Here is a 57671-nt window from a genome sequence, read left to right on the forward strand (position 1 = left end):
ATCGCCGGCGACTATCCCGCCCGCGACGGCTGGATCCGCCTGCACACCAATGCCCCGCACCATCGCGAGGCGGCGCTTGCCGTGCTCGGCACCCCGCCCGAGAAGGAGAAGGTCGCCGCCGCCGTCGCGACCTGGTCGGCGGAAGAGCTCGAGGCCGCCGTCGTCGCGGGCGGCGGCTGCGCGGCGGTGATGCGCGCGGCTGCCGATTGGGCGGCGCATCCGCAAGGGCGGGCGGTCGCGGCCGAGCCGCTGTTTCATAGGGCTGCAACCGGGGAGGGGGCCCCGGCCCGCTGGCCGGTGCCGCGCGAGCGCCCGCTCGCCGGCCTCAAGGTGCTGGATCTCACGCGCGTGCTCGCCGGCCCCGTCGCCACACGCTTTCTTGCCGGGCTCGGCGCCGATGTGCTGCGCATCGACCCGCCGTGGTGGGACGAGCCCTCGGTGGTGCCGGAGGTGACGCTCGGCAAGCGCTGCGCGCGGCTCGACCTGCGCGCGCCCGCCGGCCGCGCCACCGTCGAGCGGCTGCTGGCCGAGGCCGATATTTTGGTGCACGGCTATCGCTCCGATGCGCTGGCACGCCTCGGGCTCGATGCCGAGGCGCGCCACCGCATCCGCCCCGGGCTCGTCGATGTGGCGCTCGACGCCTATGGCTGGACGGGCCCCTGGGCGCAGCGCCGCGGCTTCGACAGCCTCGTGCAGATGAGCACCGGCATCGCGGAGGCCGGCATGCGACGCCTCGGGCGCGATCGTCCGACGCCGCTGCCGGTGCAGGCGCTCGACCATGCGCTGGGCTATATGATGGCGGCGGCGGTGCTACGCGGCGTCACCGCCCGGCTCGCGACCGGCCGCGGCTCGCTGACGCGCTCCTCGCTGGCGCGCGTCGCGGCGCTTCTCGTGAACCATCCGGCCGACTTTGCTGGAGACTTGGCCGGCGCCACCGTCGCGCCGCCGACGCCGGAGGATTATGTGGAAGCCGTCGAGCACACCGCCTGGGGCCCGGCCCGGCGCATGAAGCCGCCGGTCGCCATCGCCGGCGCATCGCTTGCCTGGGACCGGCCGGCGGGGCCGCTCGGGGCGGCAGAGGCGGGGTGGTGAGGGGCAGAGATTAGCCGATCCATAGAGCTCGGCAGAGCACGCAAGACCGGGTTGGACCGACAGGACCACTGGCGCGTCATCCCCGGCCTTTGTGCCGGGGATCCCGATCGGTGAGGCGCTGGGCGCCCCGTTCGTGGGTCACGCGCGGCGACGACGGAAGAGGCGGAGCAGCGCGGACCTGATGCCCGCGAGCCGAGTGAATAACCCCGGCTTGTCCTGGAAATACCAGCTTGCGTCCTCGAGCGGAAATCTCGCGGCTATGTGCTGGTCCGGATTGACGACGATCACCATGCCGTCGTCATTGTACCGGAACAGGAACATATCGGTGTCATTCGTCTTCAGATAAGCCTCAAAGTCGACCGGTTCGGAAGGGGTACCTTTGGTCAGCAGCAGTTGCGGACCGCAACCCCACAGATCGAGGTCAAGAAGTTCCGCAAGATGCTCGTCCTCCAGCTGAGAGGCGACACGTGTCGCTTTCGCGCGATAGAGAACGGCCCTCCACCGAGACCGCTCAGCAGACAGCATCTTTCGCAGCTCCGCGAAATGCTCACTGGAGATCGACTTCAACACACGCATCGACGCTCCATGGCTGATCGGTTGCCGGTACTGCCGACAGCCCCAATCGGCTTTTGAGTATCGCGGATATGAGAGCGAAGCGCGTGGCGAATCGTGTACTAATGGAGGAGGGGTCCGTAGCTGGCGGCGCCTTGTCGATCCCGCGCATGAAGCCGCCCGTCACCCTCGCCGGCGCACCGCTCTCCTGGGCCCGGCCCGCCGGGCCGCTCGGGGCGGCGGCAGCGGGGTGGTCTTCTAGTCTGTCTGACGAGATTCATCAGCCGACATGAAAAAGAAAGTCCAGCTAACAAAGAATCAGCACATAATCCCGACTAAAAGCATTGGCCGATTTTGCAACAATAAAGGATTTGTCTTTGTAAGTAGAAATGGAAAGGATCCTTTTATGGCTAGGCCCGATAACGCGATTTTTTGCGCAAAGCGGGCGTGGGAGGAGCGAAGCGAGAGAAAGCATAAGGAAATAGAGGATCGGTACCAAGCTATCGCGGACGCGATCTGTGCAGGCGATCTCAAAATTCTCGGAACGGCTGAGAGCGAACAAGTCTCTGCTATGTTCGCGTTATGGATGGTTCGCTCCCGACTCGCTGACGCTCCGCTCACCGATGTTGACCTGCCGGCTTTGGGCCTTGCCGCTCCCGACGGGGGTAATGTCAGCGGATGGAGCTCTTGCGACCGTGACAAATTGGAAAAGGCCGGCTTCGTGGTGAGCAGTCCGGACGGGACTATTCCCGGCCGTATGCAAGCTTGGCCCTTGATGCAAAGACGGATTGCAAGGCTTCGCGGGAAGTTGGCAGGAAGGAGTTGGGGGATCTGGCGAGCCGGTGAAGGAGAGTTCCTTATGCCGGACCGATACGAGAAAACCTGCTTGTTGCCCGTTTCGCCGACAGTTCTCTTGGCCTTAGGAGGAGGCGAGCGGGCCCTTTCTGGAAGTGAGGTCGCCGAAATAAACCGGTTATCGATATCGGAGCATAAGTACTGGACCTTTAGCAGTAGCATCGATGTCGGAGCGCGCGTCTGAGCCGTCTGTAACTGCCACCAACTCCGGGTAGGGGTTTACATCAAATGTCTCGCGCGTTCGGCGAGCTGACTACAGCGTAGGCAGCGGCCTCACTGGTGCAGCTGAACGCCGCCCGAGCGGCGTGCTGACGGATACGGACTGATGAGCTTACCCGGCCGGGATAATGGGTTCGCTAGGATCGTGGGGGCCGGGAACATGTCCTGCCGGAACGACTTCAGATGCGCCGAGAAAGTGCTTCTCTTGGTCGTCGAAAAAGATGTGTGCACCGAATGCTTTCAAAATAGGAGCCTTTTCGCGAACTCCGACGAAGTGCGCTTCATCAGCGGGAGTTCCCCAAGCCCTCAACGTGTGAATTACCCTCGCATGGGCCGGCGCGTTGCGAGCAGTAACAATGGCTATGCGCACTTTACTCACTCCATCGCCATTCATATATATTCGACGAAGTAAAGAAAGTTTCTTTAGAAAATTTCCGAACGGGCCGCCTGCCATCGGCTTTTTTGCGTTGTTTCGTTCATGTTCTAAAAAGGCCTGTAATCCATCGGCCTTATAGATTTCGTCGGACTCCGGGCTAAATACAACCGCATCGCCATCCAGGGCTATCCGAACCTCGTCTTCGCGAGTCTCTTGGCGATCCTTGGGCGCAACCCCAAGTCTTGCGGCTGCCGCGCCCGCTGATATCGCTGCTTGAACGTCGACAGCTTCATTCGACAGGAAGAGGTCGACCTCCCAAGCCGGAATAAACGGTCCTAACGGTCGACCACTCGTAAAGCTGCCGGTCTTTATTGCGAGATTATATTTTTCGATGGAGTCGAAAGCGCGTAGAGAGAGATTGGGAGAATTCCGGGAAAGTAAAACTACCTCAACATAAGGTTGCTCGTTTGCTTCGTTTAGTCTTAGAAGTCGATCGACAACCTCAAATCCCGCTCCTTTTGCGATTGGGGAATCTTCTCGTTCGAGCTGCAGGGCTTCATAAGCTTGGACGCCCTGATTCATAAAAACGGCATGCTCTTCCTCCAGATCGAATAGAGCGCGCGTCGATATGCCGATCCGTAAGGGAGCGGATCGCAGGCGTGCGGTTTCTTCAGGCCGATCAACTGGTGGATGAACCAATATCAAATCGTTCATTACAAGCTCTTGGGGTATTGTGATCATCCGCTTATGGCGTCGCGTATGCGGATCTCATTCGCTTTTCGCGGTTAGCTTTTCCTCATTAGCGGAGTGATCGTCGATACCCCGGCCACCTGCCGATTAGAGCCAGCACGGGATGCAAGGGCGTCTTTGACCAGTCTGGGGATAACGGCGCTTCATCAGGGACGCTGCTAGCGACCTGAGATCAAACCGACCGCAGCGGGACTGAAATCAAACTATCTTTGACAAGTTTTCCCCCGGATCACTCCGTCATGCAGCCCACGACCGGCCGCCCAGATTGCAAGTCACCCCGCTTGCAATACGACAATACCTGCGCCGGCTCGGCGCGGACGTCAAGGGTCCTTGGGGGAAAGTGGGGGATATCCGAGGCTTCGCCCTACTTCCCCGCGGCCGTCACGCGCCAGACCGTGTTGCCCACATCATCCGCGATGAGCAGCGCCCCGGTCTTGTCGACGGCGACGCCGACGGGCCGGCCGCGCGCCTGGTTGTCCGCATTCAGGAAGCCGGTGACCACATCCTCGGCCTTGCCGCTCGGCTTGCCGTCCTGGAAGGGCACGAAGACGACCTTGTAGCCGTTGAACTGCATGCGGTCCCAGCTGCCGTGCTCGCCGACGAAGGCCCCGCCCCGGTATTTCGCCGGCAGGGCATCGGCCGTGTAGAAGGTCATGCCGAGCGGCGCCACATGCGAGCTCAGCCCATAATCCGGCGGGATGGCCTTGGCGACGAGATCCGGCCGTTGCGGCATGACGCGCGGGTCGACATGCTGGCCCCAATAGCTGTAGGGCCAGCCATAGAAAGCGCCGTCCTTGACGGAGGTCATATAGTCCGGGACGAGATCGGGGCCGAGCTCGTCGCGCTCGTTGACGACGGCCCAGAGCGCATGGGTCTGCGGCTCGAAGGAAAGGCCGTTCGGGTTGCGGAGGCCGGTGGCGAAGAGCCGCCAGCGGCCGCTTGCGCGGTCCACCTCCCAGATGGCGGCGCGGTTCTTCTCCGCCTCCATGCCGTTCTCGGCGACATTGCTGTTGGAGCCGACGCCCACATAAAGGAGCGAGCCGTCCGGGCTGGCCACGAGGCTCTTGGTCCAGTGGTGGTCGATGGGCGGGCCGGGCAGCGGCACGAGCTCGGTGCCGGGCGCGGTGATCTTGGTGTCGCCGGGGTTGTACGGATAGCGCATGATCGCATCCGTATTGGCGACATAGAGGTCGTTGCCGACGAGCGCCACGCCGAAGGGCGAATTGAGATGATCGAGGAAGACCTCGCGCGTCTCCGGCTTGCCGTCGCCGTTGCCGTCGCGCAGCAGGGTGATGCGGTTGCTGCCCGAGGTCTCGCCGCTGGAGGTGACCATGGACTCGATCCAGCCCGTGACGATGGTCTTGGGCCGTCTCACCGGCTCCGTGCCGGGCGAGATCGACTCGACGACCAGGATATCGCCGTTCGGCAGCACATAGAGCGAGCGCGGATGCTGCAGCCCGGTGGCGAGCGCCTCGATCTTCAGCCCGGGCGCGACGGTCGGCGTCTCGCCCTCCTTCCAGCCGACGACCTTGGCGAGCCGCATGGGCGGGAAGAGATATTGCTGCGGTTCGGGCAGCGCCGGGTTCGGGCCGATCTGGCTCGACAGGTCGAAATCGTCGGCGGAGAGCGCCAGCGTCGGCGCCGCGACGAGAAGGGCGAGCGCGCTGACGGCAGCCGCCCGCTTTGCAAAGATCTGAGACATCAGTCGGCCACTCCTACGCCATGGCGATAGACCAGCGATCCACCGAGCCAGGCCGTGACGATGAGGATCAGAACGGTCACCGCCGAGAGAATGAGGCCGGTCGGCACGACGGAGGTCCAGCCGTCGCGCGAATGCACGAACATGTTGAAGATGCCGAGAACGAGCGCGATGGCATTGCCGATGGCGTGCGGCCAGGCCGGCGCTTGTCTGCGCACCGCCCGGTTGCTTGCGAAATCGATCAGCCCGGCGATCCCCGCCAGTAATCCCATGATGACGCCGACCGTCACGAGCCAGGCGGAGAAATCCGCCCACATCAGGTCGGCGGTTCGCCAATAGGCGAGATCCGTCAGCAGCGTGCCGGCGAAACAGGCGATGGGGAAAGGCACCAGCATCGGGTGGATGGGGTGTCTTGCGATGCGTGCCGTGGAACGGGGTCTGAGATCGGCCATCGAAGCGTCCTTCCCATGCCTGCAACGTCGCAATGCAGGTCTAACACGCTTCAGCTGTCGCGGTTCCTCACAAAGGGGGATGATGCCGACTTTGCTGCGGACGAACGAAACCTTTGACGAAGCAGCGAATATTGGCGATTTCAGCCGGGGCAACGCAGGCCGCCTGCGACAATTGGCGCATCTGAGCACGGTCACTGCCGACGGCGGTGTCGCCGTCGAGCGCCGCGGGACGTTATTTTTCCGTCCAGGCGATGAGAATGTCGTCGCCCGCGATCTGCACGGGATAGGTGCGCAGATCCTCCTCGATGGGATCGCCCAGGCCCTTGCCGGTGCGCACATTGAAGCAGCCGCCATGCAGCGGGCATTCGATGACGTCGCCCTCGAGCCAGCCCTCGGAGAGATAGGCGAGCGCGTGCGTGCACTCGTTGTCGGTGGCATGGACGCTGCCGTCCTCCAGCCGGTAGAGCGCAAGCGAGCGGCCGTTGACTTCGACGCTGCGCACCTCACCCGCGCCGATCTCCGACAGCGCGGCGACGCGGATCCACGTGGTGTCCTCAGTCATCAGCGTTTCACCCTCCGAACTTTCGCCTTCTGCATAGCCGCTTTGGCGGCAAAGCGGAACCGGTGGCGGCCTCGCGCTTGTGGCGACAATTGCCGCCCTATAGACAGAGTTGGCGAGAGAATAACGCGGTCGCAAGGAAGGCTGAGGAGAGTGCAATGGCAGAAGCCATCCGGGTCTGCATCATCGGTCTCGGTTCCATGGGCATGGGAACGGCGAAGGCTTGCATAGCCGCTGGGCTCACGGCCTATGGCATCGATCTGCGGCCTTCGGCCTGCGCGGAGCTGGAAACGGCCGGCGGCAAGGCGGCCGGTGACGGACGCGCCTTCGCCGGCGAGCTCGATGCGGTAATCGTCCTCGTGATCAATGCCAAACAGGCTGAGGAAGCGCTGTTCGGCGCCTCAGGGATCGCGCCGCTCCTCGCCAAAGGCACGCCGGTGATGATGTCCTCGACGATTTCGCCCGATGCCGCGCGGCATCTCGCCGGACGGCTCGATGAATACGGCCTGCCGATGCTCGACGCGCCGGTGTCGGGCGGTCCGGTCAAGGCCGGCGAAGGCAGGCTCACTGTCATGGCGGCGGGGCCGGAGGCAACGTTCGACAAGCTCTCGCCGGTTCTGGCGGCCGTGGCGGAAAACGTCTACAGGGTCGGCAGCGGCATCGGCCAGGGGGCCATGGTCAAGATCGTCCACCAGCTGCTCGCCGGCGTCCATATCGCCGCCGGAGCGGAGGCCATGGCCTTTGCCGCGCGCGCCGGCATTCCGCTCGACGTGATGTATGACGTCGTCACCCATTCCGCCGGCAATTCCTGGATGTTCGAGAACCGTATGAAGCATGTCGTCGACGGCGACTTCACCGCCCGCTCCTCCGTCGATATCTTCGTCAAGGATCTCGGGCTCGTCACTGAGACGGCCAACAAGCTTGCCTTCCCGCTGCCGCTCGCCTCGATCGCCTACACGATGTTCGCCAATGCGAGCAACGCCGGCTGGGGCAATCTCGACGACAGCGCCGTCGTCAAGATCTTCAACGGCATTCAACTGCCGGGCGAGGCGGACGACGTCTAGAGACCGCCACGGCGGCCCGTCGGTCGCCGCATCACCTGCCTAGGCGGGCGCAAGGACTCATCGCCAATACCCGCCGCGGGCACAATTGGATTTGCTGCTTCAGGCGAAGACCGGGCGTCGCGCCTGGGCGAGGGCGCCGAGACAGGCCAGTGCTGCTGCGACCGCGCAATAGGCGATCGGTCCGCGCGCACCAAAGCCTTCGACGAGAAGGCCGCCGAATACCGCGCCCGACGCGATCGCCACCTGGAAGGCGGTCAGGAGGAGCCCGCCGGCGCTCTCGGCGTGATCCGGGGCGGCGCGGGTGATCCAGGTCTGAGCGCCGACCGGCAGGGCGCCGAAGGCAAAGCCCCAGAGCGCTGTCGCGGTCCCGGAGATACCCGTCGAGACGCCGAGCAGCACAAGCACCAGCGCGGTTGCAGAGATCAGGCCCGAGGCCGAGGCCACGGCCGTGCGCTCGCTGCGCTCCGCGAGAATGCCGCCGGCCAGATTGCCGAAGAAGCCGCCGATGCCAAAGGCGAGCAACACCACGGAAATCGTGTCGACGCTCATGTGCGGTATCTGTTCCAGGAAAGGACGCACATAGGTGAAGGCAGCGAAATGCGCGGAAACGACGAGCACCACGATGATAAGGCCGGCCCTCACGCGCGGGCGCCGCAGGAGCAGCAGGAAGGTGCCGAGCGTGGCCTTGTCCGTCGGCGGCAGCCGCGGAACGGTTGCGAGCTGCGCCAGCAGCGCGACGACGGCGACCGCATCGGCGATCACGAAGGCCGCGCGCCATCCCCAGCGGTCGCCGATCCAGGCGCCAACGGGCGCTGCGCAGACGGTCGCCAACGAAACGCCGGTGAACACGATGGCCATGGCCCGCGGCATGAGTGGGAGCGGCACGAGCCGCATGGCGAGCGCCGCCGACATTGCCCAGAAGCCACCCAGGCTGATGCCGAGCAATATACGCGCGAGGAGCATAACAGGCAGATTCGGCGCAGCCGCCGCCAGCGCATTCGACACCAGGAGCAGCGCCGTCAAGCCCCACAGGATGAGACGGCGGTCAAAGCGCGAGGTGCCGACGACGATCCCCGGGCCGGCGACGGCGCCAACCACGGCCGTCGCGGTGACCGCCTGGCCGGCAAGGCCATCGCTGACGGCGAGATCGCGCGCCATCGGGGTGAGGAGGCTCGCCGGAAGGAACTCAGCCGTGACGAGCGCGAAAACGCCGAGCGACAGAGAGACGACGGCCGGCCAAGCGGCCGTTTGGGTTGTTTCGGTAGCGGCAACAGCGGCAGGTGTCGCGGTGCATTCGGACATGCAAAACCCCAGGACTTGATCGGGGCGCGACATTAGGGCTGAACGACTGGCGTTTCCATGCTACAAAATCGCCCATGCTTGACCATTCGTCCAAATCTCTTGCCTTTAGACCGAGCGATCCGCTGACCGAGATGCTGCGGGGATTGCGGCTCGACGGTATCGACTACAGCCGCTTTCGGATGGCGGAGCCTTGGGCGCTCGCCTTCCCGGGACAGCAAGCCGCGCGCCTTCATTTCATATCGCGCTTGGGGGCATGGCTTCGTTGCGAGGAAGGAGATTGGATCGAGCTCAAGGCTGGCGACGCCGTTCTTCTGCCGCGCGGGACGGCGCATGTGCTGGCCAGCGCGCCGACGGTCTCGCCGGTTCCGCTCGCAACATGCCGAAGCTCCCCCGTCTGCGGGAATGTCTTCGCCGTCGATGGCGGCGGTACGGGGGATGTCTGCGTGCTGTTCTGCGGCTCCCTGCATTTCAACATCGGCGCCATGCATCCGCTCATGCAGCTGATGCCAGATGTCATGCGGGCCTGTGAACTCGAGCAGCACGAACCCGCCATTCCCCATTTAATGGAAGCCATGGCCCGGGAGACGGAGCTCGATCGCGTCGGCGCCGCAGGCATCCTCGCGCGCCTTGCGGACGTGCTGGCCGCAAGCCTCATCCGCAGCTGGGTGGAGCATGGCTGCAGCGACGCGACGGGTTGGCTGGCCGCCGTCCGCGAGCCCGACGTCGGACGGGTGCTCGCGGCCATACATCTCAGTCCGGAACGCGACTGGAGCGTCGAAGCGCTGGCCAAAGTCATGGGGGCATCACGCTCGGGCTTTGCGAAGCGTTTTGCAGACGTCGTCGGAGAGACGCCGGCGCGTTACGTCCTGCGCATACGCATGCATCAGGCGCGGTTATGGCTCGAGCGGGATCGCATGCGCGTATCTGCCGTTGCCGAACGTCTGGGCTATGAATCCGAGGCGGCTTTCAGCCGCGCCTTCAAACGCGTGCTCGGCGCCGCTCCGAGCCGTTTTCGCTGCGACCTGAACTAGATTGCGAGTGTGCCCCATCCGTCAACCCCATCCGAGCAATGGTTCTCGTATAATAAAATAGACATTTTTGCAAAGAATTATTATTCATAATTATATGTGAAGTTGTAATTAGTAAGATGTATTATATATTGCAAGGCAGATGTATTGGTGATTATCGAGATTAACATGATTTTTTTGATCCGTAAATCAGGCGGCGGATATTCAGTAACTCCGGATTCGTTGGTGAACTCTGCAATTACCCGCACGCGGTGAGGGGTCGCGCATTGCCCGGTGCAATCAAAGGGGGCAAATTAACATTTTTTCAACCATAAATGGTAATCATGAGCATTAATTCGTGCTCCGAGGTCGCCACCATAGAGTGGCGTTTGTTCATGACGGCTGTCGGTTTCAGCAGCCTGCAATAGCGAATCTTATATTGCGCAACTCCCAATTGTGAGCGGCACAACGTGGGAAGCACCGAATTTATTGGGGTGAATGAGCGGTATGGCGACGAAATCGAAGGCCGGGTCTCAAACCAGACCCGCACGGGTTGGGGCGTTGATCGTTCCAGCTTGCGATCATTCCCTGAAAATGAGGAAAGCGGGGCGGACGAGCCTAGTGTTCAAATGCACGCAACTCATCGCATCTGCTGTTCGCCGGGGAATCGCTGTCTTCATTGCGCTGGCGCTCGCTATCGGACCTGTCACAGGTCCTGCGAGTGCCGCGAACCGCTATTGGGACCCCAACGGCACCGCGTCCGGCCGCGGCGGCACCGGTACCTGGAATACGACCTCGCTCTTCTGGAGCCCCAATGGCGACGGCGTGAGCGGTCCATATACCGTCTGGAGTAATACCAATCTGGATGACGCCATTTTTGGTGGTACCGTCACAGGAACGGTGACTCTGGGCACGTCCATTACCTTGCACAATCTGACATTCGAGGACCTTTCCTCTCCCAATACTGCTTACACGATAACCGGAAATACACTGATGCTCGCCGGGGCGACCCCGACCATTACGGTAAATGGCGGCATCAACGACAATGCCATCATTAACTCGATTATTGCCGGAACCGCGGGGCTGACCAAGGCCGGTGGTGGCGTCTTGACCCTCAATGGAGTGAACACCTTCAGCGGTGGAGTCACCGTCAATGGGGGCGGGCTCGCCGTCAATGGCGATGCCGCTCTCGGCGCATCGAGCAACGGAATTACGATGGCCGGTGGCACCACGCTGATCAACGCCGGCACCACGGACCTGAGCGCCGGTCGCGTCGTCACCATCACCGGCAATGTCACACTCACCACAACCGGTACCGGGGAGGTGGGGTCGGCACGTTTTACCGGCTCGGGCGGCTTGACGATCAACACGAATATTGCACTAAACAATAACGCGAATGATTACACTGGACAGACGATTTTCAGGGGCCAGGGAAATCACCTGTTCACCTCGATTGGTAATGTCGGCGGTGGGCCGAGCGCACTCGGCGCGCCAACGACGGCGGCTAACGGTACAATCGTGCTTAACGCCGGGTCCGGCGCGGAAAGCTATGCGATTTATACCGGCACCGGACCAGCCAGTTCGGACCGCAACTGGGTCTTGAATCCAGCCGGCTTCTCCGAAGCGGCCATTAAGAATTCGGGCGGTGGGACATTGACTTTGTCCGGCTCCATCTCGTCGGGGGGAGGCACGAGCCCCGGCCTGATCTTCTGGGCCGATACAAGCGATCTCGTACTCTCGGGCGTGATCAGCAGTTCCGGGGATAAGCCGGTCAGCTTGACCGGCAGCGCTGTGGCCCGCAGCATCACTCTCACTGGCGCCAATACCTTCAACGGTCCGGTCTCGATCGGGGTCGGTGCCTTCGGCGGAGGAGGCGCCGTGACGGTGCGGGCCAGCTCGCTCGCGAATATGGGGACTGCCAGTTCACTCGGCACAGGCACGGCCGGCACCGTTACCATCAATAGCGGCAGTGCGCTGAGCTACATCGGTTCCGGAGGCAGCAGCGATCGGACATGGACGATCAACGGGAACGGTACGATTCGAAATGACGGCACCGGCGCGCTGGCCCTGAGCGGTCCTGTGACCTTCCAAAGCGCAGGAGTGGCTGAAAACTTGACGCTGGGCGGGACTTATTCGGGCGTCAACACGTTTTCCGGCCTTATCTCCGGTACGGGTAATGTGATCATGGACGGCGCCGCAGGCGACACCTGGCTGCTTACCAACGCCAATACATATGTGGGCACGACGACCGTCAACGGCGGTACGCTTCAAGTCGGGAATACTCAAGCTTTCGGGCTGGTGCCCCAAGCCGTCGCGGTCAATGGCGGCACGCTCGACCTCAACGGCTTCGATGTGACCTTCACGCAGCTGTCGGGTACCGGCGGCAGCGTGGCGCTCACCGGTGTCGACCTGAGTATAAACGGCACGACTACAACGAGCTATGCCGGCAGCATCGCCGGAGACGGGGGCCTCGTCAAACGTGGCACCGGCACGCTCACGCTCACCGGCAGCAACACCTATACCGGCGCGACCACCGTAGGTGGCGGCACGCTTGCCCTGAACTTCAGCGCAGCCGCCGCGCCGGCGAGCAATATCATTTCGAATGGCTCGGCCCTGACGATGGCCGGTGGCACGCTCATCATAACGGGTGCTGCGGGCGTCGCTAATACGCAAACCTTCAATGGTCTCACTGTGGCCGCGGGCAACAACAAGGTCGCCGCGACCTCCGGCGGCTCCGGCGGCAGCCTTACGCTGAACCTGGGCGCCATCTCTCAACTGGGCGGTCTGATCGACTTCGCTCTTCCTTCGGTGGGTAGTGGTGCGATCACCACTACGAATCCTATCGGTAATTTAGGGGGGTGGGCAACGGTCACGAGCGGCACCAATACCGACTATGCCAAGGTAGTAGACATCGGGGGCGGCATCAGGGTTATTGCCGCCTTCACGGCGGCGGATTATCAGAACCGGGACGATGCGAGCACGTGGCTGAACGGCGAAGTCATCAGCGATGCTGGGGGTGGTGCAAATACTCCTTTCTTCGGTACAGTGAACGGCAGCAAGCAGATCGGTGGCTTGCAATACACTGCCGCGGCAGCGTCGACCGTTACCGTCGGCAGCGGACAAACACTGGGAATCGACGGCACGATCATCGTGGGTTCCTCAGTCGGCAACACGGGTAAACTCATTCAGGGCGGCAATCTCACCGGGCCCGTCAACGGCGGAACCTTGGGTGTCCTGCAGAATGGTACCGGCAACTTCACGATTGCCTCCACGATCATCGACAACGGCGGCGCTGTCGGTTTCGCCAAGGGCGGTGCCGGCCAGGTTACGCTATCCAATAACAATAATAGCTACACAGGTGAAACGACGCTGAGCGGGGGCACGTTGGCCGTCAGCAGTATAGGCAATGGTAATGTGAATAGCGCAATCGGCGCCTCCTCTGCCGATTCCTCCAATCTTGTACTTGAGAACGGTACGCTACGTTACACAGGTGTAACCGCAACGACGAATCGCGGATTTACTTTGATCAACGGTGGTCCAGCGCGTGCGATCCAAGTCGATAGCGGCACGAACCTCACGTTTTCAGGCCTAGTGACTAGCCCCGATGATGCCGGCTTCACCAAGACCGGATCCGGGATCCTGACGCTCTCCAACGGCAGCAACAACTATGTCGGGGTCACCAATATCAATGGCGGTACGCTTTCGGTCGGTACCCTGGCTAACGGCGGTGTCGTGAGCGGAATCGGCGCATCTAGCGGTAATCCTGCCAATCTCGTCCTGACCGGTGGTGGGTTCCTGCAGTATACAGGCGGAACCGCTAATATTGATAGGGGTTTCACAGTAACGGCCGGCGGGGGCGGCGGCGGGTTCGACGTGAGCGAAGCTGCTACTGCTCTTACTTTGAGCGGGACAGGGGTGGGTAACGGTACCTTAAACAAGCGGGGGCCCGGAACGCTGGTATTGGCAGGCATGAATACCTATACGGGCGGCACGTCCGTCCAGCAGGGCACGTTGCGTGCCGGCTCCACGCAGGCCTTCGGCCCCGTTACCGGGGGCGGGAATATGGCGGTGGCGAGCGGCGCGACATTGGATCTTGCCGGGTTCGACAATACAATCGGAGGACTCAACGGCACCGGGACGGTGGTCCTGGGTACGGCGACGTTGACGATAGCCAATAAAGGCATCTTTGACGGAGCTATAGATGGGGATGGCGGGATTGTCATCACGAACGAGCAGACGCTCTCGGGCTGCCGCAGCAACTATCGCGGCTCGACTAATATCAGCGGCATCTTGAGCGTCGACTGCTTGACGGATGGTGGGCAGCCAAGCGGTATCGGCGCCTCGAGCAGCGACCCCGAGAATCTCGTTCTCACCCGGAATGGCAGGCTCATCTATACCGGGTCGGACGTCACGACCGATCGCGGCTTCCAAGTGTTGAGCGGAGGTGGAACGTTCTCCCGCATCGAAGTAGCAAACCCTGCGACAAGTTTGGCATTCACGGGCGTGTTCGCGGGCGATGGGGCCCTGTGGAAGGATGGGCCTGGCACTCTAACGCTGTCCGGCGACAATACCTTCGAAGGCCAGATCGAGGTCAGGGAAGGCACCCTGCAAGCGGGCTCGAGCAGCGCCTTCGGCGCCGCCAGCGTCAGTTTGCACAATGTCGCCGGTGTAGTGCTGGACGTTAACAATTTGGACCCGTCCGTAGCCTATCTCGTCGGCGGCGGTTCGAACGGCGGCAACGTTACCTTGGGCACGGGCACGCTGACCATTACCACGGGCTCTACGCAGAACGATGGCACCGGCGTCGATTATGCCGGCGCGATCAGCGGCGAAGGCGGCGTCATCAAGAGCGGTGCTGCGGCCCAGCGGTTCTCCAGCTGCAGCAGCACCTACAACGGCTCCACCACCGTCAATGCCGGCACGCTCGAAGTCGGCTGCCTCACCAATGGCGGCACCGCGAGCTCCATCGGCCAATCGGATTCCGACGCGGGCAACCTCATTCTTAACGGCGGCACGCTCAAATACGTCGGTGATGGCGACACGACGGATAGGCTGTTCACCCTTGGTCCGTCCGCCACCGGCAAGCTCGATGCGTCCGGCACCGGCCCGGTGAGCTTCACCAACGCTGGAGCGATCGCTTTCTCGAGCCCGAACACGGCTCAGACGATCAGGATCGGCGGCACCAGCACTGCCGATAACAGCTTAGCCGCCCAGATCACCGACAACGGCACCGGCCAGACCTCGCTGACCAAGGAGGACACCGGAACCTGGATCCTGCGCAATCAGGCAAGCACCTATACCGGCGTTACCACCATTTCGGGTGGCGTGCTCGGCGTCGATAAGCTCGCCAACGGCGGAGAGGCGAGCAGCCTCGGCGCCTCGGCCAGCGACGCCTCCAATCTGGTGATCGGCAACGGCTCTACTCTGCGCTACACCGGCATCGGCGATACAACCGATCGCCTGTTCACGCTTGCGCAAGGCACCACTTTCATCGAATCGTCCGGCACCGGTGCTGTCGTTTTCTCGAACACTGCGCCCATCACACTGCAGGGCACCGGCACACGCACGATCGCGCTCGGTGGCAGCAACACTGACCTCAATACCATGGGCGGGGCGATCGCCGACGCCGATGCCACCACCGGCAGGACGACGCTGGCCAAGAACGGTCCAGGCACCTGGATGCTGACCGGCAACAACACCTATACCGGCAATACGGTCATCAACGACGGCAATCTCGTCATCGGCAATGGCGGCACGAGCGGCAATGCTGGCGCTGGCAACGTTATCGTCAATGCGCCGACCTCCACCTTGTCGTTCAACCGCGGCGACACCTTCGACTTTAATGGCACGCTAAGCGGGCCGGGCACCATTGCCCAGATCGGCACTGGCACCACGGTGTTGACGGCGACGGGCAACGCGATCGGCGCGGCGCGGATCGACGCCGGCACCTTGCAGATCGGCAATGGCACGAACCCGGGCGATCTGACCACGGCGACACTCGCCATGAACGGTTCCGGCACGCTGATCGTGGCGTCGAACGGCACGGTTGGGGCCGCGGGCGGCACGCAGACCGCGATCACGGGCGATGGCGGTGCGAGCGCGATCACTGTCGATGCCAGCGGCACGCTGCGGGCCAACGGCGATCTCGGCGGTGGCAGCGACGTCGTGACCCTCCTGGGCATGCTCGATACCGGCGCCACCGCGCTCAGCCTTGGCGATGGCGACGACAGGCTGACGCTCAACGACGGCGCTGCGTTGAGTGGCAGCGTCGATGGCGGTGCCGGCACGGACCTCTTGCAGGTGAACAACGCCGCGCCGCTCACCCTGGACACGGCGCGCGTCACTGGCTTCGAAAGCCTGGACAAGGAACTCGCCGGCACCCTGACGCTGACGGGTGACCACAGCTATACGGCCGGCACGACGATCGGTGACGGTGTCCTGCAGATTGGCGACGGTGGTACCTCCGGCACGCTCGCCGGGCCCATTACCAATAACGCGACGCTCGCCTTCAATCGCTCGGATGCGCTGACCGTCGCCGGCCCGATCTCCGGGACGGGTGGCGTCAACCAGATCGGCGCGGGCGTCACCACACTCACCGGCGCGAACAGCTATGCCGGCCCGACCGATGTCCAGGCGGGCACCCTGCTCATCAACGGGGACCAGTCGGGCGCGACCGGACCGACTTCGGTGGCGAGTGGTGCTGCGCTCGGCGGCACGGGGGTTCTTGGCGGCAACCTGACCGTCGCCGATGGCGGCGCACTCAATCCGGGGGGTGTCGGCAATGTGCCGGGCACGCTCACCGTCAATGGTGATGTCGGGCTCTCTGGTGGCTCGATCCTCAACTACAATTTCGGTGAGGCGAATGTCGTCGGCGGGCCGTTCAACGACCTTCTCATCGTGCGCGGTGATCTCACCCTAGGCGGTACCCTCAATGTCACGCAATCGCCCGGCGGCGTCTTCGGGCCGGGCGTCTATCGCGTCGTCAGTTATGACGGGACACTCACCAACAATGGGCTCGCCCTGGGCACAATGCCGGCAGGCAGCAATGTCTCGGTGCAGACCGCGGTCGCCAACCAGATCAATCTTATCAACACGACGGGCCAGACGCTGAACTTTTGGGATGGCGATGCCGGCCCAAAAAACAACGGCGTGGTCAATGGCGGCGACGGCACTTGGCAGAACTCGACGGGCAACGACAATTGGACCGACAGCGCCGGCACGTTGAATGCGCCTTATACGGATGCGACCTTTGCCATTTTCCAGGGCACGGGTGGCGTCGTCACGGTCGACAACAGCCTCGGCAATGTCAGCGCCGCGGGCATGCAGTTCGCGGCGGATGGCTATACCATTCAGGGCGATCAGATCACGCTTGTCGGTCCGCAGTCGACCATCCGCGTCGGCGACGGAACTGACCCGGGCGCGGGTTATACGGTCACCATCGCCGCCGAGCTCACCGGCACCACTGAGCTCGTGAAGTCCGATCTCGGCACCCTCGTGCTCACCGGCACCAACACCTATACTGGTGGCACGGCGATCGACGGTGGCACGCTGCGGATCTCCTCGGACGCCAATCTCGGCGATGCGGCTGGTGGCCTCCGCTTCGACAACGGCACTCTCAACACCACGGCGGACATCACGAGCGGCCGTATCGTGACGCTCGATGGCGCCGGCACCTTTCTTGCCGACGCCGGCACAACGGCGACTTTCACGGGCGATATGACGGGGGCAGGCGCCCTCACCAAGGATGGCGCGGGCACGCTGGTGGTGGCCGGCGACGCAAGCCACAGCGGCGGCACGACCATTACGGCGGGTACCCTGCAGGTTGGCGACGGGGCGACCTCCGGTTCGCTCGTCGGCAATGTGATCAACAACGGCACGCTCGCCTTGAACCGTTCCGACGAGGTTACCTTTGCCGGCTTGGTGTCCGGCACCGGCGACCTCCAGCAGATCGGCACCGGCACCACCATCCTCACCGGGGACAGCACCTATACGGGCGGCACCACGATCGCGTCCGGCACGCTGCAACTCGGCAACGGCGGCACCTCGGGCTCGATCACCGGCGATGTGGCCAATGACGGCACGCTCGTCGTCAATCGCTCCGATGCGCTCACCCTGGATGGCGTGATCTCCGGCTCAGGCGACCTCCAGCAGAGTGGCACGGGCACCACGATCCTCACCGGGGACAGCACCTATACGGGCGGCACGACGATCGCGTCCGGCACCTTGCAGCTCGGCGACGGCGGCACCTCGGGCTCGATCACCGGCGATGTTACCAATAACGGCACGCTCGTCTTCAATCGCTCCGATGCTGTCACCTTCGCCGGCGTGATCTCCGGCTCGGGCGACCTCCGGCACATAGGCGATGGTATCACCACCCTGACGGCCACCAATACCTACAGCGGCGGCACAGCCATCGATGGCGGCACGCTGCGAATCTCCACCGACGCCAATCTCGGTGATGCGGCGGGGGGGCTTTCGTTCAACGGTGGCACGCTCAACACGACGGCGGATGTCGCGAGCGGCCGCGACGTGGCACTCGCCGGCGCCGGCATTTTCCTGACGGATGCCGGGACCAGCACGACGTTGACCGGCGGCATCTCTGGGGCGGGTGCGCTCACCAAGGATGGCGCGGGCACGCTGGTGGTGGCCGGCGATGCGAGCCACAGCGGCGGCACGACCATCACGGCCGGCACGTTGCAGGTCGGTGACGGGGCGACTTCCGGTACGCTTGCCGGCGACGTGACCAACAACGGCACGCTTGCCTTCAACCGTTCGGACGACGTTACTTTCGCGGGCGTGGTCTCCGGCACGGGCGACCTCCAGCAGATCGGCACTGGCACCACGATCCTGACCAGTGACAGCAGCTATACGGGTGGCACGACGATCGCCTCCGGTACCTTGCAGCTTGGCGACGGCGGCACGTCGGGTTCGATCACCGGCGATGTGACAAATAACGGCACGCTAGCCTTTGACCGTTCGGACGCGGTCACTTTCGATGGCCTGATCACTGGTACCGGTGGCGTCAACCAGATCGGCGCGGGCATGACGACGCTGACGGCGGACAATGCCTATGCCGGCCCGACCGACATCCAGGCCGGTACGCTCCTCGTGAATGGCGACCAGTCGGGCGCGACCGGGCTGACCTCGGTGGAGAGCGGGGCCACGCTCGGCGGCATGGGCACGCTCGGCGGTGATGTCACCGTGTCTGACGGTGGCGCGATCAGCCCGGGCAGTTCCGGCGACGCGCCGGGCACGCTCACCGTCAACGGCAATGTCGCGCTCTCGGGCGCCTCCGTTCTCAACTACAATTTTGGCCAGGCGAATGTCCCCGGCGGTGCCTTCAACGATCTTCTCACGGTTCACGGCGATCTGACGCTTGACGGCATTCTCAACGTGACGACCACCGTGGGCGGGTCCTTTGATCCCGGCATCTATCGTGTCATCAGCTATGACGGGACGCTCACCAACAACGGACTTGCGGTCGGGACGATCCCCTCGTCCGACTACTATGTGCAGACTGCCGTGGCCAATCAGGTCAATCTCGTCAACGCGACGGGTCTGACGTTGAACTTCTGGGACGGTGCGGCCGGACCGAAGAACGACGGCGACATCAATGGCGGCGATGGCACTTGGCAGAACTCGACCGGCAACGACAACTGGACCGAAAGTACCGGGCAATTGAACGCGCCTTACAGCGATGGTGCCTTCGCAATCTTCGAAAGCACCGCCGGAACGGTGACGGTCGACAATAGCCTGGGGAATGTCAGCGCCTCCGGCATGCAATTCGCCAGTGACGGCTACAGCATCGTGGGCGATCGGATTACTCTCGTCGGCCCGCAATCGAACATCCGCGTCGGCGACGGCACTGAAGCGGGCGCCAACTATACGGCGACTATCGCCGTCGAGCTCACCGGCAACACTCAGCTCTTGAAGTCCGATCTCGGAACGCTCGTGCTCTCCGGCATCAACACTTATACCGGTGGCACGGCGATCAACGGCGGCACACTGCAGATCGCGTCGGACGCCAATCTCGGCGACACCGTCGGTGGCCTGTTGTTCGACGGCGGCACGCTGAACACGACGGCTGATATCACCAGCGGCCGCGACGTGACGCTCGACGGCGCCGGCGCCTTCCTGACGGATGCCGGGACCACCACGACGCTGACCGGCGGCATCTCTGGGGCGGGTGCGCTCACCAAGGATGGCGCGGGCACGTTGGTCGTGGCAGGCGACGCAAGCCACAGCGGCGGCACGACCATTACGGCGGGTACCCTGCAGGTCGGCGACGGCGGGACCTCCGGCACACTTGCCGGCGATGTCACGAATAACGCCACGCTCGCCTTCAACCGTTCGGACAGCTCGACTTTCGGCGGCGTGGTCTCCGGCACGGGCGACCTCCAGCAGATCGGCACTGGCACGACGATCCTGACCGGTGAAAGCAGCTATACGGGCGGCACGACCATCGCCGCCGGCACCTTGCAGCTCGGCGACGGCGGTACCTCGGGCTCGATCACCGGAAATGTGGCGAATAACGGCACGCTCGCCTTCAAACGCTCCGACGCGATCACCTTCCCAGGCCTGATCGTCGGAACCGGCGGCATCGACCAGACCGGCACGGGCACGACGACGCTGACGGCGGACAACGCCTATGCCGGCCCGACCAACGTCCAGGCCGGTACGCTGCTCGTCAATGGCGACCAGTCGGCGGCACCAGGCCTCACAACCGTGGCAACCGGCGGCACGCTCGGCGGCACGGGGATCATCGGCGGCGATGTCACCGTCGCCGACGGCGCGATCAACCCTGGGGCGCCCGATGCGGTCGGTACGCTCACCGCCAATGGCGATCTGACGCTTGGGCCGGGCTCGTTCTTGAACTTCGAGTTCGGTCAGGCCAATGTCGAAGGGGGTGCGCTCAACGATCTCCTGAAAGTGGGGGGCGACCTCACCCTCGACGGGACGCTCAACGTCACGACCACACCGGGAGGCAGCTTCGGACCGGGCATCTACCGCGTCATCAGCTATGGCGGCAGCCTGATCGCTGACAACACGCTCGGGCTGGGCACGGTGCCCGACGGTTCACATACCAGCATCCAGACCTCGGTCGCCCATCAGGTCAATCTGGTCAACGGCGCAGGCCAGACGCTGAACTTCTGGGATGGCGATGCTGGCCCGAAAGCCGATGGCGTCGTCAATGGCGGCGGCGGCATCTGGCGCGCCGCCGGCGACGACAACTGGACCGATCCGACGGGCGGTACGAACGCAGCCTTCACCAACGGCAGCTTCGCCATCTTTGCCGGCGCACCCGGTACGGTGAATGTCGACAACGGCCTCGGCGCCGTCACCGCCTCCGGAATGCAGTTCGCCACCAACGGCTATACAGTTCAGGGCGAGCCGATCACCTTGGTCGGCACCCAGGCGACCATCCGCGTCGGCGATGGCACGGCTGAGGGCGCCGGCTATCGGGCAACGATTGCCGCCGAACTCACCGGTTCGGCGGGGCTCGTGAAAACCGACCTCGGCACGCTCGCCCTGACCGGCACCAACAGCTACACCGGCGCAACCGATGTCGTCGGCGGCACGCTGGCGGTGGACGGCTCGATCGCCAGTTCGGCCCTGATGGTGCACAACGGCGCGAGGCTGACGGGCATCGGCACGGTCGGCCCGACGACGGTCGCCACCGGCGGTACCATCGCCCCGGGCCACTCGATCGGCACGCTCAATTTCGTCGGCCCCTATACCCAGGCGAGTGGCACCGCATATGAGGCTGAGGTCGATCCGACCTCGACCGCTTCCGACCAAGTCGCAGTGACGGGTGGCGCGACCCTCGAGAGCGGGGCTGTGATCAACGTCACCAAGACGACAAATGCGCCTTATAAGCTCGGTACGCGCTATACCGTGCTGACCACCACGGAGGGCTTGCGGGGCAGCTTCGACGTGACCGGCGACACCACGCTCACGGCCTTCGCTGGGCTCACCGATCTCTACGACGCCAACAACGCCTATCTGGTGGTGGCGCAGACGCGGTCGTTCACCGAGGCTGCTCGGACGCCTAACCAGACCGCCGTCGGCACCGGCCTGGACGGCTTGCCGCCGACGAGCGCGCTGTTGACCGTGCTCATCAACATGCCGGACGACGCGGCCGCTCGCCAAGCCTTTGACCAGCTGTCGGGCGAGATTCACGCCTCGGCGCGCACAGCCTTCGCGGAGGAGAGCCATTTCGTCAGGGATGCCGCGACCGACCGCATTCGCGAGGCCTTCTGCGCGGTGGGCGCCAATGTGACGACGCATAGGAATATTGGCGCGCCGTTGCGCCTTGGGGACTCGCAACGTCCGTCGGATGAGTGCGAACAGGACGATCGGCTCACGCTGTGGGGCCAAGCCTTCGGATCTTGGGGCCACACCGATGGCGACGGTAATGCCGCCTCGCTCTCGCGCTCGACCGGCGGCTTCTTCCTGGGGGCGGATGCACCCATCCGCGACAACTGGCGGATCGGCGTGCTCGGCGGCTACAGCCGCAGCAGCTTCGGTATTACCAGCCGCAACTCGTCTGCGGGCAGCGACGACTACAACCTCGGCCTCTATGCCGGCACACAATGGGCCGCCGTCAGCCTCCGCGCCGGTATCACCTATACATGGCATGATATGACGACGAGCCGCTCGGTTACGTTCCCGGGATTCGGCGACACACTGATGGCGAACTACAATGCCGGCACGACGCAGGTCTTCGGCGATGTCGGCTATCGCATCGATGCCGGTCGGTTTGCCTTCGAGCCCTTCGCCAATCTAGCCTATGTCAACTTGCATACGGACGGCTTCACCGAGAACGGCGGAACTGCTGCCCTGAAAGGCCGCAGCGACGATACGATGACCACTTTCACCACGCTCGGCCTGCGCGCCGCGACCGACCTCGCTTTCGGCAACGTCGGCTTCAAGGCGCGGGGTTCGCTCGGCTGGCGTCATGCCTTCGGTGACACGCCAGTGGCGACCCTTTCCTTCCTTGGCGGCAGCGCGTTCGGCATCGCCGGCGTACCGATCGCGAACAATGCCGCTGTCCTCGACGCCGGCCTCGATTTTGGTATATCGGAGGAGGCACTGCTCGGCCTATCCTATGGCGGGCAGTTCTCGACCAGCGCCGTCGACCAATCGGTTCGCGGTAATTTCAGTCTCAAATTTTGACGAGGGTCATTCGTGGTCTCATATTTGCAAAGAACAACGCCGATTGCGGCGCTCCTGATGCTTTCGCTTCTCGGCTGGCCTGCCATGGCCCAGAATGGGGGGCTTCCCGGTGGAGCGAACACCCTGAACGAAAGCCACGGCGATTGGGCCGTATCCTGCGCCGTCGTCAATCAAAACGGTGCTCCGGGGAAAGTTTGCGTGCTGTCGCAGCAACAGACCACCGGCCAGTCCGGCCAGCGTGTACTTGCGGTGGAATTGCGCCCGCAGGATACGACAGTCGATGGTACGCTGGTGCTGCCCTTCGGCATTGCGCTCGACAAGGGCGTGACGCTGCAGGTCGACGACGGCCCGGCGCTGGCCCCCTTGCGCTTCCGCACCTGCCTGCCCGGCGGCTGCGTCGTCGACCTCAGCTTCGACGCCAAGATGCTGCCGCTCCTGCGCAAGGGCAGCAGCTTGAAGATCAGAACGATCGCCGACGGCGGCAAGGAAACTCAGCTCGCCGTCTCCCTCAAGGGTTTCCCCAGCGCACTCGACAGAACGATCGCCCTCTCGAAGTAGCCCGAGCTCCGCCAGGATCCGCCTCCTGGCGGTGTTGGCACGGTCGTTCCGACGAGGCCGATCTTAGTCCCGGTCGCGGCGTTGGTACCCCGCCGCTGACCACACTACGTGCCCGGGGACGACTGATTCAGGCGCTCGCGCCCACCGTCTGCCCGGCATTAGGGCGCCAGCGCAGGAAATGATCCTCGAACAAGCACACGGCGTGTCGAGCACCAGCGCGAAAACGGTAAGCAGAAGGATGCCGGCGATCACCGAATTGATGTCGAACACGCCTCCGCCAGCAGCGCGGAAGCCGTTGGTTGTAGTCCCTTATTGCTGTCGTTCCGGTGCGCCGGATTATGGCGCACCGAAAGGGCAGGCGTCCGCGCCGTGGGCGGCCGCCTTGGCGGCGAGGTCGCGGGCTGCAGCCTCGTCCCTGTTATAGTAGATCGCGACATCCGCGCCGCTGCTTGCATCGCTCGTCATCTGCGCCGCTGGGGGGCAGGGTGAGCCGGTCGAGCTGGTTATGGCTGATCAGCACCGCCCTGGCGCACAGCCGGATAGCCCGCCGAGCCGGATCTTGGTCACGATCGGTTCGGTGACCAGCATGTCGATTACGGCGCTGTTCATGGCCGGTGATACGACGATTGCGGCCACGCGCCGTTCTATGAGAACGCCACGCGCTATAACCGGGAACTCGATCGGTGCGTGATGGAGGCCTCGGCAGGCCTGTAGGACTGAATAGGTTCCGGATCGTCGAAAGCCGGGACCACCAATAGATCCTGCCGACACACAGTCGGAAGACTGCGCCGCGTCGATTGGCCCGACGCGGCGCTTCCCCTCATTCGCTCGAGACTTGCGCCATGGCTTTGGTCGTTCCGGGGTCGTAGCCCGGCAGCACACGGACGTCCAGGACGACCGTCCGGCCCTCCTTGAGGGCAGCAATGGCCTGCGCGAGGCTCTCCCTGAGCTCGGCGAGGTCGGTGACCGGACCGATGCCCACAGCCCCTTGCGCCCGCGCAACCATGCCGAGGTCGATGTCGGGATCCGCCATGCGCTGACCGATCCACTTGTTGTCGACGACGCGGCCGCGCTGGCGCGCCATGCGCTCCTGGTGCAGCTCATCATTGAAGAAGGACGTGTTGTTGGCGACGACGATCAGCACGGGGATGCGGTAATGCACCGCGGTCCAGATTGCCGATGAGCCCATCATGAAGTCCCCGTCGCCGAAGACGGCGATCGGCAGGCGGCCGGTGCCCTTGAGCGCGAGCGCAGCCCCGATCGCCATGCCCGGCCCCGAACCGAGGCCAGCGCCGCCGTCGATGCCGAGATAGTCCAGCGGGTGTTCGATGGTCCACAGCTTGCCCGCCCAGGAGAGCGGGCCGCGGATGAGGCAGACCTCCTCCGCATCGACCGCCTCGGCAAGTGCGGCGGCCAGGGTAGGGACACTCAGCGGCTCGTCGGACGCATGGGCGGTCAGCACCGGCGGGGCGGTCGGCGCAGGACGCGCCGGCCAGGCCGAGGCAGGGCGCGCACCGGACCGCTCGACGGCGGGCAGCACCAGCGAGACCGTCGGGTCCGGCTCCGCCAGCGCCAGAATATCCGCCGGCGGCAGCCCCTGGTGGTCCATACTCCAGCCGTTATGGACATATTGGTCGCCGGAGATGTGGACGACCGTGGCCGAGACGGTGTCCTGCCCCCAGGCGGCCTTGAGCGTGCCGGCGAGGTCGATCCAGTCGAGGCTGAGCACCACGTCGGCCTCTCGCAGGAGCGCGGCGGCATCCGGATTGAGGAAGGTGCCGGCCGGCGCGCCATGCAGGCGGTGACTGGTTGGAAAAGCCGCCGGCGCCTTGAGGTCGGTGAGCACGACCGCATCGAGCGCTTCGGCGAGGCGAATGCGTTCGGCCCAAGCCTTCTCCTTGCGGCTCACGCGCCCGGCCAGGATGATCGGCCGCTTGGCGCGCAGGAGATGACCGGCAATCTGGCCGATGACCTCCGGTGACGGCACGGTCGGCGGCCCCGGCCGATAACGCTGCGGATCGGGGATTGCCGGGCGCTCGCCGAGCTTCATTTCCTGGAGCCCGGCATCGAGGCAGATATAGGTCGGCCCCTTGGGGTAGCTATTCGCCATCTGGTGGGCGCGCAGAAAGGATTCCACCGCTGCCTCGACGGAGGCGGGCTGGTCATCCCATTTCGTATAGGGGCGCAGCAGCGCACCCTGATCGCGGGCCGTGTGGATCCAGTCGATCCACGGCCGGCGCTTGGCGGCATCCACCGGTCCCGTCGCGCCGACGATCACCATCGGCACCCGGTCGCACCAGGCGTTGAACACGGCCATGGTCGCATGCATCAGACCGACATTGCTGTGCACGATCGCCGCCATCGGCTGCTCGGTCACCTTGGCCCAGCCATGGGCGATGGCGATCGCGTGCTCCTCGTGGAGGCAGAGCAGCATCTGCGGCTTTTCATTGCCGAGGTGATTGACGAGGCTGTCGTGCAGGCCGCGGAAGCTCGCGCCCGGATTGAGGGCGACGAATGGAATGTCGAGCGCCCGCAGCATATCGGCGGCGATATCGCTGCCCCATTCGCCGGCGGACGGGGAGGGGAGCGGGCGCTCCAGATCAGCCGGTTCGCGCGGAGCGTTGAGCACGGTCTCGCCGGCTTCCGTCATGGGAACTGTCTTCAACACGGACCTCTCTCGGTCTGATTGCGCGGAGCTCTGGGCCACTCGTGGGCCGCGCCGTCGGTTTCGCGGCTCAAGGGAAAAGCTTGACGTTGACGTTTTTCACCTGCGTGCAGGCAAGCATTTCCTCGAAGGCTTCTTCCTTGCCGTAACCGGATTGCTTGAAGCCGCCGAAGGGCACGCCGACATAATGCGTGCTCGAGTCGTTGATCCAGAGATAGCCGGCCTCGATGCGCGCGGCCATCCGGTGCGCCCGCTCCAGATCATGCGTCCAGATGGAGGCCGTCAGCCCCTGCTCCAGCGCATTGGCGCGGGCGATCACGTCCCCCTCGTCCGACCAGCGCAGGATGCTGAGCACCGGCCCGAAGACCTCCTCGCGGGCGATCGCCATGCCATCCGTGACATCGGCGAAAACCGTCGGCTCGACGAAGAAGCCCCGGTCGAGAGGCGGCGCGTCAAGCCGCCGTCCGCCGCACACGAGCCGTGCACCTTCCTCCTGCGCCAGGCGGATATAGCGCATCGTCTTGTCGAACTGCGCCTGGGTCGAGAGGCAGCCCATCTCCGTGGCGGGATCGGTCGGCAGGCCGACCTTGATGCGCGAGACCATCTCGGCGACGAGCGGCACAACCTGATCGTGAATAGCGTCGTGCAGATAGACGCGGCTCGTCGAGCCGCAGGACTGGCCGCCGACGGAAAAGAAATTCATGCCGCGCACCACGGCCTGGGCGATCTCCTGCGGCGTGGCATCCGCGCAGGCGATCAGCGCGTTCTTGCCGCCGAGCTCGAGGCTCAAATGTTTCAAGGTGCTGCTCGCCGATTTCATCACCGCCCGGCCCGCGCCGATGCTGCCGATGAGCCCGATCTTCGCGACCTTCGGATGCTCGGTGAGTGCAACACCCGCTTCCAGCCCGCCGGTGACCACATTGAAGACGCCGGGCGGGAAAATGTCGGCCCAGAGCTCGGCGAGGCGCAGCGTCGACAAGGGCGTCTGGTCAGCCGGCTTGATGACGAGCGTATTGCCGGAGGCGAGCGGCGCGCCAGTCTTGCTCGCCGAGAAGAAGAGCGGATGGTTGAAGGCTCCGAGGCGGGCGACGACGCCGAGCGGCTCGCGCAGCGTGTAATTCAGCACGCCCGCCTGGATCGGGATCGTATGTCCTTTCAGCTCCGGGGCAAGTCCCGCGAAATACTCGAGATAATCGGCGCTGAGCTCCACATCGACCTGCATCGGCTTCAGCGGATTGCCGCTGTCGAGCGCGTCGATCGTGGCGAGTTCTTCGGCATGCTCGCGCAACACGGCAGCAGCCCGGCGCACCAGCTTCGCCCGCTCGGCAACCGGCGTGTCGCGCCAAGCGGGAAAGGCGGTCGCCGCTGCTTGCACCGCCGCGTCCACATCGGCGCGGCTGGCGTCGGCGACAGCACCGAGATCCTCGCCTGTTGCCGGATTAGCGACGGCGATCGTGCCGCCCGCCGCGGACCGATGCCAGGCGCCGCCATAGAAGAGGCCACGTTGGGCGGGAAGGACGGATGTCCGACGTTCATGCATGATCAGTGCCTTGCAAAACTTTAGGGATGGGGAGCCCGGCTGGGCGTTCGTCTGGTGCGCTTTCGACCATGGCAGAGGGTGACGAGCGCCCCGTGCGAGAGCATCGGGCGGTCTAGTTCAACGGCTTGCGCATCGGCTTGGTGGCCTCATCCCATCATGGGCCGCGAAGTCGGCTGACGGCGCCCAGTCATCCATTCCGCTCAGATCTTCACAGTCGATCGCTGGAAAAAATCGGCCCTGTTCGCGAATTGCCGACGCGGCGCAAAAACTTCTTCTCCGTAAGCGCCAGTATTTCGGTCGAAAGGGCCAAAGAGAGCGCCAATCAGCGGCGTATCCGCCGGCCATTTGTCTCTAAAGGCCAATCCCTACCCTGCGAATCGAACGCGCTAGAGGACGCGCCCACAGCGCCTCATCTCTAGATCCGCGCGGTGGGCCGGGGATAGGACAAAATTGCGAAAGGGCTCAGGCCGCGAAGCTGGTCACGGCACTCTGGGCCGCGACCGCTTCCTCCAGCAGCCAGGCACGGAACAAGCGCACCTTGCGCAGCCGTGCGCGGTCACGCGGGATGACGAGAAAATAGCCCGGGTCAGGCAGGGGGCGGGCGACCGGCACGACGAGCCGCCCCGCTCGCAATTCCTCTTCGATGAAAGCGACTTGGGCGAGCGCCACCCCGATGCCCTTCTCGGCGCCTTCATAGGTGAGCGAGGCGTTTTCCAACACCAGCTCGCGGTCCGGCGCGAGGTCCTGGGGTGTGCCGACCATCGCGAACCAGCGCGGCCAGTCGCGCGGGCGCAGAATCGATTTGAGCAGGACATGCTGCGCCAAGTCGTCGGCGGCATGGATGCCTCGCCCACGGCTCGCCAGGTCGCGGCTGCAGACCGGCACGAGCAAGCCGCTGAACAGCGGCTCGCATCTCAACGCCTCGGACTCGGTTCGGTTGTACTGGATGGCCACATCGGCTGTATCCCGGCCGAGTTCCAACGGCTCGTGCGACGTCGAAATTTGCACCGAGATGTCGGGATGCCGCGCATAAAACTGCGCAAGCCGCGGCACGAACCAGCGGATGGCGCAGGTTGGCGGCAGCTTCACCTTCAAAATGGCATCGTCGACGATCGCCGTGCAATTTGCGGTCGCCCGGGCAATGGCGTCGAAGGCATCGCCGATCTCGCGGCTGTAGCGCAGCCCTTCCGGCGTCAGCTCGATCTTGCGGTGGTGGCGTGTGAAGAGCTTCAGTCCAAGCGCCTCCTCCAGCCGCATGACATGGCGGCTGATCGCGCCGGGCGTAACGCAGAGCTCGTCCGCGGCCTTCTTGAAGGAGAGATGCCGGGCGGTGGCCTCGAAGGCCCGGAGCGCATTCAGAGGAGGAAGAGACACGGCCACACCTCCCACACGCGCGCGATGACGCTTGCATGACTTTTGATCAATCAAGCGTCAGTTAATTTACTTTGTCAAATGCCGGTCGGGTCCTTCAAATCCGTGAAGCAAAAGAGCGTCGCGCCGAGTCTTCTCTCGTGCGTTGGGTTATCGGAGGAACGGTTGGGCAGGACGGCTTGCGCCGACGACGGGGTCCGTTGGCCTCGGGACGAAGAAATGCCGCGCCCGGAAGCGGCCTCCGGCCTGTCGTCGCCGGTGCGCTCGGCGCTTCGGCACATGGCGCAAAACTATGCGGAGCCGATCACCCTCAAGGATCTCGCCGGCCTCACGAAGCTCAGCCCCTATCAGATCATCCGCGCCTTTCGCCGGGAGCTCGGCATCACGCCGCATGCCTGGCTGATCCGCCACCGCGTGACCCTCGGCACCAGGCTCCTGAAGCGCGGCGAGAGCATCGCCACCGTCGCCTTCGAGGTCGGCTTCGTTGACCAGACCCACTTCACCCGTCATTTCAAGCGACTGCACGGCGAAACGCCGGCTCGCTTTCTCACCAGTGGGCAGGCTGCGCTCGCCCCGCGCGCACTCACGTCGGCAAGAGGTTCGATCCGCGCATGTCCCTGAGGCGTCGTCTGCGTGAAGCCCACGCCGCGGGAGGGCCCCTGGTGAGCCCTCTGGCTCATGATGCATTGTCCGCCCGCCTTATCGAGCACGCCGGCTTCGGCGCCTTCAATATCGGTGGTTCGTCCCTGCTCGCCGCCAGCTATGCCCTGCCGGACCTCGGCATCGCCGGCCTTGGCGAGATGGCGTCCGCCATGCGCGAGGTGGTCGGCGCGGTCAAGATCCCGGCCCTCGTCGATGCCGATGACGGCTATGTGCTGGCCGACAGCCTCGACGAGGTCTCGCCGCAAGGTTTACGCGACGCGCTCGACCTAGCCGGCTGGCAGGCCATAGAGACGAGGTTCCGGCGCGATACCTAGCCGCGCGGCGCCGACTGAAATCGAGAACCAAAAGTCAAAATGGGAGGAACCACATGAAAACGATGAGTTCGATCACGCGCAGGGCAGCCCTTGTAGGCGGTGTGGGAGCTGCGACAATGCTCGGCGCACCGGGGCTCGTGCGGCGCGCTCAGGCGGCCGAATTCACTTATAAATTCGCCCATGGCTTTCCACTGACCCATCCTTTCCATGTCTACCTCCAGTCGGCTTGCGAAGAGATCCGCAAGCGCTCTGGAGGCCGGATGGAGATCCAGGTCTTCGGAAACAACCAGTTGGGCGGTGACACGCAGATGCTGTCGCAGGTGCGCGCCAATGCCATTCAGTTCTTCCAGGGCGGCGGCATCATCCTGTCGATCCTGGTGCCTGAAGCCTCCATCAGCGGCATGGGCTTTGCCTTTTCCGGCTACGACAAGGTCTGGGCCGCGCTCGACGGCGACGTCGGCGCCTATATCCGCGGCGGCTTCGAGAAGCTCGGCCTGCATCCCTTCGAGCGCATGTGGGACAACGGCTTCCGCCAGATCAGCACGAGCACCGGGCCGATCAACACGCCCGCAGACCTGCGGGGCCTCAAGCTGAGGGTGCCACCGGGCCAGCTTTATACATCGCTCTTCCAATCGCTGGGCGCGGCGCCCACCAGCATCAATCTGGCAGAAACCTATTCCGCCTTGCAGACGAAGATCGTCTCGGGCCAGGAAAATCCACTGGTTGTCTTCAACACCGCGAAATATTTCGAGGTGCAGAAATACGTTTCACTGACATCGCATGTGTGGGACGGCGTCTGGCTGTTCGGTAATGGCAAGGCCTGGGCAGCACTGCCTGAAGACTTGCAGAAGATCGTCGCCGACAGCCTCAATGAGGCCGGTCTCGCACAGAGAGCGAAGGTCGCCGAGATCAACAGTTCGCTCGAAGGTGAACTGAAGGCGAAAGGCATCGCGTTCAACAAGCCCGATCCGACGCTATTCCGCGACAAGCTGCGTGAGGCGGGATTCTACAAGGAATGGTCGACGCGCTACTCGCCGGAGGGTTGGGCCGCCCTGGAAAAATATGTCGGCAAGCTGACCTGAGCGATGCCATGCAGGTAACAGAGACGACTGCCTCCGCCGTCCCGACGACCGGGGCGGGGTTTCGCTGGTCCTGGCTACGCCTCGTCGAGGGCGTGTCCGCGATCCTCGTGGTGCTCGACATCGCCGTGCTCTTCGCGGGCGTCGTCGCACGCTATGTCTTCGATCGACCGTTGATCTGGTCGGACGAACTCGCGGCCTCGCTCTTCCTGTGGCTGGGCATGCTTGGCGCGGTGCTCGCGTTGAGCCGCGACGAGCACATGCGGCTGACGGCCTTCATCAGGCAGTTCAGTCCCGAGTTGCGCCGTATCGTCGATGCGATCGCCGCGCTCATGGTGGTGATCTTCGTCCTCGAGATCCTCCATCCCGCCTACAACTACGTCGTCGACCAGTGGATGATCATCACGCCGGGTCTCGATGTGCCCGACAGTTTTCGCGTCTGCTCGATCCTGGTCGGCGGCGTGCTGATGAGCCTCGTCGCCGTGCAGTCGCTGTTCAAGAAGTGCCGGTTGCGTGACATTGCGATTGCGGTTGCCGCCATCGCCGTCGTCACGGGCGTGCTGTTGCTCGCCTCGCCACTCTTGGTCGCGATGGGTAACTGGAACCTGCCGATCTTCTTCGTGCTGATCGTCGGCACGCTGGTGATCATCGGCGTGCCCATTGCCTTCGCCTTCGGCGTGACGACGCTGTCCTATCTCGTGCTGACCACGGATGTCCCGCTCTTCATCCTGGTCAACCAGATGGATCACGGCATGTCGAGCCTGATCCTTCTGGCGATCCCGCTCTTCATCTTCCTCGGCCTGCTCATCGACGTGACAGGGATGGCCGTGGCGCTGGTGAATTTCCTCGCAGCACTGGTCGGCCATTTCCGTGGCGGGCTTTCCTATGTGCTGCTCGGAGCCATGTATCTCGTCTCCGGCATCTCGGGCGCGAAAGCCGCCGATATGGCAGCGATCGCGCCGGTGCTGCTGCCGGAAATGAAGCGGCGCGGCTATAAGGAAGGGGAGACGGTCGCGCTTCTGGCCTCCTCATCGGCGATGTCGGAGACCATCCCGCCGAGCCTGATCCTGATCACGATCGGCTCGGTGACCGGCGTGTCGATCGCGGCGCTCTTCATCGGCGGGCTTCTGCCGGCGGCGGTCGGTGCGGTCGCCCTCGGTATTTGCGCCTATCTGCGTACCCGAGGCGAGGCTCACATCCAGGTCGAACGCGCGAAGGCTTCATTCATCCTGAAGACCTTGCTCGTTGCCCTGCCGGCGCTCATCCTGCCGCTCGTCATCCGCTTCGCGGTTGTCGAGGGCATCGCCACGGCAACCGAGGTCTCGACGGTCGGCGTCGTCTACACGCTCATCGTCGGTCCGATCGTCTATCGCACGCTCGATTGGCGGAGGCTCTATCCGCTGCTCGTCGACACGGCCGTGCTCTCCGGCGCGATCCTGCTGATCATCGGTACAGCGACGGGCATGGGGTGGGCGCTGACCCAGTCCGGATTCGCGCAGAAGCTCGTCGCAATCATGTCGGACATGCCCGGTGGGCAAGTCACCTTCATGGTGCTGTCGATCATTCTGTTCGCCGTTCTCGGTAGCCTGCTCGAAGGCATTCCGGCGGTCGTCTTGTTCGGGCCGCTGCTTTTTCCCGTCGCCACCGCGGTCGGCATCAATGACGTCCATTATGCCATGGTCGTCATTCTCTCCATGGGGCTCGGCCTCTTCGCACCACCCTTCGGCATCGGCTTCTACATTTCTTGCGCCATCGGGCGAGTGCAGCCGGAGGAGGCGATGGGGCGGGTATGGCCCTATCTGGGGGCGCTGCTTCTGGCCGTCATCCTGGTCGCGGCCGTTCCCTGGATCTCGATCGGCTTTCTGGACTAGAGCGTAAAGGCGGCTGTGCCCTGTCATCGTCTCGACGAGATGACAGGGCACGGCAGTAGCCTCACCGCCATGCGGCGACCAGAGAAGATCGGCTCAAGCGCTCAGCATATCCTCGATGCGGATCGGCAGGCTGCGTATTCTCTTACCCGTCGCATGGAAGACGGCATTGGCGATGGCCGGCGCCATGCCGACGAGCGCGATTTCACCAAGCCCCTTCACGCCGAGCGGATTGACGTGGGGATCGACCTCGTCGACGAAATGCGCCTCGAGTTGCGGGATGTCGAGGTTCACAGGCACGAGATAGTCGGCCATGTGGGCGTTGACCGGCCGACCGTCGCGCGGGTCGAGGGCCGTACGCTCCATCAGCGCCATGCCGATGCCGCCGATCATGCCGCCGATGCACTGGCTCGTCGCAAGACGCGGATTGATTACCCGGCCGATGCCATAGGCGCCGACGGCGCGGCGCACCCGGATGGTGCCGACGTCCGGGTCCACGGCCACCTCGACCAAGACCGCACCGAAGGAATGCATCGAGTAGCGGCCGGCCACCGCGGCATCGCGCTCAGCGGAGGCATCGGCTTCGATGGGCCCGCCGGTGCTCGCCATGATATCGCGATAGGGCTGCCCCGGCGCATCGTCGCCACGCCGCCGCAGGCGCCCACCCGCCCATTCGACGCCATCCGAAGAGGCGCCGAAGACCGGCGAGCGCTGGTCGGCAATGGCGCGTTTTGCGGCTTCCTCCTGCACCGCGAGGCAGGCGGCACGAATCGCTGAGCCGACGGAAGCCATCGTCCACGAGCCGCCGTGTGCCGGCGCCGGTGGATAATCGGAGCGGCCGAGCCTGAAACGCACCTGCTCCATCGGCATACCGAGCGTCTCGGCGGCGATCTGCGTCATCGAGGTATAGGTTCCCGGTCCCATATCGCTCGCCGCGACCTCGACCTCCGCGGTGCCGTCGGCGAGCAGGCGCACCCGCGCGCTGGAAGCTGCCTGAAAGGCCGGATAGGTGGCCGATGCTGCGCCCATGCCGATGAGAAGTCGCCCGTCGCGCATGGACCGTGGCTTCGGATCCCGCTGCTGCCAGCCGAAATGCGCGCCGGCGCGCTCGTAGCATTCTGTCAGCGAGCGGCTGGAGAAGGGCTTGCCCTCCGCCTCGTCGATCTCCGGTTCATTGCGCCGACGCAGCGCGATGGGATCGATGCCTAGCGCATAGGACAATTCGTCGATGGCGCATTCGAGAGCGAAGACGCCGCTTGCCTCGCCGGGACCACGCATGTGGTTCGGCGTTCCCGTGTCGAGCGGCTTCAGCCGATAGCGCGTACGCACGTTCGGGCAGGCGTACATGTAGCCCGTGGCGGTCGTCAGGGCTTCCATGAACTCCTCGTAGCGGCTCGTCTCGCCCTCGCCCTCATGGATCGCGCTCGTCAGCTTGCCGTCCCGCATCGCGCCGAGGGCGATGCGCTGCCGCGTGCGCGGGCGGTGGCCCGTCGTGAAGAACATCTGCTTGCGGGTGAGAACGAGCTTGACCGGCCGACCGACTTGCCGCGCCGCAATCGCCGCGAGCGTCACATGCGGCCAGGTTCTCAGAGTCGTGCCGAAGGCGCCGCCGATAAAGGGGCAGACCACCTGCACATTCTCGATGGGAATGCCGAAAATGGCCGCGATTTCGGCCTGTTCGTTGGCGACGAACTGGCTCTTGCTCCACAGCGTCAGGCGATCGCCGTTCCAGGCCGCCACCGTTGCGTGCGGCTCCATGGGGTTGTGGTGCTCGCGGGCGATCTCGTAAGTCTCGTCGACCTTTACCTCGGCGCTCGCAAGCTCATTGTCGGCATCGCCACGGGCGCTATCGGCAGGGATACGCGCCTCGGGCTGGGCACCGGCTTCGGGGATGACTGCCTGGACCTTCGGGTCGGAGGGATCGACGGTTGGCTGCTGCCGCTCATAGGCGATCGGAAGCGCCGTGGCCGCGCGCTCGGCCTGGTCGAGCGTGTCGGCGACGACGATCGCCACCGGCTGGCCGTAGAAGCGGACCCGGTCGTCCTGCAGGACGTGCAGCCGCTCCCCGACGGCGGGATCGATGTAGCTCTTGTGGGAGCCGTAGGCGAGCCGCGGTGCATTGCGATGAGTGATGACCGCGACGACGCCGGGCATGTCCGCAATGCCTGCGCTGTCGATCTCGATGATTCGGCCGAGGCCCGCCGTTGCGCTGACGATCACGGCATACAGCTGGCCGTTCTGGTTGAAGTCGGCCGCATACCGAGCACCGCCCGTGACCTTGGCCCGCCCGTCGACGCGCGGCAGTGGTTGTCCGAGGAGGGTGCCGGTCATGCGACTTCTCCCGTCATTTCGAGAGCGCGGACGATCGTCCGCGGTAGGAGTTCGACTTTGTAGTGGTTGTGCTGCAGGGGCCGGGCCCCTTGCGTGGCTAGCTGTGCCGCCTCCTCAAAGGTCTGCCGTTCGGCGGGGCGCCCGACCAGCGCCGCTTCGCAGTCGCGCAGGCGCCAGGGGAGCGTGGCCACACCCCCGGCGGCGAGACGGGCCTGGCGGATCACACCGCCGTCGATCTCGAGCGCAACTGCCGCGGAAACGAGCGCGAACTCGTAGGAGGCGCGGTCGCGGACCTTGAGATAGCGGGCGCGGCGACTATGAGCCCCGGTGGGCACCCGCACCTCCGTAATCAGCTCGCCCAGGGCGAGCGTATGTTCCAGATGAGGCGTGTCGCCCGGCAGCCGGAAAAGCTCCTCCACCGGGAAACTGCGCTCCCCCTGCGGGCCCCGAACGCGCATGGTCGCGTCGAGAGCAACCAGAGCGACGGCGAGATCCGAAGGATGCGTCGCGATGCAATGATCGCTCGTGCCGAGGATCGCGTGGCCGGCATTGAGGCCATCGATCGCCGAGCAGCCCGAACCCGGATCGCGCTTGTTGCAGGGCGCATCGAGCATCCGGAAATACGGGCAGCGGACGCGCTGCAGCAGGTTGCCGCCGATCGACGCCATGTTACGCAGCTGCGGCGAGGCACCCTCGATCAGGGTTTCGGCGATCAGCGGCTGCAGGCGCTGGACATCGGGGTGGGCCGCCACCTCGGACATGCGGGCGAGAGCGCCGATGACGAGATCGTCACCCTCCACGCGTATCCCGGTCAGGGGAAGCGCGTTGATGTCGATCAGTCGCTCTGGTCGTTCCACCTCCTCGCGCATGAGGTCGATGAGCGTGGTTCCGCCGGCGATATAGCGTGCGCCGGCCGTTGCAGCCAGGATGGCCGCCTCGGTGCTGGGCGCCTTTTCGAGAGTGAAAGGAAGCATGGTCAAGGCCTCCCGGCGGTGTCTGCGACCGCCGCGACGATGCCTGGATAGGCGCCGCAGCGACAGATGTTGCCGCTCATCCAGAACTGGATCTCCTCGGGAGAGCCCGCATGGCCCTCCGCGATGCAGCCGAGCCCGGACATGATCTGACCCGGCGTGCAGAAGCCGCACTGAAGTCCGTCGTGCTGGATGAAAGCGGCCTGCAGCGGGTGAAGGTCGTCGCCCCTTGCCAAACCCTCGATCGTCGTCACCGCGGCACCCTCGTGCATCGCGGCGAGCGTCAGGCAGGAGACGACGCGCTTGCCGTCGAGAAGCACGGTGCAGGCGCCGCAAGCACCTTGGTTGCATCCCTTCTTCGTGCCCGTGAGGTCGAGGGTCTCGCGCAACACGTCAAGCAATGACTGCCGCGGGTCGATCGCGAGTTGTTGGGTGTGCCCATTAACGGTCAGTCGTACGCTCGCCATCGTGGCCTCCTCCGCAGGTAATCTGGCGGCTTGCGCGGTGTCGGCCGGCACTGCGGCAAAGCAGGCCGCGCCGCCGGCAAGTTGCAGAACATCCCGGCGTGACAAAGTGCCCAGATCGGAGCAGGCCGCTTCAGCGGCGTTTGGCCCGGGAGCTTTTGCACGCCCGAATTCGCTTTTCGCCATTGCCGTTTCTCCGCAATGCCGGGATGAGATCCGTCGCATCGGGATGAGCTATCAAGGGCTGCGCTTGGCTATGTTGTCCCGCGCTTCGGAGGCTAAACCGTAGGGCGACCGGCTCCATGCGTCCAAGACTTCTTTCGTGTAGGTATTATACCTCATCCGTCTAAGGGCAGGAACCTTGGAATACCGCCATCTTAAGTATTTCATTGCGGTTGCAGAGGAACTGAGCTTCACCCGCGCCTCGGCCAGGCTCCGGGTCGCCCAGCCGCATCTCAGTCGGGAAATCCGCCGTCTCGAAGAAGAGCTCGAGGTGCCGCTCTTTGCACGCGACCGGCGACGGGTGATGCTGACGGCCGGCGGCAGCGCCTTCCTTCAAAGCGCCTACCGCATTCTCGAAGAGACTGCGGAAGCCGTCCATACAGCCAAGCGCGCCCATCGCGGCCAGACGGGCCGCGTGCGTATCGGCTTTTCCACCTCCGCCGGCTTAGGCGTGCTTCCCCACGCCGTGCGCCGATTCCGCCAGGAATGGCCCGAGATCGAGCTCGCGCTGACGGAGTACAACAGCGACGAGCAGCCCGATCTGATCCGCGGCGGCGCGCTCGACGCCGGTCTCCTCTATCCGCCGCTGCGGGCGGAAGAAGGGCTCTCTACGGAGACCCTGGTCGCCGACCCGCTGCTCGCCGCGCTGCCGCAAGACCACCCGCTCGGGAACAGGCAGAAAATTGCCCTCGAGGCCTTGGCTGACGAGCCGTGGATCTTCTTCCCGCGTGCAGTCGCCTCCCGTCTGCATGACGAGATCATTCATGCCTGCCGCGAAGCGGGATTTACCCCCCGGGTCGTGCAGGAGGCTCTGAAGCTCTCCACGATTGCGAGTCTGGTGGCGAGCGGTCTCGGCACCTGTCTCGTTCCGATTACGCTGGCCCGGCTGCGGCTTCCGGGCACCATCTATCGCCCGCTCGTTTCCCCGTTGCAGGTGCCGCTGACGCTGATGCATCGTCGCAATGATCCGAATCCGGCGCTGGCGATGGTCATTGAGACGATACGTAGCGAGGCGCGACTGTTCACAGCGCAGCCAGTGCAGCAACCGCAGCCGCAGACGTGAGCGCTGGGCGAGGTGCAAATGCATCCGGTCTCGCTGCATCGAACGCGGTGGCGCGCTCAGCGGCGCTCAGTGCAAAGCCTACGTCGCGCTCGAGCGCGTGACCGGACCGCGCTGTTGATGAGCAGCGCCTCTGAGGTGCTCACCACATCGGGCAGGCGATCTCATCGTCGACTGCCGCGTCCGTGAGCGGCACGCTCGTCTTCGCATTGTCGGCCGATGACGAAAGTCACCAAGTGGCAAAAGCCAGTCCGACTCAGCCATTGAAATAAATGGCGCACCCGACACGATTCGAACGTGTGACCTTTGCCTTCGGAGGGCAACGCTCTATCCAGCTGAGCTACGGGTGCCAAAATGCCGAACCGACGCCGCGGAACCTAGCTCAGCTGCATCGATCCTGCAAATGGTCTTTTGCAGAAGGCGCATGCCGGCGGCGAAGGCGTTATTCCGCGTGCAGCACCTTGTTTCCTCCGCCTGGTGCCTCAGCTATGGGTAGGGCCGCTCAGCCGTGCCGCAGAGGGATCAATGCCCACCATCTCGCCCGTCCGTCTCGCCCAGGATCTCATCCGCTGCCCTTCGGTGACGCCCGTCGAGGGCGGGGCGCTCGCGCTGCTCGAAAGGCTGCTGGGAGAGGCGGGCTTTGCCACCCATCGCCTGAAATTCTCTGCCCCCGAAACGCACGATGTGGACAATCTCTACGCCCGCTTCGGCACGGGCAGCCCTTACCTTCTTTTCGCCGGCCATACGGATGTGGTGCCGCCAGGCGATGTGGTCCGCTGGCGGTATGATCCCTTCGCTGGCGTCATCGAGGACGGGGTGCTCCACGGCCGCGGCGCGGCGGATATGAAGGGCGGCGTCGCGGCCATGGTCGCGGCGGCGCTCGCCTTCCTTGCCGAGCGGCCGAACTTTACCGGCTCCATCGGCTTTCTCATCACCGGCGACGAGGAGGGGCCTGCGGCCAACGGCACGGTGAAGGTGCTCGAATGGGCAAAGGCGCGCGGCGAGCGCTTTGATCATTGCATCCTGGCCGAGCCGACCAATCCCAAGGCGCTCGGCGACATGATGAAGATCGGCCGGCGCGGGTCGCTCACCGGCCGGCTCTCGGTTGCGGGCACGCAAGGCCATGTCGCCTATCCCGATCTCGCCGATAATCCCATTCCGCGGCTCATGCAGCTGATGGCGGCGCTCACCGCGACGCCGCTCGATGGCGGCACGGCGCATTTTGCGCCGTCCAACCTCGAATTCACCAGCGTCGATGTCGGCAATGCGGCGACCAATGTCATTCCGCCCGAAGCTAGGGCGGTTTTCAACATCCGCTTCAACGACCTTTGGACGCCGGAGAGCCTGAGGGCCGAGATCGAGCGGCGGCTAGCAGGCGCAGCCGGTGGCGCGCGCTATACACTCGCTTTCGACCCGACCAACGCGACCGCTTTCCTCACCGAGCCCGCGCCCTTCGTCGAACAGCTCTCCCGCGCCATCGCGGCCGAAACGGGACGGGTTCCGGCGCTCTCGACGACTGGCGGCACCTCCGACGCGCGCTTCATCAAGGACCACTGCCCGGTGGTCGAATTCGGCCTGGTCGGGCAGACGATGCATCAGGTCGACGAATGCGTCGCCGTGGCCGATATCGAGCGGCTGACGGCGATCTTCGCCCGTTTCCTGGACGACTATTTCGCCGCCGGATAATCGACGCCGACGAGATAGAGCCCCGCGGCCGGCGCCATGGGGCCACAGGCGGTGCGGTCGCGGGCGGCGAGTGCCTCGGCCACCCGCCCGACGGGCCATTGTCCCGCGCCCACCCGCTCCAGCGTGCCGACCATCGAGCGCACCTGGTGGTGCAGGAAGGAGCGGGCGCAGGCGTAGACGCGGATCTCCTCGCCGATGCGCTCCACATCGAGCCGATCGAGGGTGCGCAAGGGGCTCTTCGCCTGGCAGTCCGACGAGCGGAAGGTGGTGAAGTCGTGCCGGCCGAGAAGGCTCTGCGCCGCCACGTGCATGGCCTCATCATCGAGCGGTCGCGCCACATGCCAGACGCGGCCCGCTTCCAGCGCCGGGGGCGAGCGGCGGTTCAAGATGCGGTAGAGGTAGTGTCGCTTTACCGCCGAATGGCGGGCGTCGAAATCATCGCCGACCTGCGCGGCCAATAAGATCACCACGGGCTCCGGCCTCAAATGCGCATTGGCCGCATCGCGCACCGTGTCGGTGCGCCACTCCTTCTCGAGATCCACGTGAACGACCTGATGGGTGGCATGCACGCCGGCATCGGTGCGGCCAGCGCATTGCACGCGCACCGCATGGCCGGCGAAGCGGGCGATCGCCTCCTCCACCGCCTGCTGCACAGCTCGGCCGTTCTCCTGCCACTGCCAGCCGACGAAGGCGCGGCCGTCATATTCCACGACGAGCTTGTAGCGGGGCATGTCAGGCAAGCCGCGCGCCGGGGACGAGCCGCGCGCCGCGCAGAAAGTCCTCGCCGCTCACCGCGCCGCGGCCGGCGCGCTGCACCTGGAGAAGGCGTATGGCGCCCGCACCGCAGGCGACAGTGAACGCGCTGTCGAGGAGGGTGCCGGGCGCGCCTCCGCCATCGGCCAAGGTGCTGCGCAGAATTCTGACGCGCTCCTGTCCCTTGCCGAGGTCGGCCTCGAAATAGGCGCCGGGGAAGGGCGACAGGCCGCGGATCCGATTATGCACCGCGCCGGCGGGCTCCGCCCAGTCGACGCGCGCCTCCTCATTGGTGATCTTCTTCGCATAGGTCACCCCGTCCTCCGGCTGCGGCACGAAACCGAGCGCCCCGCGCGAGAGGGCGGCGAGCGCCCGTGCCATCAGGTCGGCGCCGAGGCGCGAGAGCGCGTCATGCAATTCGCCCGCCGTCATGTCCGGGCCGATGGCGACCCGCTCGACCATGGCGACGGGGCCGGTGTCGAGCCCTTCCTCCATCTTCATCACGGCAACGCCGGTCTCGGCATCGCCGGCCATGATGGCGCGCTGGACCGGCGCCGCGCCGCGCCAGCGCGGCAGGAGTGAAGCATGCAGGTTGAGGCAGCCGAGCGCCGGTGCCGCCAGGATCGCCTTGGGCAGGATCATGCCATAGGCAACGACGATCCCGACATCGGCGCCGAGCGAAGCAAAGGTGGCGGCTGCCTCCTCGGTGCGCAGGGTCTTGGGATGGAAGACGGGAATGCCGAAGCGTTCTGCCATGGCATGCACGGGGGAGGGGCGCTCGGCCATGCCGCGCCCGCCCTGGGCAGGTGCGCGCGTATAGACGGCGACCACCTCGTGGCCCTGGCCGATGATCTCGGCGAGCACCGGCACCGCGAAATCGGGCGTGCCCATGAAGACGATGCGAAGCGGCATGGCGGAACTCGGTTGCGGCGCGTTGTCGGCCACGCCTTGTAACCGCTGATCGCCCAAGGCTCCAGGGGCTGCTTAGGGAACTCTGCACAGATGCGAAGAGTATCGGTCGGGAGCCGGCTTCGTCGGGTCGAGCCTTAGAGGCGTCACTCCGCTGCGGCGGAGGCCCGCGCGTGCTGCCCCATATAGACCCGCTGATAGGCCAGTGCCGCCTCCGCCCATCCGAGCGGCCGGCGCATGGCGGCGCGGCGCATGGCATTGAGCTGGGCGCGCGAGCAGAAGGCCTGGAAGGCCCGTCCGACCGCCTCGACGAGCCCGGCGGTCGACAAGTCGCCGAACAGGAAGCCGGTGACGCCGTCCTCGATGGTGTCCGCGAGCCCGCCCGTGCGATGGGCAATCGGCAAGGAGCCGAAGCGTTGGGCATACATCTGGCTGAGGCCGCAGGGTTCGAACCGCGACGGCATGAGCAGGAAATCGCTGCCCGCATACATGCGGTGCGCGCGGCGCTCGTCGAAGCCGATATTGACCCCGACTGACCCCGGCCGCCGGGCGGCCAAGCCGATGAGCTCGCCTTCGAAGCGGCCTTCGCCGCGGCCGGTCACCACGATTTGCCCGCCTTGCGCAATGATGGCGTCGGCAGCCTCGATGGCGAGATCGACGCCCTTCTGATGCACGAGCCGCGAGACGATGGCGAACAGCGGCCCCTCGGATGGTGCAAGGCCGAAGGCGCGCCGCAGCGCGGCGGCATTGGCCCCCTTGCTCTTCCAGCGACCGATGGCGAAGTGCTCTTCCAGATGCTGGTCGGTCTTTGGATCCCAGCTCTCGTCGATGCTGTTGAGGATGCCGGTCAGTTCTCCACGCTCGGCGCGGCCGCGCAGCAAGCCGTCAAACCCACAGCCGAACTCGGCCGTCGTGATCTCCCGCGCATAGGTCGGACTGACCGTGGTGAGATGCGTGGCATAGAACAGCCCGGCCTTCAGGAAGGAAAGCTGCCCGTAGAACTCGACACCATTGATGTCGAAGGCGCGTTCGGGAATGCCGAGCGAGGTGAGCCGCTCGCGCGCAAAGCCCCCCTGATAGGCGAGATTATGGATGGTCATGATGGTTGGTGTCGGCAGCCCGAACCATCTGAGATAACCGGCGGCTAGGGCGGCCGGCCAGTCGTTGAGGTGAAGCACGCCGGGGTGCCAATCGGGATCGGCGGCCCCACGCGCGAATTCCGCCGCTGCCAGGCTGAGACGGGCGAAGCGCAGGTCGTTGTCGGGCCAGTCCCGTCCGTCCGCATCCGCATAGGGCGTGCCGTCCCGCTCGTAGAGCTCCGGGCAGAGAAGCACGTAGACGGTCAGGCCGTCGGGCATCGTCAGGCGGCCGACATCGCAGGCCGGAATATCGGCGAGGCCGGGCAGCCGGCCGACGACGGTGAGTTCGTGCCCTCGCGCAAGAACGTGACGGTAGCCTGGTAGCAGCACGCGCATGTCGAGGCGCCCGCGCAAGGCGCGGGGCAGGGCGGACGAAACCTCGCCCAAGCCGCCGACCTTGACGAAGTCAGCCATTTCCGGGGTGACGAAGAGCACACGGCTCCTGCCCGGATCGAAACTGTGGTCGAAGCGCGGAAAAGTATGGATATCTGCGACGGCAGAGCGAATTCTCACGCCGGGGCGGCGTTTAATCGACTTCGGAGAAGACATCGCGCCACTCGCGGAGATGCGGATCACAGTACCGTAGCATGCAGAGATTGCAATTCTGCAACGCAATCTGCAATCGCGGTAAAGAGAGGCGGGCCGGTCGGACAACGCCCCCGTCCGGGCGATCCCGCGTCGGGAGATCTGTTGGCGCCGTGGCGGCGTCTAGACGGCCGCCTCGCGCTTGGCAGCCTTGGTGAATTTCTTCATCACCCGGTCGCGTTTCAAGCGCGACAGGTGGTCGAGGAAGAGAACGCCGTTGACGTGGTCGATCTCATGCTGAAGGCAGGTGGAGAGCACGCCGTCCGCATCGATCTCCCGGGTCCTGCCATCGAGGTCCATATAGCGCACGCGAACCTGCGCCGGGCGCTCGACCTCCTCGTAATAGTCGGGGATCGACAGGCAGCCTTCCTCGTGAATTCTGAACTCCTCGTCCGATTCCCAGACCACCTCGGGATTGATCAGCACCATCGGGTTCTTGGGCTCGTCCTTGCCGGCGACGTCGACGACGATCAGCCGTTTCATGACGCCGATCTGCACGGCAGCTAGTCCGATGCCCGGGGCGTCGTACATCGTGTCGAGCATGTCGGCTGCAAGCGCGCGGATTTCGTCCGTGACTTCGGTCACGGGCTCGGACGGCGTCTTCAGCCGCGGGTCGGGAATCAGGATGATCGGTCGGATACTCATGCGTCAGCCATAGGTCGCGAACTGCCAGATAATCATTCCCGGGGTAGCGGTCAATGCGTTCTTCTTTCGTTCGCTCGCAACTGGCGAATCGGCTTATGATCCTGCCATGAACGAGGTTCTTCTCACCATCGGCGGCTATGCCGTGACGCTTGGGCAAGCAGCCACGGCCGGCGCCGTCGCGGGACTCGTCCTGCTCCTCCTGCTCACCATCCTCGTGGCGCGCACGAATGGCGCGCGGCGGCTCGAGGCCGCGGAAGCGGCCGAGCGCGCGCGGGAGATGGACGACAAGGTCGCCGAGCTCAACCGCATCCAGGCGGAGATGACGGGGCGCCTGCAGACGATCGCGGAGATCTTCGGCACGCGTCAGCAGGATTTCGCCCGCTTCGTGGCGGAGCGGCTCGATGGCCTGCAGCATCGGGTGGGGCAGGGGCTTGAAGCGAGCTCCCGTTCCACTGTCGAGAACCTCTCCAAGCTCAACGAGCGGCTCGCGGTCATCGATGCCGCGCAGAAGAATTTGACGGACCTGACGGGCGAAGTGGTCGGCCTCAAGGACATTCTCGCCAACAAGCAGGCGCGCGGCGCCTATGGCCAGGGGCGAATGGAGGCGATCGTCCGCGACGGCCTGCCCGCCGGCCATTACGAATTCCAGGCCAGCCTGAAGAATGGCCGTAGGCCCGATTGCCTGGTGCGATTGCCGGGCGATCATCCGCTCGTCATCGACGCCAAATTCCCGCTCGAGGGCTTTCTCGCCTTTCGCGCGGCGGCGAGCGACGAAGCGCGCCGGGCCGCGGCTCAGCGCGTGAAGACCGATGTCGCGACCCATGTGAAGGATATCGCCGAAAAATATCTCGTGCCCGGCGAGACCCAGGATCTCGCCCTGCTCTTCGTGCCCTCGGAAGCGATCTATGCCGATCTGCAGGAACATTTCGAGGAGGTTGTGGCGCGCGCCCATCGGGTGCGTGTCATCATCGTATCACCATCGCTCCTGGCGCTCGCCATCCAGGTGATGCAGTCGCTGGTGCGCGATGCGCGCATGCGCGAGGAGGCGCAGAAGATCCAGCTCGAAGTGCGCAAGATCCTCGACGACGTCGGCCGGCTGCGCGACCGGGTGGAGAAGCTCGACAGTCATTTCCGCCAGGCGCAGGAGGATGTGGGCCACATCCGCATCTCTGCCGACAAGATCGTCAAGCGCGGCGAGCGTATCGAGGCCTTGGAGTTCGAGGAGACGCAGGCCCTCCCGGCGACCCCCATGCGCGCGGCGGAGTGACGCCGCCGGACGTTCCAGAGTATTTTTCGAGCGAGGTGGATACCAGTTCGCGTTACGAAAACGCGAGAGATCGAGGATCGCTAATCCGTCGTTTCTTCCCCGTGGCGGCGGCCGAAGTCCGGTTCCGGCGTCTCCTGGCCGATGTCGATGATGCCGCGGCGGATCGCCCGGGTTCGGGCGAAGAGATCAAACAGGGCCTCGCCGTCACCCCAGCGGATGGCGCGCTGCAGGGCCGCCAGATCCTCGTTGAAGCGGCCGAGCATCTCGAGCACAGCGTCCTTATTGCTGAGGAAGACGTCGCGCCACATCGTCGGGTCGGAAGCGGCGATGCGCGTGAAGTCGCGGAAACCGCCCGCCGAGAACTTGATCACCTCCGACTGCGTCACCGTCTCGAGGTCGGCGGCGGTGCCGACGATATTGTAGGCGATCAGATGCGGCACATGGCTCGTGATGGCGAGCACGAGATCGTGGTGCTGCGCCGTCATGATCTCGACCTGCGCGCCCATGGCTTCCCAGAGGCGGCGCGTCACGTCGGTCGCACCCGCATCCGTGCCTTCTGGCGGGGTCAGGATCGACCAGCGATTGAGGAAGAGCGTGGCAAAGCCCGCATCCGGGCCGGAATATTCGGTGCCGGCGACGGGGTGAGCGGGCACGAGATGCGTTCCAGCCGGCAAGTGCGGCCCGACCGCCGCCACGACCGCGCCCTTGACGGATCCGACATCCGAGACGATCGCGCCGGGCTTCAATGCGCCGCCAATCTCGGCCGCCACCGTGCCGCAGGCCCCGACGGGCACACAGAGAATGACCATGTCGGCATCGCGCGCCGCCTCGGCCGAAGTCTCCGTGACCTCGTCGGCGATGCCGAGCACGCGGACACGCGCCCGCACCTCCGGCGAGGCATCGCTCACCACCAGCCTGTCCGCGAGCTTGAGATGTTGGGCCGCGCGCGCAATCGATGAGCCGATGAGGCCGAGCCCGATCAGCGCGAGCCGGCCGACAAGCGGCTCGGCCAAGGGAGGGGCCAGCCGCTCAGGCATGGGCGCCACCCATGAAGTCCTTGAGCGCCGCCACGACCAGCCGGTTGGCCTCCTCGGTGCCGACGCTGAGGCGCAGCGCGTCCGGCAGGCCGTAGGACGACACCGCGCGCAGCACGAGGCCGCGGCTCGACAGGAACCGGTCGGCGGCTTTTGCGTCGTGCGCCCCATCCTTGGGGAAATGCACCAGCACGAAATTGCCGACGCTTGGCGTCACCGTCAGGCCGAGCCGGGTGATCTCTTCCGTGAGCCACGTGAGCCACTGCTGATTATGCGCGACGGACGCGGCCATATGCGCTTCATCGCCGATTGCTGCAATCCCCGCCTCGATCGCCGGTGCATTGACGTTGAACGGCCCGCGGATGCGGTTCAGAGCATCGATGACATGGGCCGGTCCATAAGCCCAGCCGAGCCTGAGCGCGGCAAGCCCATGGATCTTCGAGAAGGTGCGCGCCATCACGACGTTTTGGCTTGTCGCGACGAGCTCGAGGCCCGACGCGTAGTCGTTGCGCTGCACATATTCGGCATAGGCGGCGTCGAGCACGAAGAGCACCTGCGGCGGCAGCGCCGCATGGAGCCGCTTGACCTCGTCGAAGGGCAGATAGGTTCCGGTCGGATTGTTCGGATTGGCGAGGAAGACGATTTTGGTGCGCGGGGTGACGCGCGCTAAAATCGCATCCACATCGGCCGTGAGATTGGTCTCGGGCGCCACGACCGGCGTTCCGCCTGCCGCCATGATGGCGATCTTGTAGACGAGGAAGCCGTGTTCGGTGAACAGGCCTTCATCTCCCGGACCGATATAGGCCTGCGTCAGGAGATTGAGGATCTCATCGGAGCCGGCGCCGCAGATGATGCGGTCGGGATCGAGGCCGTATTTCGCACCGATCGCGGCTCTCAGGCGCGTGGCCGCACCGTCCGGATAATAGGCGAGGGCATCGGCCGCCTGCTTATAGGCTGCAGCCGCCGCGGGGCTCGGGCCAAGCGGCGTCTCGTTCGACGACAGCTTGAAGACCTTCGCGAGGCCGGCGACGCTGCTCTTGCCCGGCACATAGGCGTCGATCGACAGGACACCAGCTCGTGGGACTGGGCGATCGGCGACAACAGCCATAATGATGACGCTCCTAAGCGATGCGCTCGAAAGATGGGCTCTTAACGGCCCGTCTTATCCAGCACAAGCCGCTCGGCGTGGCTGCCGACTTCATGGAGGTCGATGCGCCCGAGGCGCTCCGCCGTCAAGGCCGAATTGAGCGTGTCGAGCACGACATTGCCCGGGATCGCGATCAGGAGCGACAACCCGTCCCGCACGCCGGCCGATCCCAAGACCTCGCCGCCCAGCGCGACGATGGCGCGCGAGGCCTCCTCCCGCCATCGTTCCACCGTCGCGGTGACGAGCACGATCTCGCGCGCGCCGCCGTCGTCGAGCGGCTTTGCGATCACGAAAACCGGCACTGCGGCCGGATGGCCGGGGCGTTCGATGAAGGGCAGCCGCGCGATGATTTTCGGCGCATCCGGTGCGGTCAGCGCCGCCCACCACGGGCCTGAAGCGGCGGTGCTGTCGGCACGGAAAATGCCGAGGTCGCCTTGCGATTCCGCGACGGTGCGGATGACCGCCTCCGCGCTGGTATGGGCGACATAGGGAACGGTGAAGCCGAAGTGGAAACGCGCGGAATCGCGCATCGGCGCATCGCCGCCGGAAATATCGGCATGCACGCTGTAGGGCGCCTGCACATAGGTGAAGGTGCCGACGATCACGCGCCAGATGCTCTCGGCGGTGTCGAGCGGCAGGATGCCGCGGTGGCGCTCGGCGAGGCGCCGCATCATTGCGGCTTCCCGCGCCGGCCGGAAGGCCGAACCGGAGGCCTGCGTCCGCTTGACGGCGATCAGCCGGTTGATGATATCCCCGCGCTCCATGAGGAGCTCGTGCATGGCTGCGTCGATACGGTCGATCTCCTGCCGCAAGGTGCCGAGATCGACCGGCTGTTCAAGGGTGTTCGCCTCAGGCTTCATCATCAACTCGATCAGCTCATGGATCCGGTCATGTCCAGGGCCGAGCAGGCTCGGTGCTCCGCAGATCGCATTCTTGTAGGATGCCGGCCCGGAGAACGCAAAGCGGCCAACCGAACCGGCGGCCACCACTTGTTCTTGTTCAATGGCGGATTTGTTCGTTATAACGAACGACGGGGAGCTGACCGCCGCGTTGCGGCGTCGCGTCAGGATTAGAGCTTATGTTGGTGAGTGTTGGCGATCTTCCGGTTCCCGCCTCGCAGGTGGACGAACCCGACAGCCTGGTGGCCCATTTCGGCGCGGACCGTCCCCTCGTTATGGATTGTGGCTCCGTCATCGCGCCCTGGCAGATCGCCTATCAGACCTATGGCACGCTGAATGCCGCCCATTCCAACGCGATCCTCATCTGCCATGCGCTGACCGGCGACCAGCACGCGGCCAACCGGCACCCCATCACCGGCAAGGAGGGCTGGTGGAGCACCATGATCGGCCCTGGCCTTCCCATCGATACGGACCGGTTCTTCGTCATCTGCGCCAATGTCGTCGGCGGCTGCATGGGCACGACAGGGCCCGCCTCGCTCAATCCGGAGACCGGTGAGCCCTGGGGGCTCGCCTTCCCGCTCGTCACCGTCCGCGACATGGTGCGCGCCCAGGCGATGCTGCTCGACCATCTCGGCATCGACCAGCTCTTCGCGGTCATCGGCGGCTCGATGGGCGGCATGCAGGTGCTGCAATGGGCGGCGAGCTATCCTGAGCGTGTCTTCGCAGCCATGCCGATCGCCACCGCCGCTATCCACTCGGCTCAGAACATCGCCTTCCACGAGGTCGGGCGCCAGGCGATCATGGCCGATCCCGATTGGCGCAGCGGCCATTATCTGCAGGCAGGCGTCAAGCCCTCGAAAGGGCTCGCGGTGGCGCGCATGGGCGCGCATATCACCTATCTGTCCGAGGCGGCACTCCACCGCAAATTCGGCCGCCGCTTCCAGGACAGGGACGCCCCGACCTTCTCCTTCGACGCCGACTTCCAAGTGGAGAGCTATCTGCGCTACCAGGGCGAGAGCTTCGTCGAGCGGTTCGATGCCAATAGTTATCTCTACATCACGCGGGCGATGGACTATTTCGACCTCGCCGCCGACCATGGCGGCGTGCTCGCCAATGCCTTCCGCGGAACGCGCACCCGCTTTTGCGTGGTCTCCTTCACCTCGGACTGGCTGTTCCCCACATCGGGGTCCCGCGCCATCGTGCACGCGCTCAATGCCGCGACCGCCTCGGTGAGCTTCGTCGACATCGACAGCGACAAGGGCCACGACGCCTTTCTGCTCAACGAGCCGGTCTTCTTCGCGACCACGCGCGGCTTTCTCGATTCAGCCGCCCGGGCCCATGGCCTGTGACGCTCCAATGACAAGGACGGCCCGCGTGAACGACCTCTCGGCGACCAAACAGGTGATATCGGCAGCAGGCGCGCGTCTCGATCATCTCCTGATGGCCGACATGGTCGAGCCGGGCTCGCGCGTGCTCGATGTCGGCTGCGGCGACGGCACGCTGCTTGCGCTGCTCGCCGAGCGGCGCGGCGTCGATGGGCGGGGCATCGAATTGTCGCGCGAGGGCGTCAACCAATGCGTGGCCCGCGGCCTGTCCGTCATCCAGGGCGATGCCGACACCGATCTCTTCGCCTATCCGGATGACGCTTTCGACTATGTCATCCTCTCGCAGACGATCCAGGCGACGCGTCGGCCGCGCGCCGTGCTGGAGAATCTCTTGCGCATCGGCCGGCGGGCGATCGTCTCCTTCCCCAATTTCGGCCATTGGCGCGTGCGCGCGGAACTCGGCCTCTACGGCCGCATGCCGGTCACGGAGAACCTGCCGGACACGTGGTACGACACGCCCAATATCCATTTCTGCACGATCCGCGACTTCGTCGCCCTCTGCCAGGAGGTGAATGCGAAGATGGAGAGGGCGATGGCGCTCGATTCAGGCGGCCAGCCGGTGCGCTTCAACATGCCATGGTGGGTGTGGAACCTGTTCGGCCAGCAGGCGGTCTTTCTGCTCAAGCGCGGCTAGCGCTGCATCCGGCGCTCCATCATTGGCACTGATCTCCAGGTGTTTTCGCCACCGACCTCCGGCGAGACGCGCTAGTGATCTTCGCGTCATCATCAGCGCTGGGAGGTTTGCATGCTCGAGATCGAGAACTGTGAGGTCGTAACGGGCGGTCAGGACATGATCGCCGGTCCTGCAGAAACGACGAAGCAGAACGGGGAAAGAACAAATCGCCACCCATTGGAATTCTTGGCTCACCGGATGCTGCAGGACCTTCTAGAGCAAGCCCGTGCCTACAGCCTTGCGCAAGATAATCTGCGCATGCGCCCGTGAAACGTGTGTGGCCTTCGGGCTTCTCGTTCAACACGATCCGTCGACGTTAGCTTCGCCATAAACGGAAGAGATGTTCGAGATTGATCGTCCGGAAGTCGTTCGAGGTGGATGCGGCCGTGAAGCAGCTCTGTGCTCGAGCAAGATGCTAAAGCGCATCGACGGCTGGAGGATGTTCGGCGGAGTGGCCTTGTTCGCCGAGATTGAGTGCCGCCGCCGCTCCCGGGCGGCCGATGTCCTTGCCCTCGATAGCCGGCGCGAGATCCAGCCGCCGCCACTCTGAACGGGCCAGCTACTCCCCGGCGAGGGGATGGAGGTCGCGCACCATGGCCTTCAGCCGCTCGTCGAGCACATGGGTGTAGATTTGGGTCGTGCCGATATCGGCATGGCCGAGTAGCTCCTGCACGACGCGCAGATCGGCGCCGTTCTGCAGGAGGTGGCTGGCGAAGGCATGGCGCAGCACATGGGGGCTCACCCGCTCGGGCGCGAGGCCCGCTGCAATGGCGAGGTCCTTCAGCTCACGCGCGAAGGCCTGCCGCGTGAGGTGGCCTTCAGCGCTGTCGGCGGGAAAGAGCCAACGTTTCTGGCGCGGCTTTTCCTTGTCCGTCGCGATGAGCTCGAGATGAGCCTTGGCCGCTTTACGCGCCGCGTCCGTAAGCGGCACGAGCCGCTCCTTGTCGCCCTTGCCGCGCACCATGAGGAAGCGCTCGCGGCTGAGGGCCGCTGCCCGCGGCAAGCCGACGAGCTCCGAAACGCGCAGCCCCGTTGCATAGAGAAGTTCGAGGAGGCAGGTGAGGCGCGCCGCCCGCCGCCGTTCGCCGAGCGGCCGCTTGGGGTCGTCGACGCCCTCGCGCGCGACGGCGAGCAGACGGTCCACCTCGGCAATGCTCAGCACCTTGGGCAGCGGCCGGCCGAGCTTCGGCCCCTCGATGGTCGTCGTCGGGTCGTCGCTGCGCAGCCCCTCAAGATACAGGAACTTGTGAAACTGGCGCACCACCGAGAGGCGCCGGGCGGCCGAGGAGGCCTTCAGCCCGCGGGCATGCACATCGGCCAGGAAGGCCCGTATGTCGGCCTGCCCGCAGCCGATCATGGTCTTGCCGGCTCTGGCGACGAAGCTCATGTAGTCGTCGAGGTCGCGCTCATAGGCGGCGAGCGTATTGCGCGCCGCGCCGCGCTCGGCGGCCAGCATTTCGAGGAAGCGCTCGGCGAGACCATTCGCGCCAGCGCCGCCGTGGTCAGCACGAGACGCGACAGCCATGGCTTGCTCTCACTTCTTATCGAATTTGGACGCGGGGATCGTCACCGTCATAACGCGCGGTGTCGGTTCGACCAGCGTCGCCAAAGCAAACATCGTCCCATAGACCAAGCCGGCCAGGATGCCGATGATAACGAGAAAACGGAAAAGACTCGGCACGGCGAACGATCTTTGAGGAACCCGGAGGACTTGCCGCCTGAAGCGCGGCCGCACTCAGGATATGAGAATGACGTAAACAAAAACTCCATGTTAGTAAAACCTCCATGGGCCAGCATCACGAAATGGATTCCGCGGTTCCAGAGACCCAGCTGCTGCGCGAGGCGCTCGGCAGCCGTTCGCTCGTACTCATCGGCATGATGGGGGCTGGCAAGAGCACGATCGGACGGCGGCTCGCGACCCGGCTCGGCCTCGATTTCGTCGATGCGGACCACGAGATCGAGCGCGCTGCCGGCATGACCATACCGGAGATCTTCGCGACCCAGGGGGAAGCGCAGTTTCGGGACGGCGAGCGGCGTGTGATGGGGCGCCTCCTCAGCCGCGGCCCGCAGGTGCTGGCAACGGGTGGCGGCGCCTATGCGAACGCCGAAACGCGCGCCCGCATTGCCGAGGAGGGGATCTCGATCTGGCTGAAGGCCGAATTCGATGTGCTGATGCGCCGGGTGCGAAAGCGCCCGGGCCGGCCGCTGCTGCATACGCCGGATCCCGAAGGCACCTTGCGGCGGCTCATCGCCGAGCGCTATCCGATCTATGCAGGAGCGGATATCACCGTCACTTCCCGCGACGGCCCGCATGAGGCGATCGTGAACGAGATCATCGCGGCGGTCAGGGACTTCCTGGCCCCACCAACGGAAATGGGATCATGACGCAGGCGAAGCCCGCTCCATCGGGCGCCCTTCAAACGGTGCATGTCGCTCTCGGCGCACGTGCCTATGACATCGTCATCGGCCGCGGGGCGCTGGCCGAGGCCGGCTCTCGCATTGCCCAACTGGCGCCGGGCGGGAAGGCCGCCATCGTCACCGACGCGCGCGTCGGCGCGCTCTATGGCCAAAGGCTCGCCGACGATCTGTCCCGCGCCGGCCTGCGCCCGACGCTCGTTTCTGTCCCGCCGGGGGAGGGAAGTAAGAGCTTTCCGCGGCTCATCGAGGTTTGCGACGCCATCCTGGCGGCGCGCATCGAGCGGGGCGATCTGGTCGTTGCGCTCGGCGGCGGGGTCATCGGCGATCTCGCCGGCTTTGCTGCCGCGATCACGCGGCGCGGCCTGCGCTTCGTGCAGATCCCCACCACGCTGCTTGCGCAGGTTGATTCCTCGGTCGGCGGTAAGACCGGCATCAATTCCGCTCATGGCAAAAATCTCGTCGGCGCCTTCCACCAGCCGAGTCTCGTCATCGCCGACACGGCGCTGCTCGACAGCCTGAGCGAGCGCGAATTTCGCGCCGGCTATGCCGAGGTCGTCAAATACGGGCTCATCGACGACCCTGCCTTCTTTGCTTGGTGCGAAACGAATGCCGAAGCGATCTTCGGGCCGGGTCCGGCGCGCGACCATGCGGTCGCCGTGAGTTGCCGCGCCAAGGCGGCGGTGGTGGCGCGCGATGAGCGCGAGGACGGCGACCGGGCACTGCTCAATCTCGGCCATACCTTCGCCCATGCGCTAGAGCGGGCGACCGGATATGACGGCAGCCGCCTCGTCCACGGCGAGGCGGTGGCGATCGGGATGGCGCTCGCCTTCCGCTTTTCGGCGATGCAAGGCCTGTGTCCGCAGGAGGATGCGGCGCGCGTCGGTGTTCATCTCGCGAGCCTCGGGCTGCCCACGCGGCTCCAGGACGTGCCGGGCGGCATCGGCACGGCCGAGACGCTGGTCGAGGCGATGGCGCAGGACAAGAAGGTCAAGCGCGGCGAACTCACCTTCATTCTCGCCCGCGGCATCGGCCGAAGCTTCATCGCGCGGGGTGTCGCTGCGGCGGACGTGCGCGACTTTCTCGTCGGCGAACTAGCTGGGGCGTAATTTTTACGTCCGTAACCAATGGTCCGCCGTGCTACCCGACAGTGCGGCTGTTTTGCTCGGCAGCGATCCGGATCGTGATAGAAATTCCGGGCGGGTGTGGGGATCACCCGCCCGGCAGTCTGAGGCAATGGCGGAACGTCCGCCAACGACCATTGACGCAGGTCGCGCCTCTCCCCCTTCATGCATGGGCCAGCCCGCCGACGTGCCGGCGCCCAATCCGCATGATCCTGTGCAGCGCCAACAGCCCTCCGAGGCGCGGAGCCGCAAAATGACTGTAGCCCTGTTGAACAAAGGGCCGCTGTTCGGCGACGATGGAGTGTCCATCGGAAGTGAGTCGAGCGTCGGCGTCTCGACTCACCGCGTTGGGCATTGGCCAATGACCGGCGAACCGGGGAGGTGTAAAATCTCAGGCTGAGCCTCTGCCGCCGTTCATCCTGGGTGACGGCCGCCCTCGCGACGCTCTGCTGCCGGGGTCAGGGCGGAGCAGACCGTGGCGAGGCGGACGTGCCTCCATGGTCCCACTCAGCCGAGGCCCAGAAGGAAGCGTCTTGGCGCGGCTGACGGAGCGCTTGGCGGCTGACCGGGCCAATATCGGGCAGCCGCGATGTCGGATCGGCGAAGTTGGGATGGGTAGGCATTGGCAACAAACAAATCCAGACAATTGATCGGACGGCCATAGGGATCAGTTCGCTCAATTCGGAGACAGAATGGCTCAATTTATAACCGAAGTAAAGTCAGAAAAAGAACCTTATGGTCCTTTTTCAGGCTGGACCATGGGCGGGGTCCTTCCCTCGGTCATGGCGCGCCTTCGGCTCGTCGCGCGCGGCGCCGCGCGTCAAGGGGCCGCTCGTGGCGCATGAGTCCATCGCCCGTCGCCTTCGCGCCATTCGCGAGGAGCTCGACCATTCCCAAGTGGAATTCGCGGGAATGGTCGGCCTATCCCTGAGCGCGCTCAAGCGCATCGAGATCGGACACAATGTCCCGAGCGGCGAGACGCTGCTCAAATATGCCGAGCTCGGCGCCAATCCGGGCTGGATCCTGACCGGCGAGGGGCATATGTGGCGCGGCGAGCCGGACGAGGTGGAACGGCGCTCGGCTCTGCCGGATTCCGCCCTCTTCGAACTCTTCATGGATCAGACGCTATTCGGCCGGATCGTGGAGGCGATCGACCGCCTCTTCAAGGCCGAGAACATCAGACTCGCGGCCGCCCAGCTGGGCGAGCTGAGCGCGGCCAAATATGCCGAGATCGTCGCCGCCACGGACAATTCGGACGAGCGGTTCGCCATGATCAAGCTGATGGTCATTCAGCTACGAAAGGAGCTTCGCGCGGGCGGCAGCGGCGCTCCTGCCAAGCCTCCGGCGCGCCTCGGCTAGAGGGCCCTGCGCCCTCAAAAGGCCGTGCGCTGGCGGATGGCGGCGGCGAGCGTGCCCTCGTCGAGATAGTCGAGCTCGCTCCCGACCGGCACACCATGCGCGAGCCGCGTAATCTTCAGGGAATAGCGCGACAGAAGATCGGTGACGTAATGGGCCGTGGTCTGGCCGTCGACGGTCGCGTTCAAGGCGAGGATCACCTCCTTGAGCGCGGGTTCGGCGGCGCGTGCCACCAGCTTGTCGAGATTGAGGTCTTCCGGCCGCACGCCGTCCAGCGCCGAAATGACCCCGCCGATGACGTGATAGCGCGCATTGACCACGCCGGCACGCTCCAGCGCCCAGAGATCGGCCACGTCCTCGACCACGACGAGCACCGAGGGATCACGCCGCTGATCGCGGCAGATGGTGCAGGGGTCGGAGGTATCGACATTGCCGCAGGCCGAGCAGACCATCACCCGGTCCGCGGCCGTCCGGATGGCGTCAGCCAGCGGCATCAAGAGCTGCTCGCGCTTCTTGATGAGTGTCAGCGCCGCGCGTCTGGCCGAGCGCGGCCCGAGGCCAGGCAGACGGGCAAGCAACTGGATCAGGCGTTCGATCTCCGGGCCGATGGGCGAAGGCATGCGCGAAAACGATCCTGGTTGTGCAGATCGCCGGGCCTGCCGTTGCCCACCCTGCGAATCGGGTCCCCGGCATAAGGCCGGGGCCGATGGCGTACAGGATTGGCCGCTCGGTCCTGACGAAGCGGTAGAGACCCGACAATGAAGTGTGGCTGCCGCTCAGAACGGCAGCTTCATGCCCGGCGGCAGCGGCAGACCCTTGGTCAGGTCGCCCATCTTCTCCTGCATCAGGCGCTCGGCCTTGCCGCGGGCGTCATTGACGGCGGCGACCATGAGATCCTCCAGGATCTCCTTGTCGTCCAGCACCATGAGGCTCGGGTCGATGGAGACGCTCTTCACGAGCCCCTTGGCCGTCGCCGTGACATTCACCGCACCGCCGCCGGCCGTGCCGGTCACTTCGAGCGTGTCAAATTCCGCCTGCATGTCGGCGAATTTCTGCTGCAGCCCTTGGGCCTGCTTCATCAAACCCATGAGGTCTCGCATGCCGGGCTCCTTTCCAGTCGCGCGTCAGAGGTCTTCGTCTAGATAGGACAGGTCTTCGCCGGATGCGAGCGCGTCGTCGTCGCTGACCGGCTCGATCGCTTGGGCGGCCTCGGCGCTTTCCTCGTCCACCCGATCCCGCACGTCGACCACGGCCGCGCCGGGAAAGCGCGACAGGGCGGCCTGAACGAGCGGGTGTCCTTCGGCGCCGCTGCGGCGCTCCGCCTCGCGCGCCTTCATCGTCTCATAGAGGGTTGGTGCGCCGGGCTTGGAGGACAGCGCCACCATCCAGCGCCGGCCCGTCCATTGCTGGAGCGCGCGCCCGAGATCGCCGGCGAGCGTGCGGCTGCCGCCTTCCGCGAGCGTGAATTCGATATGGCCGTCCTCGAAATGGACGAGATGGACGTCCTGTTCGAGTGCGCGCTTCAAGACGATGTCGCGCTTCTCGCCGGCGAGCGCCACGATATCTTCGAACCGTGCCAGCCGCATCTGCGGCTCGGCCGCCCGCGCCGGCGCGATATCGCGCCTCGGGCCGGCATCGGCCGCGGCCGCCGCACCCGTCCCGCCGGCGATCGACAGACGCGGCGCCGATCCACCCGGCGAAGCACTGGCCGACCCGGACTGGGACGATTGCCCCTGCTGGGCATCGCGCAACGCGCGCAGCGCCTCATCCGGCGTCGGCAGGTCTGCGGCATAGGCGAGACGCACTAGGAGCATTTCGGCGGCGGCAATCGGCCGGGAGGCCTGCTGCACTTCGGGGAGCCCCTTGATCAGGATCTGCCAGTTGCGCGACAGCGCCCGGAGTGAAAGACCCGCCGCGAGCTCCGTGCCGCGGCGGCGCTCCGCCTCGGTCAGGGCCGCATCGTCGGCGGCGCCCGGCACGAGTTTCAGCCGCGTGACGACATGGCTGAAAGACGCGAGATCGTTCAGGACGACGTAAGGGTCGGCGCCCGCGTCATATTGCGCCGTCAGTTCGGCGAGCGCGGTGGCGATGTCGCCGCGCATTACGGCCTCGAACAGGTCGATGATGCGCGCCCGGTCGGCGAGGCCGAGCATCAGGCGCACCTCGTCGGTCGTGACCCGGCCGCCGCCATGGGCGATCGCCTGATCGAGAAGCGACAGGGCATCACGCGCCGAGCCCTCGGCGGCCCTGGCGATGAGCGCCAGTGCTTCCGGTTCGGCCTCTACGCCCTCGGCGGCCGAGATCCGGCCGAGATGGGCGACCAGGAGCCCGGCATCGATGCGCCGCAGGTCGAAGCGCTGGCAGCGCGACAGGATCGTCACCGGTACCTTGCGGATCTCGGTGGTCGCGAAGACGAATTTGGCGTGCGGCGGCGGCTCCTCCAGC

The 57671-nt window shown here is 65.1% G+C and carries 44 protein-coding genes and 1 tRNA gene (2 of these 45 cut by a window edge); 19 read left to right on the forward strand and 26 right to left on the reverse strand.

Annotation, left to right across the window (positions count from 1 at the left end; genetic code table 11):
• Positions 1–1092, forward strand: the 3' portion of a protein-coding gene (locus ACFQU1_RS13430; protein ID WP_378133288.1) for a CoA transferase. 309 nt of this gene lie to the left of the window's left edge; 1092 of the gene's 1401 nt are visible here — the last part of the coding sequence; the start codon falls outside the window, past its left edge; the stop codon is at positions 1090–1092.
• A 138-nt stretch (positions 1093–1230) separates the two neighbouring features.
• Here ACFQU1_RS13430 and ACFQU1_RS13435 read toward each other — a convergent pair whose 3' ends face one another.
• From ACFQU1_RS13435 to ACFQU1_RS13455, 5 genes are all read right to left on the reverse strand, one after another.
• The gene (locus ACFQU1_RS13435; protein ID WP_378133290.1) at positions 1231–1668 is read right to left on the reverse strand and encodes a hypothetical protein; all 438 of its coding nucleotides are present in this window, start codon (positions 1666–1668) and stop codon (positions 1231–1233) included.
• Positions 1669–2830: 1162 nt separating this feature from the next.
• Entirely contained in the window at positions 2831–3808 is a 978-nt protein-coding gene (locus tag ACFQU1_RS13440) for a 5'-nucleotidase (protein WP_378133292.1), read from the reverse strand.
• A gap of 400 nt (positions 3809–4208) precedes the next feature.
• A complete protein-coding gene (locus ACFQU1_RS13445) occupies positions 4209–5546 on the reverse strand; it encodes a PQQ-dependent sugar dehydrogenase (RefSeq protein WP_378133294.1) in 1338 nt (445 codons plus the stop codon).
• Positions 5546–5995, reverse strand: a complete 450-nt coding sequence (locus tag ACFQU1_RS13450) for a DUF2231 domain-containing protein (protein ID WP_378133296.1) — start codon at positions 5993–5995, stop codon at positions 5546–5548. Before ACFQU1_RS13450 ends, ACFQU1_RS13445 begins: the two co-directional genes overlap by 1 nt.
• Before the next feature lie 232 nt (positions 5996–6227).
• On the reverse strand, positions 6228–6557 hold the full coding sequence (locus ACFQU1_RS13455) for a non-heme iron oxygenase ferredoxin subunit (protein ID WP_378133298.1): 330 nt from the start codon (positions 6555–6557) through the stop codon (positions 6228–6230).
• Between the two features lie 155 nt (positions 6558–6712).
• Here ACFQU1_RS13455 and ltnD point away from each other — a divergent pair, with 155 nt between their 5' ends.
• Positions 6713–7618 (forward strand): L-threonate dehydrogenase, encoded by a 906-nt coding sequence (ltnD, locus tag ACFQU1_RS13460; protein ID WP_378133300.1) that lies wholly within the window; start codon positions 6713–6715, stop codon positions 7616–7618.
• A gap of 99 nt (positions 7619–7717) precedes the next feature.
• Here the strand turns inward: ltnD and ACFQU1_RS13465 are convergent, their stop codons facing one another.
• On the reverse strand, positions 7718–8920 hold the full coding sequence (locus ACFQU1_RS13465) for an MFS transporter (protein WP_378133302.1): 1203 nt from the start codon (positions 8918–8920) through the stop codon (positions 7718–7720).
• A 74-nt stretch (positions 8921–8994) separates the two neighbouring features.
• Here ACFQU1_RS13465 and ACFQU1_RS13470 point away from each other — a divergent pair, with 74 nt between their 5' ends.
• The 3 genes from ACFQU1_RS13470 to ACFQU1_RS13480 all read left to right on the forward strand — a co-directional run bounded on the left by ACFQU1_RS13470 (position 8995) and on the right by ACFQU1_RS13480 (position 23661).
• Positions 8995–9951, forward strand: coding sequence for an AraC family transcriptional regulator (locus tag ACFQU1_RS13470; protein WP_378133305.1), 957 nt, complete (start codon positions 8995–8997; stop codon positions 9949–9951).
• A 597-nt stretch (positions 9952–10548) separates the two neighbouring features.
• Entirely contained in the window at positions 10549–23103 is a 12555-nt protein-coding gene (locus ACFQU1_RS13475) for an autotransporter-associated beta strand repeat-containing protein (protein ID WP_378133307.1), read from the forward strand.
• Positions 23104–23115: 12 nt separating this feature from the next.
• Positions 23116–23661: an invasion associated locus B family protein gene (locus ACFQU1_RS13480; protein WP_378133309.1), complete on the forward strand. Its 546-nt coding sequence runs from the start codon at positions 23116–23118 to the stop codon at positions 23659–23661.
• Between the two features lie 336 nt (positions 23662–23997).
• Here ACFQU1_RS13480 and ACFQU1_RS13485 read toward each other — a convergent pair whose 3' ends face one another.
• The 4 genes from ACFQU1_RS13485 to gcvA all read right to left on the reverse strand — a co-directional run bounded on the left by ACFQU1_RS13485 (position 23998) and on the right by gcvA (position 29240).
• Positions 23998–24126, reverse strand: a complete 129-nt coding sequence (locus tag ACFQU1_RS13485) for a hypothetical protein (protein ID WP_378133311.1) — start codon at positions 24124–24126, stop codon at positions 23998–24000.
• Positions 24127–24481: 355 nt separating this feature from the next.
• Positions 24482–26326: a thiamine pyrophosphate-binding protein gene (locus tag ACFQU1_RS13490; RefSeq protein WP_378133313.1), complete on the reverse strand. Its 1845-nt coding sequence runs from the start codon at positions 26324–26326 to the stop codon at positions 24482–24484.
• A 70-nt stretch (positions 26327–26396) separates the two neighbouring features.
• On the reverse strand, positions 26397–27866 hold the full coding sequence (locus tag ACFQU1_RS13495; RefSeq protein WP_378133315.1) for an aldehyde dehydrogenase family protein: 1470 nt from the start codon (positions 27864–27866) through the stop codon (positions 26397–26399).
• A 462-nt stretch (positions 27867–28328) separates the two neighbouring features.
• Positions 28329–29240 carry a transcriptional regulator GcvA gene (gcvA, locus tag ACFQU1_RS13500; RefSeq protein ID WP_378133317.1) on the reverse strand — a complete coding sequence of 304 codons (912 nt, stop codon included), beginning with the start codon at positions 29238–29240 and terminating at the stop codon, positions 28329–28331.
• Between the two features lie 216 nt (positions 29241–29456).
• On the opposite strand from gcvA, the gene ACFQU1_RS13505 reads away from it, so the two are divergent.
• Genes ACFQU1_RS13505 through ACFQU1_RS13520 form a run of 4 tightly spaced genes read left to right on the forward strand, consistent with a single transcriptional unit; the run spans position 29457 to position 33164 of the window.
• Entirely contained in the window at positions 29457–29858 is a 402-nt protein-coding gene (locus ACFQU1_RS13505; protein WP_378133319.1) for a helix-turn-helix domain-containing protein, read from the forward strand.
• Entirely contained in the window at positions 29849–30214 is a 366-nt protein-coding gene (locus ACFQU1_RS13510) for an isocitrate lyase/phosphoenolpyruvate mutase family protein (protein ID WP_378133321.1), read from the forward strand. The genes ACFQU1_RS13505 and ACFQU1_RS13510 overlap by 10 nt, the downstream gene beginning before the upstream one ends.
• A gap of 53 nt (positions 30215–30267) precedes the next feature.
• Positions 30268–31296, forward strand: coding sequence for a TRAP transporter substrate-binding protein (locus ACFQU1_RS13515; protein WP_378133323.1), 1029 nt, complete (start codon positions 30268–30270; stop codon positions 31294–31296).
• An 8-nt stretch (positions 31297–31304) separates the two neighbouring features.
• Positions 31305–33164 (forward strand): TRAP transporter large permease subunit, encoded by a 1860-nt coding sequence (locus ACFQU1_RS13520; RefSeq protein WP_378133326.1) that lies wholly within the window; start codon positions 31305–31307, stop codon positions 33162–33164.
• Between the two features lie 93 nt (positions 33165–33257).
• Here the strand turns inward: ACFQU1_RS13520 and ACFQU1_RS13525 are convergent, their stop codons facing one another.
• The 3 genes from ACFQU1_RS13525 to ACFQU1_RS13535 are packed head-to-tail and all read right to left on the reverse strand — an operon-like array spanning position 33258 to position 37113.
• Entirely contained in the window at positions 33258–35492 is a 2235-nt protein-coding gene (locus ACFQU1_RS13525) for a xanthine dehydrogenase family protein molybdopterin-binding subunit (RefSeq protein ID WP_378133328.1), read from the reverse strand.
• The gene (locus ACFQU1_RS13530) at positions 35489–36466 is read right to left on the reverse strand and encodes an FAD binding domain-containing protein (protein ID WP_378133330.1); all 978 of its coding nucleotides are present in this window, start codon (positions 36464–36466) and stop codon (positions 35489–35491) included. The genes ACFQU1_RS13525 and ACFQU1_RS13530 overlap by 4 nt, the downstream gene beginning before the upstream one ends.
• Positions 36467–36468: 2 nt before the next feature.
• Positions 36469–37113 (reverse strand): (2Fe-2S)-binding protein, encoded by a 645-nt coding sequence (locus ACFQU1_RS13535; protein ID WP_378133332.1) that lies wholly within the window; start codon positions 37111–37113, stop codon positions 36469–36471.
• 175 nt (positions 37114–37288) lie between these two features.
• Here ACFQU1_RS13535 and ACFQU1_RS13540 point away from each other — a divergent pair, with 175 nt between their 5' ends.
• Positions 37289–38212, forward strand: coding sequence for a LysR family transcriptional regulator (locus ACFQU1_RS13540; RefSeq protein WP_378133334.1), 924 nt, complete (start codon positions 37289–37291; stop codon positions 38210–38212).
• Between the two features lie 270 nt (positions 38213–38482).
• Here ACFQU1_RS13540 and ACFQU1_RS13545 read toward each other — a convergent pair.
• Positions 38483–38559 (reverse strand) — tRNA-Arg (locus ACFQU1_RS13545).
• A 175-nt stretch (positions 38560–38734) separates the two neighbouring features.
• Between ACFQU1_RS13545 and dapE the strand changes: the two genes are divergently transcribed.
• Positions 38735–39895 (forward strand): succinyl-diaminopimelate desuccinylase, encoded by a 1161-nt coding sequence (dapE, locus tag ACFQU1_RS13550; protein ID WP_378133336.1) that lies wholly within the window; start codon positions 38735–38737, stop codon positions 39893–39895.
• Here the strand turns inward: dapE and truA are convergent.
• The 4 genes from truA to ACFQU1_RS13570 all read right to left on the reverse strand — a co-directional run bounded on the left by truA (position 39877) and on the right by ACFQU1_RS13570 (position 43926).
• Positions 39877–40626, reverse strand: coding sequence for a tRNA pseudouridine(38-40) synthase TruA (truA, locus tag ACFQU1_RS13555; protein ID WP_378134048.1), 750 nt, complete (start codon positions 40624–40626; stop codon positions 39877–39879). The genes dapE and truA overlap by 19 nt on opposite strands.
• Position 40627: 1 nt before the next feature.
• On the reverse strand, positions 40628–41560 hold the full coding sequence (gene fmt, locus ACFQU1_RS13560; protein ID WP_378133338.1) for a methionyl-tRNA formyltransferase: 933 nt from the start codon (positions 41558–41560) through the stop codon (positions 40628–40630).
• A 143-nt stretch (positions 41561–41703) separates the two neighbouring features.
• Positions 41704–43110, reverse strand: coding sequence for a glycogen synthase GlgA (gene glgA, locus ACFQU1_RS13565; protein WP_378134051.1), 1407 nt, complete (start codon positions 43108–43110; stop codon positions 41704–41706).
• Positions 43111–43404: 294 nt separating this feature from the next.
• Positions 43405–43926: a peptide deformylase gene (locus tag ACFQU1_RS13570; protein ID WP_378133340.1), complete on the reverse strand. Its 522-nt coding sequence runs from the start codon at positions 43924–43926 to the stop codon at positions 43405–43407.
• A 106-nt stretch (positions 43927–44032) separates the two neighbouring features.
• Between ACFQU1_RS13570 and ACFQU1_RS13575 the strand changes: the two genes are divergently transcribed.
• A complete protein-coding gene (locus ACFQU1_RS13575; RefSeq protein WP_378133342.1) occupies positions 44033–45193 on the forward strand; it encodes a DNA recombination protein RmuC in 1161 nt (386 codons plus the stop codon).
• 80 nt (positions 45194–45273) lie between these two features.
• Here the strand turns inward: ACFQU1_RS13575 and ACFQU1_RS13580 are convergent, their stop codons facing one another.
• Genes ACFQU1_RS13580 through ACFQU1_RS13590 form a run of 3 tightly spaced genes read right to left on the reverse strand, consistent with a single transcriptional unit; the run spans position 45274 to position 48237 of the window.
• Complete coding sequence (locus tag ACFQU1_RS13580) at positions 45274–46230, reverse strand: prephenate/arogenate dehydrogenase family protein (RefSeq protein ID WP_378134053.1); 957 nt, start codon at positions 46228–46230, stop codon at positions 45274–45276.
• Complete coding sequence (gene hisC / locus ACFQU1_RS13585; protein WP_378133344.1) at positions 46223–47335, reverse strand: histidinol-phosphate transaminase; 1113 nt, start codon at positions 47333–47335, stop codon at positions 46223–46225. Before hisC ends, ACFQU1_RS13580 begins: the two co-directional genes overlap by 8 nt.
• Positions 47336–47376: 41 nt before the next feature.
• Positions 47377–48237, reverse strand: coding sequence for a chorismate mutase (locus tag ACFQU1_RS13590; protein ID WP_378134055.1), 861 nt, complete (start codon positions 48235–48237; stop codon positions 47377–47379).
• 215 nt (positions 48238–48452) lie between these two features.
• Here ACFQU1_RS13590 and ACFQU1_RS13595 point away from each other — a divergent pair, with 215 nt between their 5' ends.
• From ACFQU1_RS13595 to ACFQU1_RS13610, 4 genes are all read left to right on the forward strand, one after another.
• Complete coding sequence (locus ACFQU1_RS13595) at positions 48453–49622, forward strand: homoserine O-acetyltransferase (protein ID WP_378133346.1); 1170 nt, start codon at positions 48453–48455, stop codon at positions 49620–49622.
• A 7-nt stretch (positions 49623–49629) separates the two neighbouring features.
• The gene (metW, locus tag ACFQU1_RS13600) at positions 49630–50292 is read left to right on the forward strand and encodes a methionine biosynthesis protein MetW (RefSeq protein ID WP_378133348.1); all 663 of its coding nucleotides are present in this window, start codon (positions 49630–49632) and stop codon (positions 50290–50292) included.
• A gap of 111 nt (positions 50293–50403) precedes the next feature.
• Positions 50404–50601 (forward strand): hypothetical protein, encoded by a 198-nt coding sequence (locus tag ACFQU1_RS13605; protein ID WP_378133350.1) that lies wholly within the window; start codon positions 50404–50406, stop codon positions 50599–50601.
• Between the two features lie 70 nt (positions 50602–50671).
• Entirely contained in the window at positions 50672–50881 is a 210-nt protein-coding gene (locus ACFQU1_RS13610; protein ID WP_378133352.1) for a hypothetical protein, read from the forward strand.
• 9 nt (positions 50882–50890) lie between these two features.
• On the opposite strand, the gene ACFQU1_RS13615 is transcribed toward ACFQU1_RS13610, so the two are convergent.
• Together ACFQU1_RS13615 and ACFQU1_RS13620 are read right to left on the reverse strand one after the other, a co-directional pair.
• On the reverse strand, positions 50891–51856 hold the full coding sequence (locus ACFQU1_RS13615) for a site-specific tyrosine recombinase XerD (protein WP_378133354.1): 966 nt from the start codon (positions 51854–51856) through the stop codon (positions 50891–50893).
• A 9-nt stretch (positions 51857–51865) separates the two neighbouring features.
• On the reverse strand, positions 51866–52012 hold the full coding sequence (locus ACFQU1_RS13620; protein WP_378133356.1) for a histidine kinase: 147 nt from the start codon (positions 52010–52012) through the stop codon (positions 51866–51868).
• A gap of 122 nt (positions 52013–52134) precedes the next feature.
• Between ACFQU1_RS13620 and ACFQU1_RS13625 the strand changes: the two genes are divergently transcribed.
• The 3 genes from ACFQU1_RS13625 to ACFQU1_RS13635 all read left to right on the forward strand — a co-directional run bounded on the left by ACFQU1_RS13625 (position 52135) and on the right by ACFQU1_RS13635 (position 55229).
• Positions 52135–52716, forward strand: a complete 582-nt coding sequence (locus tag ACFQU1_RS13625) for a shikimate kinase (RefSeq protein WP_378133358.1) — start codon at positions 52135–52137, stop codon at positions 52714–52716.
• Entirely contained in the window at positions 52713–53855 is a 1143-nt protein-coding gene (gene aroB / locus ACFQU1_RS13630; RefSeq protein ID WP_378133360.1) for a 3-dehydroquinate synthase, read from the forward strand. Before ACFQU1_RS13625 ends, aroB begins: the two co-directional genes overlap by 4 nt.
• Before the next feature lie 849 nt (positions 53856–54704).
• Positions 54705–55229, forward strand: a complete 525-nt coding sequence (locus ACFQU1_RS13635) for a helix-turn-helix domain-containing protein (RefSeq protein ID WP_378133362.1) — start codon at positions 54705–54707, stop codon at positions 55227–55229.
• A 14-nt stretch (positions 55230–55243) separates the two neighbouring features.
• Here ACFQU1_RS13635 and recR read toward each other — a convergent pair whose 3' ends face one another.
• The 3 genes from recR to ACFQU1_RS13650 all read right to left on the reverse strand — a co-directional run.
• On the reverse strand, positions 55244–55846 hold the full coding sequence (gene recR / locus ACFQU1_RS13640; RefSeq protein WP_378133364.1) for a recombination mediator RecR: 603 nt from the start codon (positions 55844–55846) through the stop codon (positions 55244–55246).
• Positions 55847–56002: 156 nt separating this feature from the next.
• Positions 56003–56326 (reverse strand): YbaB/EbfC family nucleoid-associated protein, encoded by a 324-nt coding sequence (locus tag ACFQU1_RS13645; RefSeq protein WP_378133366.1) that lies wholly within the window; start codon positions 56324–56326, stop codon positions 56003–56005.
• A gap of 24 nt (positions 56327–56350) precedes the next feature.
• Positions 56351–57671: the 3' portion of a DNA polymerase III subunit gamma/tau gene (locus ACFQU1_RS13650; RefSeq protein WP_378133368.1), read on the reverse strand. It continues 542 nt past the right edge of the window; 1321 of the gene's 1863 nt are visible here — the last part of the coding sequence; the start codon falls outside the window, past its right edge; the stop codon is at positions 56351–56353.

The organism is Chelatococcus sp. GCM10030263, from assembly GCF_042666455.1.
Lineage (GTDB): Bacteria > Pseudomonadota > Alphaproteobacteria > Rhizobiales > Beijerinckiaceae > Chelatococcus.

Bases quoted from the DNA above. Each gene is read 5' to 3' on its own strand.
- ltnD (WP_378133300.1), top strand. From the start codon at position 6,713: ATGGCAGAAGCCATCCGGGTCTGCATCATCGGTCTCGGTTCCATGGGC.
- ACFQU1_RS13645 (WP_378133366.1), bottom strand. From the start codon at position 56,326: ATGCGAGACCTCATGGGTTTGATGAAGCAGGCCCAAGGGCTGCAGCAG.
- ACFQU1_RS13575 (WP_378133342.1), top strand. From the start codon at position 44,033: ATGAACGAGGTTCTTCTCACCATCGGCGGCTATGCCGTGACGCTTGGG.
- ACFQU1_RS13470 (WP_378133305.1), top strand. From the start codon at position 8,995: ATGCTTGACCATTCGTCCAAATCTCTTGCCTTTAGACCGAGCGATCCG.
- ACFQU1_RS13530 (WP_378133330.1), bottom strand. From the start codon at position 36,466: ATGCTTCCTTTCACTCTCGAAAAGGCGCCCAGCACCGAGGCGGCCATC.
- ACFQU1_RS13485 (WP_378133311.1), bottom strand. From the start codon at position 24,126: ATGACGAGCGATGCAAGCAGCGGCGCGGATGTCGCGATCTACTATAAC.
- ACFQU1_RS13465 (WP_378133302.1), bottom strand. From the start codon at position 8,920: ATGTCCGAATGCACCGCGACACCTGCCGCTGTTGCCGCTACCGAAACA.
- ACFQU1_RS13520 (WP_378133326.1), top strand. From the start codon at position 31,305: ATGCAGGTAACAGAGACGACTGCCTCCGCCGTCCCGACGACCGGGGCG.
- truA (WP_378134048.1), bottom strand. From the start codon at position 40,626: ATGCCCCGCTACAAGCTCGTCGTGGAATATGACGGCCGCGCCTTCGTC.
- fmt (WP_378133338.1), bottom strand. From the start codon at position 41,560: ATGCCGCTTCGCATCGTCTTCATGGGCACGCCCGATTTCGCGGTGCCG.
- ACFQU1_RS13595 (WP_378133346.1), top strand. From the start codon at position 48,453: ATGTTGGTGAGTGTTGGCGATCTTCCGGTTCCCGCCTCGCAGGTGGAC.
- ACFQU1_RS13610 (WP_378133352.1), top strand. From the start codon at position 50,672: ATGTTCGAGATTGATCGTCCGGAAGTCGTTCGAGGTGGATGCGGCCGT.
- ACFQU1_RS13445 (WP_378133294.1), bottom strand. From the start codon at position 5,546: ATGTCTCAGATCTTTGCAAAGCGGGCGGCTGCCGTCAGCGCGCTCGCC.
- ACFQU1_RS13580 (WP_378134053.1), bottom strand. From the start codon at position 46,230: ATGCCTGAGCGGCTGGCCCCTCCCTTGGCCGAGCCGCTTGTCGGCCGG.
- ACFQU1_RS13605 (WP_378133350.1), top strand. From the start codon at position 50,404: ATGCTCGAGATCGAGAACTGTGAGGTCGTAACGGGCGGTCAGGACATG.
- ACFQU1_RS13510 (WP_378133321.1), top strand. From the start codon at position 29,849: ATGTCCCTGAGGCGTCGTCTGCGTGAAGCCCACGCCGCGGGAGGGCCC.
- ACFQU1_RS13615 (WP_378133354.1), bottom strand. From the start codon at position 51,856: ATGGCTGTCGCGTCTCGTGCTGACCACGGCGGCGCTGGCGCGAATGGT.
- ACFQU1_RS13590 (WP_378134055.1), bottom strand. From the start codon at position 48,237: ATGATGAAGCCTGAGGCGAACACCCTTGAACAGCCGGTCGATCTCGGC.
- ACFQU1_RS13515 (WP_378133323.1), top strand. From the start codon at position 30,268: ATGAAAACGATGAGTTCGATCACGCGCAGGGCAGCCCTTGTAGGCGGT.
- ACFQU1_RS13535 (WP_378133332.1), bottom strand. From the start codon at position 37,113: ATGGCGAAAAGCGAATTCGGGCGTGCAAAAGCTCCCGGGCCAAACGCC.
- recR (WP_378133364.1), bottom strand. From the start codon at position 55,846: ATGCCTTCGCCCATCGGCCCGGAGATCGAACGCCTGATCCAGTTGCTT.
- ACFQU1_RS13505 (WP_378133319.1), top strand. From the start codon at position 29,457: ATGCCGCGCCCGGAAGCGGCCTCCGGCCTGTCGTCGCCGGTGCGCTCG.
- ACFQU1_RS13525 (WP_378133328.1), bottom strand. From the start codon at position 35,492: ATGACCGGCACCCTCCTCGGACAACCACTGCCGCGCGTCGACGGGCGG.
- ACFQU1_RS13450 (WP_378133296.1), bottom strand. From the start codon at position 5,995: ATGGCCGATCTCAGACCCCGTTCCACGGCACGCATCGCAAGACACCCC.
- hisC (WP_378133344.1), bottom strand. From the start codon at position 47,335: ATGGCTGTTGTCGCCGATCGCCCAGTCCCACGAGCTGGTGTCCTGTCG.
- ACFQU1_RS13435 (WP_378133290.1), bottom strand. From the start codon at position 1,668: ATGCGTGTGTTGAAGTCGATCTCCAGTGAGCATTTCGCGGAGCTGCGA.
- ACFQU1_RS13625 (WP_378133358.1), top strand. From the start codon at position 52,135: ATGGATTCCGCGGTTCCAGAGACCCAGCTGCTGCGCGAGGCGCTCGGC.
- ACFQU1_RS13455 (WP_378133298.1), bottom strand. From the start codon at position 6,557: ATGACTGAGGACACCACGTGGATCCGCGTCGCCGCGCTGTCGGAGATC.
- ACFQU1_RS13570 (WP_378133340.1), bottom strand. From the start codon at position 43,926: ATGAGTATCCGACCGATCATCCTGATTCCCGACCCGCGGCTGAAGACG.
- glgA (WP_378134051.1), bottom strand. From the start codon at position 43,110: ATGGCTGACTTCGTCAAGGTCGGCGGCTTGGGCGAGGTTTCGTCCGCC.
- ACFQU1_RS13495 (WP_378133315.1), bottom strand. From the start codon at position 27,866: ATGCATGAACGTCGGACATCCGTCCTTCCCGCCCAACGTGGCCTCTTC.
- dapE (WP_378133336.1), top strand. From the start codon at position 38,735: ATGCCCACCATCTCGCCCGTCCGTCTCGCCCAGGATCTCATCCGCTGC.
- ACFQU1_RS13440 (WP_378133292.1), bottom strand. From the start codon at position 3,808: ATGAACGATTTGATATTGGTTCATCCACCAGTTGATCGGCCTGAAGAA.
- aroB (WP_378133360.1), top strand. From the start codon at position 52,713: ATGACGCAGGCGAAGCCCGCTCCATCGGGCGCCCTTCAAACGGTGCAT.
- metW (WP_378133348.1), top strand. From the start codon at position 49,630: ATGACAAGGACGGCCCGCGTGAACGACCTCTCGGCGACCAAACAGGTG.